53 protein-coding genes and 1 pseudogene (1 of these 54 cut by a window edge) are annotated in these 57037 nt (G+C 60.2%); 23 read left to right on the top strand and 31 right to left on the bottom strand.

The features are described 5' to 3' along the window. Positions 1 to 13 precede the first annotated feature (13 nt). Together AQZ50_RS21165 and AQZ50_RS21170 are read left to right on the top strand one after the other, a co-directional pair. Positions 14 to 445, top strand: coding sequence for an IS5 family transposase (locus AQZ50_RS21165; RefSeq protein ID WP_067748554.1), 432 nt, complete (start codon positions 14 to 16; stop codon positions 443 to 445). Continuing rightward, positions 412 to 795 (top strand): annotated as a pseudogene (locus AQZ50_RS21170) (IS5 family transposase); the annotation flags it as partial. The gene AQZ50_RS21165 and the pseudogene AQZ50_RS21170, both read left to right, overlap by 34 nt. Positions 796 to 932: 137 nt before the next feature. On the opposite strand, the gene AQZ50_RS17975 reads toward AQZ50_RS21170, so the two are convergent. The 4 genes from AQZ50_RS17975 to AQZ50_RS17990 form a co-directional block, all read right to left on the bottom strand. Next, the gene (locus AQZ50_RS17975) at positions 933 to 1739 is read right to left on the bottom strand and encodes a hypothetical protein (RefSeq protein WP_231730395.1); all 807 of its coding nucleotides are present in this window, start codon (positions 1737 to 1739) and stop codon (positions 933 to 935) included. Between the two features lie 319 nt (positions 1740 to 2058). Continuing rightward, complete coding sequence (locus tag AQZ50_RS17980) at positions 2059 to 2520, bottom strand: Ros/MucR family transcriptional regulator (RefSeq protein ID WP_067748556.1); 462 nt, start codon at positions 2518 to 2520, stop codon at positions 2059 to 2061. A gap of 71 nt (positions 2521 to 2591) precedes the next feature. Then, positions 2592 to 2843, bottom strand: coding sequence for a hypothetical protein (locus AQZ50_RS17985; RefSeq protein WP_067748430.1), 252 nt, complete (start codon positions 2841 to 2843; stop codon positions 2592 to 2594). Continuing rightward, a complete protein-coding gene (locus tag AQZ50_RS17990; RefSeq protein WP_231730397.1) occupies positions 2840 to 4183 on the bottom strand; it encodes a Y-family DNA polymerase in 1344 nt (447 codons plus the stop codon). The genes AQZ50_RS17985 and AQZ50_RS17990 overlap by 4 nt, the downstream gene beginning before the upstream one ends. 142 nt (positions 4184 to 4325) lie before the next feature. Here AQZ50_RS17990 and AQZ50_RS17995 point away from each other — a divergent pair, with 142 nt between their 5' ends. The 5 genes from AQZ50_RS17995 to AQZ50_RS18015 all read left to right on the top strand — a co-directional run bounded on the left by AQZ50_RS17995 (position 4326) and on the right by AQZ50_RS18015 (position 6976). After that, a complete protein-coding gene (locus AQZ50_RS17995; RefSeq protein WP_067748434.1) occupies positions 4326 to 4952 on the top strand; it encodes an SOS response-associated peptidase in 627 nt (208 codons plus the stop codon). A 66-nt stretch (positions 4953 to 5018) separates the two neighbouring features. After that, positions 5019 to 5408 carry a hypothetical protein gene (locus tag AQZ50_RS18000; RefSeq protein WP_231730398.1) on the top strand — a complete coding sequence of 130 codons (390 nt, stop codon included), beginning with the start codon at positions 5019 to 5021 and terminating at the stop codon, positions 5406 to 5408. 22 nt (positions 5409 to 5430) lie between these two features. After that, positions 5431 to 5808, top strand: coding sequence for a DUF3768 domain-containing protein (locus AQZ50_RS18005; RefSeq protein ID WP_067748438.1), 378 nt, complete (start codon positions 5431 to 5433; stop codon positions 5806 to 5808). Further along, positions 5808 to 6095, top strand: a complete 288-nt coding sequence (locus AQZ50_RS18010) for a hypothetical protein (RefSeq protein ID WP_067748439.1) — start codon at positions 5808 to 5810, stop codon at positions 6093 to 6095. The genes AQZ50_RS18005 and AQZ50_RS18010 overlap by 1 nt, the downstream gene beginning before the upstream one ends. A 26-nt stretch (positions 6096 to 6121) precedes the next feature. Beyond that, positions 6122 to 6976 carry a DUF7146 domain-containing protein gene (locus tag AQZ50_RS18015; protein ID WP_067748441.1) on the top strand — a complete coding sequence of 285 codons (855 nt, stop codon included), beginning with the start codon at positions 6122 to 6124 and terminating at the stop codon, positions 6974 to 6976. A gap of 11 nt (positions 6977 to 6987) precedes the next feature. Here AQZ50_RS18015 and AQZ50_RS18020 read toward each other — a convergent pair whose 3' ends face one another. Next, positions 6988 to 7617 (bottom strand): plasmid pRiA4b ORF-3 family protein, encoded by a 630-nt coding sequence (locus AQZ50_RS18020; RefSeq protein ID WP_231730399.1) that lies wholly within the window; start codon positions 7615 to 7617, stop codon positions 6988 to 6990. Between the two features lie 31 nt (positions 7618 to 7648). Between AQZ50_RS18020 and AQZ50_RS20595 the strand changes: the two genes are divergently transcribed. The 4 genes from AQZ50_RS20595 to AQZ50_RS18035 all read left to right on the top strand — a co-directional run bounded on the left by AQZ50_RS20595 (position 7649) and on the right by AQZ50_RS18035 (position 10756). After that, positions 7649 to 8521, top strand: coding sequence for a GIY-YIG nuclease family protein (locus AQZ50_RS20595; RefSeq protein WP_156427426.1), 873 nt, complete (start codon positions 7649 to 7651; stop codon positions 8519 to 8521). 76 nt (positions 8522 to 8597) lie between these two features. After that, positions 8598 to 9566 carry a hypothetical protein gene (locus AQZ50_RS18025; RefSeq protein ID WP_067748443.1) on the top strand — a complete coding sequence of 323 codons (969 nt, stop codon included), beginning with the start codon at positions 8598 to 8600 and terminating at the stop codon, positions 9564 to 9566. A gap of 116 nt (positions 9567 to 9682) precedes the next feature. Beyond that, positions 9683 to 10063, top strand: a complete 381-nt coding sequence (locus AQZ50_RS18030; protein WP_067748445.1) for a DUF736 domain-containing protein — start codon at positions 9683 to 9685, stop codon at positions 10061 to 10063. Between the two features lie 243 nt (positions 10064 to 10306). Further along, positions 10307 to 10756 carry a DUF736 domain-containing protein gene (locus AQZ50_RS18035; protein WP_067748447.1) on the top strand — a complete coding sequence of 150 codons (450 nt, stop codon included), beginning with the start codon at positions 10307 to 10309 and terminating at the stop codon, positions 10754 to 10756. A gap of 65 nt (positions 10757 to 10821) precedes the next feature. On the opposite strand, the gene AQZ50_RS20205 is transcribed toward AQZ50_RS18035, so the two are convergent. Next, positions 10822 to 11052, bottom strand: coding sequence for a helix-turn-helix domain-containing protein (locus AQZ50_RS20205; RefSeq protein WP_082703776.1), 231 nt, complete (start codon positions 11050 to 11052; stop codon positions 10822 to 10824). 238 nt (positions 11053 to 11290) lie between these two features. Then, positions 11291 to 11641: a hypothetical protein gene (locus tag AQZ50_RS20800; protein WP_197412547.1), complete on the bottom strand. Its 351-nt coding sequence runs from the start codon at positions 11639 to 11641 to the stop codon at positions 11291 to 11293. Positions 11642 to 11958: 317 nt separating this feature from the next. Between AQZ50_RS20800 and AQZ50_RS18050 the strand changes: the two genes are divergently transcribed. Beyond that, positions 11959 to 12288 (top strand): single-stranded DNA-binding protein, encoded by a 330-nt coding sequence (locus AQZ50_RS18050; RefSeq protein ID WP_067748453.1) that lies wholly within the window; start codon positions 11959 to 11961, stop codon positions 12286 to 12288. 64 nt (positions 12289 to 12352) lie between these two features. Continuing rightward, entirely contained in the window at positions 12353 to 12682 is a 330-nt protein-coding gene (locus AQZ50_RS18055; RefSeq protein WP_067748455.1) for a hypothetical protein, read from the top strand. Positions 12683 to 12728: 46 nt separating this feature from the next. Here the strand turns inward: AQZ50_RS18055 and AQZ50_RS20600 are convergent, their stop codons facing one another. Beyond that, positions 12729 to 13187 (bottom strand): hypothetical protein, encoded by a 459-nt coding sequence (locus AQZ50_RS20600; RefSeq protein WP_156427427.1) that lies wholly within the window; start codon positions 13185 to 13187, stop codon positions 12729 to 12731. 524 nt (positions 13188 to 13711) lie between these two features. Between AQZ50_RS20600 and AQZ50_RS18060 the strand changes: the two genes are divergently transcribed. Continuing rightward, the gene (locus AQZ50_RS18060; RefSeq protein WP_067748457.1) at positions 13712 to 14671 is read left to right on the top strand and encodes a DUF2493 domain-containing protein; all 960 of its coding nucleotides are present in this window, start codon (positions 13712 to 13714) and stop codon (positions 14669 to 14671) included. Between the two features lie 162 nt (positions 14672 to 14833). Here AQZ50_RS18060 and AQZ50_RS18065 read toward each other — a convergent pair whose 3' ends face one another. Genes AQZ50_RS18065 through AQZ50_RS18075 form a run of 3 tightly spaced genes read right to left on the bottom strand, consistent with a single transcriptional unit; the run spans position 14834 to position 18390 of the window. Further along, on the bottom strand, positions 14834 to 15787 hold the full coding sequence (locus tag AQZ50_RS18065) for a coiled-coil domain-containing protein (protein ID WP_067748459.1): 954 nt from the start codon (positions 15785 to 15787) through the stop codon (positions 14834 to 14836). A gap of 3 nt (positions 15788 to 15790) precedes the next feature. Further along, on the bottom strand, positions 15791 to 17506 hold the full coding sequence (locus tag AQZ50_RS20605) for a phage tail family protein (RefSeq protein ID WP_156427428.1): 1716 nt from the start codon (positions 17504 to 17506) through the stop codon (positions 15791 to 15793). A gap of 50 nt (positions 17507 to 17556) precedes the next feature. After that, the gene (locus AQZ50_RS18075) at positions 17557 to 18390 is read right to left on the bottom strand and encodes a hypothetical protein (protein ID WP_067748463.1); all 834 of its coding nucleotides are present in this window, start codon (positions 18388 to 18390) and stop codon (positions 17557 to 17559) included. Between the two features lie 128 nt (positions 18391 to 18518). Here AQZ50_RS18075 and AQZ50_RS18080 point away from each other — a divergent pair, with 128 nt between their 5' ends. From AQZ50_RS18080 to AQZ50_RS18100, 5 genes are all read left to right on the top strand, one after another. After that, positions 18519 to 19514, top strand: a complete 996-nt coding sequence (locus AQZ50_RS18080; RefSeq protein WP_067748465.1) for a helix-turn-helix transcriptional regulator — start codon at positions 18519 to 18521, stop codon at positions 19512 to 19514. 452 nt (positions 19515 to 19966) lie between these two features. Further along, positions 19967 to 20257 carry a ribbon-helix-helix protein, CopG family gene (locus AQZ50_RS18085; protein WP_067748467.1) on the top strand — a complete coding sequence of 97 codons (291 nt, stop codon included), beginning with the start codon at positions 19967 to 19969 and terminating at the stop codon, positions 20255 to 20257. After that, positions 20247 to 22793 carry a type IV secretion system DNA-binding domain-containing protein gene (locus AQZ50_RS18090; RefSeq protein ID WP_067748469.1) on the top strand — a complete coding sequence of 849 codons (2547 nt, stop codon included), beginning with the start codon at positions 20247 to 20249 and terminating at the stop codon, positions 22791 to 22793. Before AQZ50_RS18085 ends, AQZ50_RS18090 begins: the two co-directional genes overlap by 11 nt. Before the next feature lie 3 nt (positions 22794 to 22796). After that, on the top strand, positions 22797 to 25799 hold the full coding sequence (mobF, locus tag AQZ50_RS18095; protein WP_067748471.1) for a MobF family relaxase: 3003 nt from the start codon (positions 22797 to 22799) through the stop codon (positions 25797 to 25799). Positions 25800 to 25807: 8 nt separating this feature from the next. Beyond that, positions 25808 to 26689 carry a sigma-70 family RNA polymerase sigma factor gene (locus tag AQZ50_RS18100; protein WP_197412548.1) on the top strand — a complete coding sequence of 294 codons (882 nt, stop codon included), beginning with the start codon at positions 25808 to 25810 and terminating at the stop codon, positions 26687 to 26689. Between the two features lie 122 nt (positions 26690 to 26811). Here AQZ50_RS18100 and AQZ50_RS18105 read toward each other — a convergent pair whose 3' ends face one another. The 5 genes from AQZ50_RS18105 to AQZ50_RS18125 form a co-directional block, all read right to left on the bottom strand. Then, on the bottom strand, positions 26812 to 28008 hold the full coding sequence (locus tag AQZ50_RS18105; protein ID WP_067748475.1) for a GIY-YIG nuclease family protein: 1197 nt from the start codon (positions 28006 to 28008) through the stop codon (positions 26812 to 26814). Continuing rightward, a complete protein-coding gene (locus AQZ50_RS18110; protein WP_067748477.1) occupies positions 28001 to 30067 on the bottom strand; it encodes a DEAD/DEAH box helicase in 2067 nt (688 codons plus the stop codon). The genes AQZ50_RS18105 and AQZ50_RS18110 overlap by 8 nt, the downstream gene beginning before the upstream one ends. Beyond that, positions 30064 to 30384: a type II toxin-antitoxin system YafQ family toxin gene (locus tag AQZ50_RS18115; RefSeq protein ID WP_082703778.1), complete on the bottom strand. Its 321-nt coding sequence runs from the start codon at positions 30382 to 30384 to the stop codon at positions 30064 to 30066. The genes AQZ50_RS18110 and AQZ50_RS18115 overlap by 4 nt, the downstream gene beginning before the upstream one ends. Continuing rightward, the gene (locus tag AQZ50_RS18120; protein ID WP_231730400.1) at positions 30368 to 30661 is read right to left on the bottom strand and encodes a type II toxin-antitoxin system RelB/DinJ family antitoxin; all 294 of its coding nucleotides are present in this window, start codon (positions 30659 to 30661) and stop codon (positions 30368 to 30370) included. The genes AQZ50_RS18115 and AQZ50_RS18120 overlap by 17 nt, the downstream gene beginning before the upstream one ends. Before the next feature lie 84 nt (positions 30662 to 30745). Further along, a complete protein-coding gene (locus AQZ50_RS18125) occupies positions 30746 to 33520 on the bottom strand; it encodes a class I SAM-dependent DNA methyltransferase (protein WP_067748483.1) in 2775 nt (924 codons plus the stop codon). Positions 33521 to 33732: 212 nt separating this feature from the next. Between AQZ50_RS18125 and AQZ50_RS18130 the strand changes: the two genes are divergently transcribed. The 4 genes from AQZ50_RS18130 (at position 33733) to AQZ50_RS18145 (ending at position 40024) form a co-directional block, all read left to right on the top strand. Beyond that, positions 33733 to 36090 (top strand): tellurite resistance TerB family protein, encoded by a 2358-nt coding sequence (locus AQZ50_RS18130; RefSeq protein WP_197412549.1) that lies wholly within the window; start codon positions 33733 to 33735, stop codon positions 36088 to 36090. Further along, positions 36090 to 37394, top strand: coding sequence for an ATP-binding protein (locus AQZ50_RS18135; RefSeq protein WP_067748485.1), 1305 nt, complete (start codon positions 36090 to 36092; stop codon positions 37392 to 37394). The genes AQZ50_RS18130 and AQZ50_RS18135 overlap by 1 nt, the downstream gene beginning before the upstream one ends. Before the next feature lie 65 nt (positions 37395 to 37459). Next, a complete protein-coding gene (locus tag AQZ50_RS18140; RefSeq protein WP_231730401.1) occupies positions 37460 to 39586 on the top strand; it encodes a DEAD/DEAH box helicase in 2127 nt (708 codons plus the stop codon). 90 nt (positions 39587 to 39676) lie between these two features. Continuing rightward, a complete protein-coding gene (locus tag AQZ50_RS18145; RefSeq protein WP_067748489.1) occupies positions 39677 to 40024 on the top strand; it encodes a hypothetical protein in 348 nt (115 codons plus the stop codon). Between the two features lie 12 nt (positions 40025 to 40036). Here the strand turns inward: AQZ50_RS18145 and AQZ50_RS18150 are convergent, their stop codons facing one another. The 15 genes from AQZ50_RS18150 to AQZ50_RS18220 all read right to left on the bottom strand — a co-directional run. Continuing rightward, positions 40037 to 42817: a conjugal transfer protein TraG N-terminal domain-containing protein gene (locus tag AQZ50_RS18150; RefSeq protein ID WP_067748491.1), complete on the bottom strand. Its 2781-nt coding sequence runs from the start codon at positions 42815 to 42817 to the stop codon at positions 40037 to 40039. 10 nt (positions 42818 to 42827) lie between these two features. After that, positions 42828 to 44258: a conjugal transfer protein TraH gene (locus AQZ50_RS18155; RefSeq protein ID WP_067748493.1), complete on the bottom strand. Its 1431-nt coding sequence runs from the start codon at positions 44256 to 44258 to the stop codon at positions 42828 to 42830. After that, positions 44258 to 45187, bottom strand: a complete 930-nt coding sequence (locus AQZ50_RS18160) for a conjugal transfer protein TraF (RefSeq protein ID WP_369801439.1) — start codon at positions 45185 to 45187, stop codon at positions 44258 to 44260. The genes AQZ50_RS18155 and AQZ50_RS18160 overlap by 1 nt, the downstream gene beginning before the upstream one ends. A 4-nt stretch (positions 45188 to 45191) precedes the next feature. Then, positions 45192 to 47120 (bottom strand): conjugal transfer protein TraN, encoded by a 1929-nt coding sequence (locus tag AQZ50_RS18165; protein ID WP_067748497.1) that lies wholly within the window; start codon positions 47118 to 47120, stop codon positions 45192 to 45194. Continuing rightward, positions 47117 to 47875, bottom strand: coding sequence for a type-F conjugative transfer system pilin assembly protein TrbC (gene trbC / locus AQZ50_RS18170; RefSeq protein WP_067748499.1), 759 nt, complete (start codon positions 47873 to 47875; stop codon positions 47117 to 47119). The genes AQZ50_RS18165 and trbC overlap by 4 nt, the downstream gene beginning before the upstream one ends. A gap of 14 nt (positions 47876 to 47889) precedes the next feature. Beyond that, complete coding sequence (gene traU, locus AQZ50_RS18175; RefSeq protein ID WP_067748501.1) at positions 47890 to 48873, bottom strand: conjugal transfer pilus assembly protein TraU; 984 nt, start codon at positions 48871 to 48873, stop codon at positions 47890 to 47892. A gap of 95 nt (positions 48874 to 48968) precedes the next feature. Further along, a complete protein-coding gene (gene traW / locus AQZ50_RS18180) occupies positions 48969 to 49616 on the bottom strand; it encodes a type-F conjugative transfer system protein TraW (protein WP_067748503.1) in 648 nt (215 codons plus the stop codon). Then, positions 49616 to 50158, bottom strand: coding sequence for a S26 family signal peptidase (locus AQZ50_RS18185; protein ID WP_067748506.1), 543 nt, complete (start codon positions 50156 to 50158; stop codon positions 49616 to 49618). Before AQZ50_RS18185 ends, traW begins: the two co-directional genes overlap by 1 nt. Further along, a complete protein-coding gene (locus tag AQZ50_RS18190) occupies positions 50142 to 50696 on the bottom strand; it encodes a TrbI F-type domain-containing protein (protein ID WP_067748510.1) in 555 nt (184 codons plus the stop codon). The genes AQZ50_RS18185 and AQZ50_RS18190 overlap by 17 nt, the downstream gene beginning before the upstream one ends. Next, complete coding sequence (locus AQZ50_RS18195; protein ID WP_067748512.1) at positions 50689 to 51039, bottom strand: hypothetical protein; 351 nt, start codon at positions 51037 to 51039, stop codon at positions 50689 to 50691. The genes AQZ50_RS18190 and AQZ50_RS18195 overlap by 8 nt, the downstream gene beginning before the upstream one ends. After that, the gene (traC, locus tag AQZ50_RS18200) at positions 51036 to 53582 is read right to left on the bottom strand and encodes a type IV secretion system protein TraC (protein ID WP_067748514.1); all 2547 of its coding nucleotides are present in this window, start codon (positions 53580 to 53582) and stop codon (positions 51036 to 51038) included. The genes AQZ50_RS18195 and traC overlap by 4 nt, the downstream gene beginning before the upstream one ends. A 6-nt stretch (positions 53583 to 53588) precedes the next feature. After that, complete coding sequence (locus AQZ50_RS18205) at positions 53589 to 54269, bottom strand: hypothetical protein (RefSeq protein ID WP_067748516.1); 681 nt, start codon at positions 54267 to 54269, stop codon at positions 53589 to 53591. Between the two features lie 3 nt (positions 54270 to 54272). Next, positions 54273 to 55103 carry a DsbC family protein gene (locus tag AQZ50_RS18210; RefSeq protein ID WP_067748564.1) on the bottom strand — a complete coding sequence of 277 codons (831 nt, stop codon included), beginning with the start codon at positions 55101 to 55103 and terminating at the stop codon, positions 54273 to 54275. Between the two features lie 50 nt (positions 55104 to 55153). Then, positions 55154 to 56506, bottom strand: a complete 1353-nt coding sequence (locus AQZ50_RS18215) for a TraB/TrbI/VirB10 family type IV secretion system protein (protein WP_067748518.1) — start codon at positions 56504 to 56506, stop codon at positions 55154 to 55156. Next, a protein-coding gene (locus tag AQZ50_RS18220) for a type-F conjugative transfer system secretin TraK (RefSeq protein ID WP_082703780.1) crosses the window boundary here: on the bottom strand, positions 56503 to 57037 show its 3' portion. 308 nt of this gene lie beyond the right edge of the window; the window shows 535 of its 843 coding nt (coding positions 309–843); its start codon lies beyond the right edge, outside the window; its stop codon occupies positions 56503 to 56505. Before AQZ50_RS18220 ends, AQZ50_RS18215 begins: the two co-directional genes overlap by 4 nt.

Here is a 57037-nt window from a genome sequence, read left to right on the forward strand (position 1 = left end):
GCGGGGAGCGGCAATGGCGCGTGGTGATCTGACCGACGAAGAATGGGGCGTTATCGAGGTTTTGTTGCCCTCCGAGCGAGGGCGCAAGTCCCGTCCGGCCCACGATAATCGGCGTTTTCTCAACGGCATGCTTCATGTGCTGCGCGTCGGCTGCCCGTGGCGCGACATGCACGAGCGCTACGGCAAGTGGAACTCGGTCTATGTCCGGTTCCGGCGCTGGGCCGAGCAAGGCGTCTGGGATGCGATCCTGGCAACCCTGGTCGAGTTCGGGCTGACCGACGACTGGCAGCACATGATCGACAGCACTACAGTTCGCGGCCATGTTTCGGCAACGGGCGCTAAAGGGGGACTCATAAGGAGGCTTTTGGTCGATCACGCGGCGGCTTTTCGTGCAAAGTCCACGCCCGATGCGACAATCAAGGACGCCCTCTCGGCTTCATCCTGACCGGTGGCGAAGCCTCGGATTATGGGGCTGTCGATGGCCTGATGGCGTTGCCAGTCAACAAACCCAAGGCCCTGCTGGCGGACAAGGGATACGACGGCGACACGGTGCGCTCGAACCTGCTGATGCGCGGTATTCTGCCAATCATTCCACCCAAGTCCAACCGCCGTGAGCCCATCGCCTGCGACTTCCGCCGCTATCGGGATCGCAACCGCATCGAGCGCATGTTCGGCCACATCAAGCACCAGCGCCGCATCGCTACACGCTACGATAAAACCGCACTGTCCTTTGCCAGCTTTCTCAATCTCGCGGCCATCCGCAGATGGCTACCCAACTTTGTCAACAGAACCTAGAAAGTCACACTTCCACCTCTTCAAGCCATTCCCGACGAGCGCGGAGATGACTGTTACTGCCGTAAGCAGCCATTTCCGCGCAGTCTAGCTGCTCAATTAAAAGAGCGTCGCCGCCACAGATCGATTAATTCTCCTCGTCACCTGTTCCGGCGTTCGTCGCGTTCGCGCTGGCGAAGGCGTTTAACATACGCCGCGTCGACCGGATCGTCAGGTCCGAGACCGAGCGCACAGGTCGTGAGTGAGGCAAGGCTGTTGTCGCTCAACTTAAAGTCGCGGGCAATGAACCCGTGATGCGCAATTCGGTTCTCCTCGATCGACGCAAACAGCGCCTTAAAGAAATCGGCACGGGAGCCCCGCGATCCTGTTGTCGCAGCCTTGGTCAACGGATTGGTTGCATCCGTCCCGGCAAAGTATGCGTCCTGCCCGAGCACCCGCACAATCTCAGCAAGGCTCGGCCAATATTTGAGGTCGTAGCGGCTGCTGAGCGGCTTCAATTCCTCTTGGAGGTAAGACTGATAAAAGCCGTTGTCACGCGATGCCGCATCGATCACGTCGACTATGTGGTAGTGGGTGCCGCTCGCAAAGCCCGAGCTGTTGTGAATCTCAGACCTCTCGTCGAGCAGCACTGCCAGCTTTTCGGCGAGGTCGGCGATCTCGCCGTTAACCTCTTTCAGGCGGTTACGGGCAACTCGCGCATCGGAGACCCGCTCCGGGTTCCAAAAGGCTGCAACGCTCAAGAGGACGCCGAGAAACGTTTTTATGCCATGTTGGTGCTGATAGAGTTTCTCGTAAATCTCGGTGTAGGCTTCTACCAACTCGATCCGCCGGTCTAGCAGCCGGTCGATGATAGCATTTTCGCTCCGCAGAATTTGGTGCTCGACGTTATAGATTTTGTTGTTGCGAAGGATGTCCTCGCAGACTTGGGTGGGGTCGGTGTCGGTCATTGTCGCCATTGTCGGATCCTGTTGGGGTTAAGATGGCGCAACCTAACAAGACTGGCCATTATCCGTCGGCACCTGAAAGCAGATTCTTTTGCCACCATTCAGGTACCTGATCTGGCTGACCAGTTCAGCCGTTCACCGCGGCTCTTGGCCTTCTGCCAAATTGCAGACCGCGCGCACATTCGATCGCGGCAGCGCCTGTGGCAAACCCACGAAGTTGGTCATGCGGTTAACTGTCTTGCGCCTTCGCGGCGAAGAACGACCACAAAGCTTCACGCTGAGGCATTTCTGTGAATCTAAATCCCTCCCCCCTTTAACGGCCCTAAGCATTGGTTGCCTGCTTCTTACGCCGCGTTGCTTTAGCCTTCGGAGTGGGGGCAGCTTCAACCACGACTTTCGGCTTGCGTCCGAGACCAATCTTCACCGCCAGTTCCTTGCGCTTCGCGGCGTAGTCAGGCGCGACCATGGGATAGTCGGCGGCCAAGTTCCAGCGCGTGCGGTACTCGGCAGGGCTCAGGCCATGGTCGGTTGAGAGGTGCCGCTTGAGCATCTTCATCTTCGCGCCGCATTCGAGGCAGGTGATGGCATCGGCCTTGACCGAGGATCGCACTGAGACGGCAGGCTCGCGCTTTTCTTCCACCGGAGCGGGCGCCTGACCAAGGCCAGCCAGCGAGGTATAGACCGACTGGATCAGCACGGGCAGTTGGTCAGCCGCGACGGCATTGTGGCTGACATGAGCGGAAACAATATCGGCGGCCAGCGTCAGCAGCGTTTCATCGGCCATGGAAATAATGTCCTCATCCATTCGGTGACGACACCTGCATAGCGCAATATTTCGCAGTCACGAGGGGGTAATCAGGCAATACCCCCAACAAAACCTTTCGTTCCCCCGCGCTGCGGCATGGCAAGGCGCATGGCGCCATTGCAGCCACGCTGCTTGCAGCGGGCGCGGGCCTGGACTTCCGAAAGCCATAGGTGCCCGAAATCCCCGAGCGTGAGCAAATGCGCCGGCGTCACGAAGCGCACCTTGCCGCAGGTGCGGCAGGTGAGTTCGAGCCGCGTTTCGGCATCGAGATCGCGCAACTGGATGGCATCGAGCCAGCTCACCAGTTGTCCTCCGCCTCTGGAATGCGCGTGTAGCTGATCTTCGATCCAACATTGCCACCGGCGGGCGGCGCCCAGGGACCGATGCTCACCACCGTCTGGCCGAAGCGGGAATTGAGGCCGTCCATGGTCCGGCTCAACGCCTCGCAGCGCTGCCTCTCCTTGTCGTCATCGGCGAACAGATCGGGCTGCCGCGCCGTGTCGAGCGTCAGTTCCCCCAATGTCACGCTCACGCGCATGATCTTGGTTGCCGGCGGGATCACCGCCGTCACCCGTTCCCACAGTTCGCCGAGCGCGGCGAGAATGGCCATGTCGTCCTGAACTTCGCCCAGAGGCGCGACATTGCCCCAGCCACGATCGAAGCCCTTGAGCCAGAGATAGAGCGCCGAGGCATAGAAATTGGACCGCCGCATCCGCCTTGCGGCCTTCACCAGCAGCAGGCGGGCGATGGTGCGCGCGTCATCCAGACCGCGATGATCGGGCGGCAGCACACGGGCATGGCCGAACATGTTCCGCTCTGTTTCCGGCGCCTCCACCGCATAGCCATGGAGCGCATACCAAAGCCGCTCGCCCGTCACATTGCGCCACAGCGCCCGCATCTGCTTGGGTTGCAGCGCGAGCAGGCCCGGCACGTCGCCGACGCGGGCCGCGGCAAGCCGCTTCACCATCGAGCGCCCGATACCGGGAATATCGTCCAGCTTCAGCCTTGCGAGTTGAGCGGGCACGTCTTCGGGATACCAGATCGTCAGACCATCGGGCTTCTTGGTGTCGCTGGCGATCTTTGCCAGGTGCCGGTTGGCGGCAAAGCCGATCGAGCAGGTCAATGTCGCGCCGATGTTGTAGCGGATGGTGTTCTTGATCCGCTGGGCAAGGTCGGTGGGCTCGCCCCGCTGGGTCTCGTCCAACCAGCACGAAACTTCGTCGATTGACTTCACTTGGTCGACCGGGATCACCGACCCGATCTCCGCGATCAGGGCATTGTGCGCCCTGCGATAGAGATCCGGTTTTTGCGGCACGAGAACGATGTCGCGGCAGATCCGGCGCGCTTCATCGACCATCATGATGTTCTTCACGCCGCGCGCCTTCGCCTCGCGCGAACACGCGATGATGCAGGTGCGCCCGCCGCCGGCATAGGGGATCACGCCAACTGGCCGCCCCCGCAGGCGCGGGTCGCGCAATTGCTCGACGGAAGCGAAGAATCCATCAAAATCAAGGTAAAGGTGTTCAATCGTCGTTGGTTTTCGCATGGGCTCCAGCCCGAATCGGGTGAGCCATAAATGAGAACATAATAGGAACTTGTAGGCAATAGGGCCATGCCTCGGTCGGCACAGACCATCGGGCATAAAATGACCCGCCCGAAGGCCGCCCATTGGGAAGCTTCGGGGCCAGCTGCCTGCCTATCGTCGGCGCATCTGCTGAAGCGAAAAACCGTATTCAGTCCTGCGGCGGTTGACAGACAACCTGCTGGGGGAGAGGCAAGGTTGCATGTGTAATCTTTATCGCCTGAACAAACCTGCTGCCGACATTGCCCACCTGTTTGGTGTCGAGGCCACCCAAGGCGCCAATTACAGCGAAGAAGTCTATCCCGGTTATCCTGGGCTGGTGATGGCCGGTCGCCGCCTGAAGGTTATGAACTGGGGCTTCCCGCTGGTCATGACTGGCCGCAATGGCCAGAAGCTGAAGCCCAAGCCGGTCACCAATGCTCGCGACGACAAGCTGAGCACCGCCTTCTGGCGGGCCAGCTTTGAAAGCCGCCGCTGCCTTATCCCGGTCTCGGCCTGGGCCGAGCCGGAAGGTGAGACCGGCCAGATGACCCGGACTTGGTATTCGCTCCCCGGAGGTGAGCCTTTCGCGGTGGCGGGCCTGTGGCGCGCCACCGAGGAATGGGGCGATACCTACACGATGGTCATGGTCGAAAGCTCGGCCCAGATGCGCGAGGTCCACGACCGGATGCCGGTGATCTTACGGCAGGATGATTGGAAAACCTGGATCGAAGGTTCTCCGCGTGAAGCCTTCGGGCTTTGCCGGACATGGGAAGACCAACTGGCGGTTGAGCAGACCACGACCCGGTGGGCGGGGCGCGGTTTGATGGGAATGTTGCCATTCGAATGACGCTATCGGCCGTCCGGCGCAGAATGATGTCTGGGCGCCAGCCAAAGAGTTGAGGTGGAAGGTGGCGTGGCGAGCAATTCCGCTCGCCCGAAAGTTTCCCCCTCGATGCTCACGGATAGCGAACGCTTCGCCTTCACACCCCGGCGCATTCATGGCTTTTCCAATACCGGCAACGCCTATGACGCTACCCAGACCGACGATCGGATCGCCAGCGGAGACACGCTGCTGATCCTGCCGGAAGGCGTCGTCGGCGTGGCCCATTGCTGGCCCTTTGCCGTCACCCAGGTGACGGGCAAACTCCATGGCGTCCAGCCCAAGGCCCACGAGGCGTTGGCGGATTTCGCCGCCGCCTTCACCATCAGTACCGACGACATCGCGGCCGCTATCGCGCTGGCCCAAGCGCTCGCCTTCGCCATCGATCCCGTACTGGCCGCGCTCACCACGCCTGCGGCCTGAACCCTACCACCGGAGAACCATCATGCTGACCACTGCCATACCGGCGGGCGCTGACGCGCGCCTGGAACGGATCGCCCGGCTCAATGACCGCACCCGCCTTGGCCTCGATCGGACGGCCCGCGTTGTCATCACCCGCAATTGCCTCGAACGACTGGCCGAGGCCGAGGGCGCGCCCGATGAGCCTATCGTCCTGCAAGCCCGCCTGATGGCGGCCTTTCGCCATTGCACTTTCTCCGAGGATAGCCCCGAGCGCGATTTCGCCGCCATCGAGTTCCTCGGCCGCAAGGTGTGGATGAAGATCGACTATTATGACGCGGCTATGGAATTCGGCTCGGAGGATCCCGCCGATGCCTCGGTCACCACGCGGGTGATGACCATTCTGCTGCCCGAGGATTACTGATGTGCGGGCAGCTTGTCGTCGACCGCGCCCACGAAAGGTTCGGCGCCGAGGTCACCATCGCCGACCTCGCGCGTCATTCCTTTCCCGACTTCAACTGCAACCTCGTCCACATCTACGAGGTATGGGAAAGGCTTGAGGAGGACTGGCGATTCGAGCTCGACCGCGACGCCAGCACGCTAGAATACGCCACTGGCGTGTCAGCGCGTTTCAAGGACGGTTCGACCCTGCACATCAGCGCCTGGGCAGATTGCTGCGACGGCTCCGGCTGCCGCCATTGCCGTGGCTGATCTCACCATCATCAGGACTGCTTGCCATGCGCTATCAACCCACGGCTGAGACGCTCGCCATTGTGGAGCGCCTCGGCGGGCGCTGGAATGGCCGCTACGCGCTGGTGCCATGCCCAGCCCATGAGGATCGCACGCCCAGCCTGTCGATACGGCAAGGGCGGCAATCGATCCTCGTCCACTGCTTTGCCGGTTGCGATGGGAGCGAGGTGATGCGGGCGATCCGCGAGATGCTCGGCCATCCGGTGCTCGGCCAGCGGGCTTTGCCCGTCCCGGCCAACGATAGGCCCGCGCCTTTCCAGCGCCTTTGGAATGAGGCTTCGCCCATCGTCGGCACTCTGGCGCAGCGCTACCTCCTCGACCTTCGCGGTATCACCTTTCTGCCGCCCGATGTGCGCTTCCATCCCGCTTGTCCCATGGGGCGCGGTCCTATGCCGCGTCGCCTTCCAGCTTTGCTGGTCGGCGTCTTCAAGGCCCGGCGCCTGATCGCGATCCAGCGCCTGTTCCTCGATCCTGCCACGGGCAGCCGAACCCATCGTATGATGCTCGGCAATTCGCGCGGCGGCACCTGGCCTGCCGCCTTCGCAGGCGGGGCCATGCGGATTGCGGAAGGGTTTGAAACGGCCTGCGCCTACCGGCAGGTCACGGGCCGGGAAGCGGGCACCTGCTTTGGTGTCCGAAACTTCGGCGGCTTCGCTCTTGGAGACGGTATTGAGCAGGCCATCCTGCTGCCCGACAATGACCGCGAAGGCATGCAGGCGGCGCAATCGAGCGTCTTGGCCCGGCAATCTGCCGCTTTGCCCTTTGCCATTGAGCGCTGTCCGGCAGGCTTCAACGACTGGGCGGAGATGACCCGGCCAGAGCGGTCACGGCCAGCGGCCTGACAACGAATGGCTCAGACCTGCCTTTGCCGATAATCACCACGGCAGGCACGGATCGCTTTGGAGATGGCCTTGTTGATGGCCTCAAGGTCGCAGCGTTCCGGATCAAACTTTTTGCCTGCCCAACGCCGCATCGCCTTGTGCTCTTCCTGTGCCGGGTCGAGCCAGGCCTCCAGGAAATCCGCGTAGCCGGGGTAGCCGCCGACGTCTTCTGGCGGCCCCGCGCGTTCGCCTGCGATGCAGCGCGGGTATTTGACCCCATCCTCGATTTCGGCGCGGCGCAGAACCAGCTTGTGCTGCCAGTCATCGCCAAAATCATATTGGTACGTGATGGTGAGCGACGGGTCAGCTTCATGTGGTAAGGTCAGATCCTTCAATTGGATCTCGGTAGCCTCAAGAACCCTCGGTCCATAGTCCGGATCCTCGATCGCCTCCGGCGCACCGATAGTCAGCCCGCCTACGTGGAACTGATGTAGGTGACTGTCGGTCCAACCGAACGACGCCTGCAGAACCTCGTGCAGTTGCGCGAAATTCAGATCACTCGGCAACTCCACGGTGCGCATGATCGTCGGCTCGATGCCAACGATGCTGGCTTCAAGGCGAATGATATAGGCATAGGGATCGTATGACTTGGGCATGTCCATACAATGCCCGCGACGAGGCGTTGTCGCAAGTATGACGCGTCCGGCCGAAGGCGTTGGAAACGCCCAGCGATCTGGCTTAGCTTGCGAGGCTATGAGTCGTGACCGCCCCTTATCTCTGCTGGACTGGCATCGAGGACCAAGGGCGCAATTCAACCTTGGTTGCGACCATGGCCTATATGCTCTGTTTCTTCGTCGTGGGGCAGAGCTGCACGGAATTACGCCGGGCGAGGACGGTCTGCTTTATATCGGCCTCGCAGCGAACAGTAAGGGGCTGAAAGGTCGCTGCCATTTCAACGCATCGACACGAAACCATTCGCCGCGAAAAAGCCTTGCTGTCTTGCTGAGGGAGGCCTTGGCGCTCGAACCTGTTCTGGTGGTAAAGCCCGCATCGCGAAACACCTGGAGTTTGGCGCCAGCCTCTGAGCGGCGGCTGACAGCCTGGATGCATGAAAACCTCGAATTCGCGATCTTCCCATGTGCAGACCCAGAACCTTTTGAGACGGAATTGATCGGGCGTTTCGCACCTCCGCTCAATCTCGCCAAATGTGCGCAATCCGTGGAACATCGGCGGATATCGGCGGCTCGTGCTGCTGTTCTTTCGCAGTTAGAGGGCGTGGACACGCCGGTGGTGATCGGGCGGTCAATTTCAAGTTCGCCGCTCAGCAAGCCGGGACTGTCTGAGCGGATCCAGCCGTCTGTTCGATCAATCCGCAACAACGCCCATCTCGACAATGCGGAGGCCATCGCCGCCCATTTCGGGCTGAACCCAAAGTCATACCGGCAGCGCCTTCGCCAAGACATTGCATGGTATCAAAAGCCCCAAGTCTGGACGTTTTCTCCGGGTAGCCCGCAATGGAAGGATATGATCGCTGTAGCCGAGAGGATGGCTGGGCGCGCGCTTTGAAGCAAACGTCGGCGATGGGTGGCGCAAAAGTCGAGAGGGAAATGGGCGGGTGAACCCGAAAGGAGGCCCAAGACCCATGTTTACCGTTCCCGCTCTGCCCGCGCCCAATGCTCTTGCCGATCCCGCCTTTCTGGCCAGCGCCGCTGGCGAAAGCTGGATCGGGGCGCTGGCGGAGAATTTCCCGCATACCCGTTACTGGCGCGACCGTTCCGACTGCTGGTCGCTCAAGAGCCTCAATGCGCTGGCCGCGAAGATCATCGATGCCCGCTATGAGGGGCACGAGATCGATGAGGTGATGGAGGCCGAGTTCCCGCCCGCCGAGTTCGGCCAGACCTGGTATCACGAAGTCGCGCCCCAGTTGTGCTCCAACCTTGCAGAGGCTGGGCTGGATGACGACGATGATGCCATCGACGCCATCCGCTACGCGTGGGAAGACCACGCAGCCGAGCGTGATGACAGCAGCGTGGCCGATCTCTTCGCCAGCTATGACCGCTGCGAATTGTTGTTCCGCTTTAGCGCCGAGCGCTGGCTAGACGATGCGCTGATCTTCTCGCACCGCCCATGGTCCGAGACGAGCGAGCTGGCCATCACCGCCAATCTGCAATTCGCGCTGAACAACCTCGGCTACACTATCGGCGAGTTCCGCAAGGCCAGCGGCAACCGCCATCCGGCTCACAGCGCCTTGCCGCGCAACGCAAGGCGGCGGCGTGCGCCAATCATCAGCCACGAGCAGCTTGCCGAAATCATCGACAATGCCTGCTCGACCTCGTTCCTCTTCTGCCTCTACGCGATCGTGCCGATCCCGGAGCTGATCGCGCTCGACCTCAGTCGACCCGTGACCTTCGAGAAATGCTGGGTGGCCACAATGGACCCGATCAACGGCACCTTCTTCGACGTGCCGGCTAATGGGCCGGTGACCGTGAAGCCGGAGGACGGGCGCTTCCTGTCCGGCGGACATCTGTGCTGGTCGCCGGAGAACATCTGCTGCCTGCACACGCCCTACTACCATGCCGAAGTGACGCAGGCCGCGCGTGAAAACTGCTGATCCGTGCGAGAAGGGAGCGGGTGGAAAGTGAGTGTCATGGGCGCAGGCGCCCAAAGACGTATCCCACCCTGCGGCCTCTGGAATGCAAGACGGGGCCTTTGCCAAAGGAAAACCCCATGAACATCGGCACCATTCGCGCCAACGACCGCGGTGCGCTGACCGGCAGCATCGCTACGCTGACCGTCGCCATGAGCTTCGCGCTGCGCGGCGCGGCCTCGAACCACCCCAATGCCCCCCGCTATGAGATCTGCACGCGCAGCCCCGCCGGGGCCGCCGTCCAGATCGGGGCGCTGTGGGAGCAGACCTCGAAGACCACCGGCGAATGCTTCCTGCAAGGCCGGATCGATGATCCATCGATGGCGCGGCCGCTGGCGATCAGCGCCTTCCGGCAGGATGATGGCAGCTACAACGTTGCGTGGCTGCGGCCCCAGCGCCGCTCCGGCTTTCGCGTGGCGTCCTCGGCCAACGACAATCCCACTTATCTGGACGCCGCCTGACGGCTTGCTGGCGATGCCTCGGGTGATGATCGCGCGGGGCATCATTTTCCTGCCTGCGGCGCCGTGGCGTTGTGCGGGGCGCGGGCGTTGCTCGGCTCCGGCAGCGGGGCTGCGGGGCGGCCACCGGGCGGGGAAGAGCTGAGGGGAATGAGAATGGGTGTCTGGGGCCAAGGGGCCAAAGACGCAAACCAACCTTCGGCACCCAGGACGCAAGAGGGTGTCGGGCCAGAGGAGAATACGGCCATGAATATCGGTGAACTGAAGCTCAACGGCGCTGGCGTTTACATGGGCAAGATCCAGACTGCCACGCTCGACCTCGTGGTGGGTCTGCGCCCGGTTAATTCGCGCAACGCCGCCGCCCCCAAGTATGATGTGATGGTCCGCGCCAAGAACGGCCAGTTCATCCCCGTCGGCGGCCTGTGGGAGAAGACCGCGAACAACGGCGGCGGCACTTTCCTTCAGGGCCAGATCGACGATCCCAGCTTCGAGGCCCCGCTCTCGATCGCGCTTTTTGCGCAGGCCGATGGCGCGCTCAATATCGCCTGGTCGCGCCCGCGCCGCCGGGCCGAGGCCGGTTTCGCCGATACGGCCGTGATGGGCGCGGCCAACGATGGCTTTGGTAACAGCGACGATGATCGCCGCGATGCCTCGCCATTCGGCGATCTCGAACCGGGCCTTGCCAAGGCGGCCTGACCCCAACCTCCAGAATGCTTGTCGCTATGGGCGGCCCGTCTTGCGACGGGTCGCCTTTTTTTCATTCAATGCTGGGCGGGATCTTCGAGGTCGGGGCGAACCAGATCTACGTGGCTGACGCCCAGCGCCAGCGAGAGCTCATAAAGCGTGATGACGGTCGGATTGCGCCGACCGCGTTCCAAGCTGCTGAGATACTGCTGGCTAAAGCCAGAACGCTCCTCGACCTGCTCCTGGGTCAGGCCTTGATCCCGCCGCAGGCGCGCGAAATTCCGGCCAACCAGTTTACGCATGTCCATGCGCAGCAGGATCGCGATTTACATACTTTGAGTTTATCAACTATAGTATGTAAATGATCTGGCATGACGTTTCCGATGACCCGCCTGAGGGCCAAACCGTCACAAACACGGCTTTTCTGCTGTTTGTCACGCTTGTCTGCTAATCTGCTCTCGTCAGAACTGTCCTGGCAAAGGCCTCTTTCCCATGTCCGAACCATCCAATCCGCTATCCCCCTCAGACTATCAGTCGATTGCCGCGTCACTGGGCGAGATCAAAGAACGGCTCATACAAGCCGGGGATCTCCTGGCAGCCACGCATATCGATCATGCGCTGCAATGCCTTGATCCCGAAAACCCGCTCCACCAGCAGGCCGCCGCACAGGCCTGAACGATCAGCACGCAGCCGACATGGCTGTTGTAGCGCGCCCGTTCCGCTTCGAATGGGCGCAGCATCACCGTTGACGATCAGCTTGTCGCCCCGTGGTGGTTCGAGGCGATCGCCTTCCGGGTTTAACACCGTGGGTGGAAAGCTGCGGGACGAAGCCAAGCCATGCTCCGGACCCTTTGTCTGGCGCCCATTGAGCATCACCGCGAGTGCAAGTGCGGGCAAGCGAACCCTTGGCAAGCGCCAAGCAAGGCACCTAATCTCAGAGCAGCCCGACAACCAAACTCAACCTTGGCCACACATCTCCGGACAATCTGACCGGCAAGCCATCCCGCCAGAGAAGGGATGAACACTACGCCCGCGCGGGGCCGTCGCAACCCCCATTTGTCGACCGAGTTACCGGCCTGAAGGCCGGCGCCCGCACCACTCGAAAAATGGAGGTTCCCCTGCGCTTCGCTCCGGTGCGGCGGCCCCTCAATCGCGGGCTGCGCTTCAGTTCATCCCGGCGGGAAAGGCTCGCCGGTAAGATCTGGAGACACACCATGAACAAGGTTTTCCTGTCCGGCCGCATTACCTCCGACATCAACCGCTTCGGCACCGACAGCAAGGGTGGCGTCAGCTTCACCCTCGTCACCAGCAGGCCGGTCATCAAGGACGGCCAGGTCGTCAAGGGCGACGATGGCTACGCCGAAACCTACGACCAGTTCCACACCATCAAGGCCTTCAACGGCCTCGGCAAGTCGATCGCCAACCACAAGAAGAAGGGCGACAAGCTGATCGTCACCGGCGAGATCCGCTACACCAAGAACGAGAAGGACGGGCGGACATACTACAACACCGAGATCGTCGCCGACGAGATCGAGTTCATCTGACCCAGACGGGCGGCCCCACGGGCCGCCCCCAAAAATCGGACAAGCACCTTTCGGGAGCAAGCCCATGTTTCACACCTCGGCCTTCGATGAATTCGCCTGCGTCCCCTGCGGCATCACCGTCACCAACCCGGCCATGGTCGCCCGCATCCGCGCCCAAGCCGCTACGATTAGCGATTACGAGATCGCCGCCCATCTGGGCAACGCCATCGCCTCTTCGACCGACGCCGCCCACGCCCTTTCCTGGGAACAGAGCCAGCTTGGCGAAGCCAGCGCCGAAACGCTGGTCGATGCCGAATATTTCGAGGAACTGGTCGCCACCTGGAGCCTGATCGCCAGCGAGCGCGGCATCGATAGCCTCGATGGCCTGCTCATCGACGTGGTGGCGGTGCATTGATGTGGCCGCCGTAGGGCCAGCACCTATCGGTGCTGGCCCTACGTTTTCATCTATCTTGGGACGAGCCAAGCCAATTTCGTAGCCGATTGGCTAAATTGGGCTTGGGGAGTTTCTTGCGAAATGAAGCTAGCCACTCTTTCGCATAAGCTTCCTGCATATCAACCTTGGCAGGTATAATGTCGGGGCCTGAATCGAATATCCCCACCAGTTCCACTGCGGGACTTCCGATTTCGATCTTATAGGCTTTAAGGCCTTGCCCCATATCCCGAGCCATACCTGACGGCCAAATTTTTAGGCTGGCTCCATAACAAAACGGGATCAGGCCTAAAGGCTCAAGCCCACGCCTCCGAATCGTCCGTAGAGCTTCGAAGTAGTCTGGCTCCTCGGCGAAATACGTTTCATCACGAACTTTGCAGGCGAGGCGGCAATTGCGACCGGACTCTGATTGCTCAAATGAGACCATCTCATCATCTTCGCCACCAATGACGTACACTTTGTGTTCCATGCCCCCTCCATCTCTATAGAGCCTAAACTTAATCACCGTCGAATGCCAACTGAACCATGTCAGATATGGGCGCCTGCCCGCCAAGGCGGTCACCGCGCTCTATTCCGCCCGCTGGCGGGCTCCACCGAGCCCCATGCGGGTCTCGGCCCTTCGGGTTACGATCGACTGGCGCAGGGCGCTTGGGGCACCGTAGCGTACCCCTGAAACCAACAATCTCTCTCTCGTAGTCCTATTATGGCAAGCTGGCCGGGCGCTTGTGCAAGGATGCGCGGCGCCCCCAATTTTGCGGCGGGCCAGCCCCCCACAAAATCGGCTCCCCCACGCCCCGCTGGCGCGGCGTCAACCGGGGTCCGTCCGCGCTTGGTCGTCGCATCGCTGTTGCCAAAAACCGGTTCCCACTTTTTGGCGCGATGCTCCTGCGCAGCCAGCTTCCCGGTCAACGTCCCTGACAAGCTGGTCCAGCTCGCCCTCTTTGCCTCCCGTCATCACGAGGATGACGAACAAGAAGCCTTCTGGAGGTCACCATGACGCAAGCATTCGCCAGTTTTGAAGCCCTCTCTGCCTTCTACCGCGAGCAGATCGAAGTCCCCGGCTTTGATACCGCCTTCACCGAGCAAGGCAGTATGGCGCAGCTCTCAGTCCACGACGAACCCGAAGCCACCGACATGCCTGATCCGCAGGCCGCGCGCGGCGCGATGGAAATGGTCATCGGCACCGTCTTCGATCTCTTCCGGGGCACCCGCATGGAGGAATTTGGGCGGGACATCGTCTGGGGCATTGTCAACAGCTTCCACGTCACCTCGCAGCGCATCGAGAAGCGGGAAGACGAAGCCACCAAGAAGCTCGGCGATATGGCCCGCGCCTTTGACCCTTCGGAAATCTACGCCGTCGAACTGGAAGAGACCCAGCGCATCGCCCAGACGCTGATGGACTGCCGCGAAGCGATGGAAGCGATGCGCGACTACGCTGGCGAGATCTACCGCGTCGAAACTGGCCGCCCGTTTTCGACCGTGAAAGGCACCCGCGTTTCCTCCGGCCTGACCGCCAGCCAGATCGACGCCCGCGACTTCCTCGCCGCTCGCGCTGCCAAGCGTCGCGAAGACCACGCGCCCACCGGCCCGGTGGTCATCTTCTCCGGCGGAACCGACTGGCACGACCATGAACTGCTCTGGCAGGCCCTCGACGAAACCCACGCCCGCGTGCCCCACATGATCCTTGCCACCACAGCCCAGCACAAGGGCTGCGACCAGATCGCCCACGCCTGGGCCGCCGCGCGCGGCGTCAAGACCGTCCGCTTCACCCTCAACCGGGCACTTGGCAAGCGCGCAGGCTTCGTTCGCAACGAGCAACTGATGAACCTCAAGCCGGTCCACGCCATCATCTGCGAAGGCTCGGGACTCCAGTCCAACCTCTTGAGCCGCGTGCGTGAGGCGAACCTGCCCCACCACGCCTTCGCCCAGCGCCATCAGCGCATCGCTGCCTGACGTTTCGGAGGGCGCCGCTCACGCGGCGTCCTCCTTCTCTTTTTCCGATGGCAGGAGGCACGCGGACGTAGGGGTGGGCAAGCCCACCCCATGCCGCGCGCCTGATCGGGTGTGGTCGGATGCCTTGGGCTGGCCACAAATCGTTACAAGATCGCAGGAGAGCTATCCAAACAGTCGATGCGTCGCGATTAGAGTTCCCAGCGCCACGATAAGGCCAGAAGCGCCGATGCCTACACTCCACCAAACACGCTGCATCGTAAGGCGGAAACGCGCGTCGGTTTTCTGCTCGGCAGCCAACTCCAGAGCACGATTTTCATCGACCTTCTCTTGCAATTTGACTTGCTCGTGGTTGACTCGAATAAGCTGGTCGTCGAGCGCGGTGATTGCGCTGCCCTGTTCGTTCAGCCGCGTTTCAACAGCGTGGTTTTGTGCCTCGGTCGCTTCGATGTGCTTGGAAAAACGCAATTCATGCCCATCATAGCGCCTGTTGAAATTGGTTTCGGCGGCGTTCAGTGCCACTTGCTGTTCGATCAGCGCTGCAGAGACCGTGTCACCAACGGATAACTTCAACGCAATGTCCTCTTGCCTCAATTCCTGTACACACGCCTCAAAGTGCTCGTACATATCGCTCTTTGTCGCTTTAACTTCGTTGGCGATAGCGATAAGTTTCCTCGCCTCTCCTTCAGTTAGCCCTTTCAACTCAAAAAATTCTCGCACAAGCTTTTCCAGGTCGTCGCCTTGTTTTTTCAAATCAACCTGTTGGCTATTGAGCATTTCAGTCTGTTGTTGCAACTTTGCGTTTTGCTCTGCCAACCGTTCCTGCTGAAGGCCAATTACATGCTGTTGCTGCTCTAGCTGCTGCGATTGCACCAAATTGATCGCCATAAGCTTCGCGAGGCTTTCGGCAAATTCGGCCTGCAATAATTGCGCGTCTAACTGCGCTTCATCCATCTCGCCCTTATACCACCAGCGCCCCAGCCAGTTCCGCTGCTCATGCTCGTCACGGGCACGCCTCAAATCGCCTAGCCGGGAAAGCCTCTCCCTGAATTCTTCATATATCTGTTCGCGATCGATCTGATTGAGAACATTCGCGGGAAGTCTAGTGATATTGTTCACGGTTCACTCTTCAAGTTTGTAGTCAGAAATAAGCCGGGAGAGGTCGCTGCCGTTTTGCTCCCAGCTTTCCAAACCTTTGCGCATTACCGAAATCGTAGTTGAACGGACTGCGATGGCAGCATTGGTGGCGGCGATAGTCGTTTGCAAATGCTCTTCCGAGATGGACAAATCCCGAGCCATCGCCTCGTAACGGATGATGACGCCCTGGTAGCGGCTTGAGTTTGCATACTGCTGCTCCATGAAGGCGCTCATCTGGCGCACGACCTTCGTTTGGGCATCTAGCATCCCAATCTGCGTGTTGAGCATTTCTGTGCCGGGATCAGCCAGCCAGTCAAATAGTCGGTCAACCGCATATACTGTGAGCGCCGTCATAATCCCGGTTACAATGGCGGTAATGGCTGGAGTCACCATTCCCGCGATTGGCGCAAGCAGAGGAATCGCTGTAACAAGGCCCTTTATCGCTTCCTCGAACAAAAGTCCGAGGCTGGCAGTAATAATGCCTGTGACGAGCTTTGTGACCTCACGCGCGACATCCACTCCCGATAAGTGGGTTGGCGGTGCCCACAGTAGTTTCAGCGCCCGCCAGAGCGAAGCCATGCTTTCACGAATGATAGTAACGATTTTTGCGGAGGTTGTGACTACGTTGTTGATGAGGAAGGTCAACAGATTGCTGACTACCCCCTGCAGGCCGCCGGAAATTAACGCGTCGAACGCGTCATGCATTTTGTCGGTGACTCGCTGTACCGTGCGCTCAAGCGCCTCAATAATCTGATCGACAAAATTCTCACAAGGCGCAGGGGTAAGCACAATTTCCCTGACTTCGAGGTAACTGCTGTTAACAAACTCGTGCAGCAATAGGCCCATCGCTTGGCGCAGGGCGTTGCGCCCCGCTTCCTTGCTTCCTTCTAGGGCAAGCTCGCCGCCATGGTATTTCAATCGATCCCAATCTGTTGGTAAAAGTCTTTCAGTTGCAGTTTCAGCCTTATTAATTTTTGGATTAATTCGCCTTTGATCATAACCATTTTCCCTCGAAAGCGCATCTTTTGGGTCATTGTCAGACTTAATGCTATTAGCGCTATTTGTCGTATATTGAAGATTGTCTTTTTCCGAGCTAATAGCACTTCTGCCTGATTTATCTCTCATCCAACCTCCTTTTTTATGGAGATCGTGCAGCGGAATGACATGGTCTAGGGAATAATTCTTCTGAGGTTTCCCATTTTTGTCGAATATGGGGTTTCCATCTCTATCGCGCTGCTGGAGAGGTTCTGCTTTTCCGGTATAGGCATCCACAAAGGTTCCAGAACTGATGTCCGCCCCTTTCCCCAATGGGATACCCGCTTCTTTCTTTTTTTCGGTTTTGGCCTTGGAATATGAATAGTCTTTCCGATTGTATTTCTCGGATTTTTTGGCGAATATACTCTTATTCGCGTTGTGTTGAGTTGTGACGTTACCGCCATCCTTGTCCTTAAACATGGCGGGTGTGAGACCGAAAGGCCCGATGATTTGCGCGAGCGTTTGAGTGCGACAGCTTTCCATCAGTTCGTTGATGCGTTGGTCTCGTAGCTCTTGACGGCTCAACGAAGCTGGCTTGGACGCGTGCGTAGCCAAAGGCGTTTCCGGTGCAGCAAGAACATGCAAACGAGGTGCCAATTGCGCTTCTGCACCCTCTGCTAGTTCGCCCCCCGTAACGATACCGTCATCCTGTTGAGAATCTGCCATAGATTGTATCGTCCTAGCCCGTTCAAATCAGATGTATGCCGCGATGATCGTCATTGACCAAGCACAGTTTCTACCTCTTGTTGTCGCTCAAACAATTGTGAGGTTAGGTACGCTCGCAGGGCTGCATCATCCTCAAACGCGCGACCGGCAGCAGCGAGGTCACTTTGCGCTCGCCGGGCAAATCCCTGTAAAAGCTTCGCCATTTCCTCGACGATCGCCGCCTTCTCGGAGCGCTTAGCTCCACGCAAACGACGCTCCGTGCTTTCAACCAGCGCTGCTAGGTGGTTACGGATCAGAGTTGCCGTTTCGATCATCGCGCTATCGGGAAGGCCATCGCTTAGTTCCACGGCAGCAAGCAACGCTCCGCAAGTCGCCCGCGCATCCAGCAGGTCATCGCGCCGCTCTGGCGCCAGCTTGATCGCCTTGCTCCACGCATTCGCGATGCCTTCACACCCAGGGGGATAGTCCGCCGGTTCAGATGTCTCCTTCGCATGGCCCATTGGTTGCGTCTCTTGAAGGAGCATATTCTGCTGATTACGGCGGGCCTGCCATTGCCAGCCTCTCACCGCAACGATCATGAAAAAGGCGAGAAACGCGACAAGAACGGGCATGGTCGAATCGGCGGAAGTGGTCCCGCCGCCCAGGTTGAGGTTCATGCCGATCTGAAGGGCCAGACCGATCACGAATCCGCCAAGCACCGCCGGGCCGAACACAAAAATCAAGGCACGGATGATCGTTTTTATCAGGCCCAGAACACCTTGCACCACGTTGCCGACCACCCGCACCGCCCATGTCAGCAGCAGAAACCGCAGGGCGAATGACAGGACCATGGCGGCTAGGCCAAGGAAGCCGACCCCGAACACCAGTTCGACAAGATATTTCATATGGCGTCCATCAATGTGCTGTATCTCCGGACGATGAAGCATGTTGATGCGTCAGATTCGGTCATAGGTGGCGTTGTGTCGCCAATCCGACTTTCCGCTGGGCTCATTACCACCTAGCCAATGCGCCAATGACCAACCGTATGGAAAACCTTGATCGCACCCTTCGCCTGGTGCGCGCTTTGACCGAGAGCATTGAAGGCCTCACGCTCGACGAAATGGCCGCCGAAATCGGCGTGACACGGCGCACCGTAGAGCGCACACGCGACATCATCATGAGGCACTTCGACCTTGAAGATGCGACGGATGGGCGAACCAAACGTTTCCGCATCAAGGACAGCCCAGGTCGCGCTTACAACCGGCACAACGCGCGGGAAGTGGCGGCATTGCAGACGGTGGTGGATGCTGGTCAGCGCGAAGGTACGCCGCAAGCAGAAGGCCTGCGAAGCCTTCTTTCCAAGATCAAGGCTGCGCTAGATAGCGGCGAGCGGCAAAGGCTGGACAATGATCTTGACCTGTTGACCCGCCTGCAACGGTCTCGCGTCGCTGCCGGGCCTGCTGTCATTGCTTCGCCAGAGGATCTTACCACCGTACAGGGCGCGATCCTTAGCGGTCGATGCGTTGAATTTGAATATCGACCGGATGGCACAGCTAGCGCATCGTGGCGGCGGATCGTGCCCTATGGGCTGATCCATGGGCCGATAACCTACGTGCTTGGCAAACGCCCGGATCGGGACGATCTGCCCTTTTTGTTTCGCCTCGACCGGATGGAGGAAGTGCGTCAGAGCGAAGTCTTGGGCTGTCCTCCAGACGGCTGGGATCTGGACGCATGGCTGGCCGACAGTTTCGGTATTTGGCGTGAGGACGGCCACGACATCGTGCTTCGCGTGATGGCCAGTGCGGTCGAGCGAGCCAGGGCGTGGCGCTTTCACCCCAATCAGCAATTCGCGCAAGATGGCGATGAGCTTTTGGTGCGGTTCCACTCTGGCGGCCTTCTGGAGTTGGCCAATCACCTGTTCTCATGGGCTGGGGATTTGGTAATCGAGCAACCTCGCGCCCTGCGTGAAATCATGGCCCACCGCCTCGTTCAAGCGCAATCCTTGATTAACGGGGTCAGCAGCGAATGATGGCTATTTGCTCCCCAAAACGGAACGGGAGCCGAACTTTGGGCACATTGCCGTGTTTCGGTAACGCCCCCTATCGGGGTCAGTTCTCCCTCCAAGTTCCCATTTCCAACGGTCTTTTTTCCGGGTCATCCAACCTCATAATGAAGCCGCCGAAGTTCCTATTCGACAGCACACCCTACGCGGCAGAGCCGAAGTGGTCAGGCATCTTGAATTCCCATTATAGGATTATCTTTCAGCAACTTATCGAGGGTGCACGATAGTGCCGCCGAAAATTGCCTGGTGCACCATCGTGTATGGCACATGCACGATGGTGCCTTTTGCTCTAATCCATTGAAATAATTACTCTAAAGGTTTCGGGCTGGGTATCGGGCTGGTGTCTTGCGACCGCCGCTGGAGTGGGGTAAAAAGAACCTGCGATAGCCGAGCCAGGCTGCTGTCCGTGAGGAAGCAGCATGACGAACTTTATACACCTTGGGGTCACGCTCAGCCGTCCCCAAGTCGAACGGATCCAAACCCTTGCGACCAAGCAGGGCGTGAGCCGTGCGGTTATCATCCGCAACTTGGTCGACACCTCCTTGCCCTTTGCCGAGCACGGTCATGGCATCGACTATATCCGGCTGCTCTCGATTTTCGAATATTCTATTCTGGCGCTCGACACGCTGGTGAAGAAGCTATCGCCTGAGCAAGCCGACCATATCATCGATCTCGCGACCAGCAGGGTGAGGCAGCACCATGGCGCGTAAAGACGACATCCGCTTCGACCACCGCCCGATCATTGTCGAGCACGAGTCAGCGCGCGGGGAGGTGGTCCGCAATGTCGGCGCCTTCACCCGAGGCTCCCAACTCATTCGTCTGCGTTACATGATGTTCATGGAGGGCGCGCGCTGGCCCATTGTTTCAGCCTTACTGGGATTTGTGGCCATTCTCGTCACTCTGCTCGCGCTGATGATGCGGGAACACGAGGTGCAACTGGTCGAGATGCACCTGTTTTCCAGACTCTGGGCACTGGTCGACCTTGATCCCTCGCGCATGGTCAATCTGACGCTACCCGACGAAACGCTCATCCCTCTTCAAATTGGCGATGTGCCTGATTATCCCGACGTCGCCGTGGCTTGGACCAAGTTCGTCCGGTGCATAATCGTGTCCTTTGTGAGCGCCGTGATCTTTTCCGGGCCGTTGACATTGTGGTTTGTATCCCTGTCGAGAAAAATCGGAGTCGATATTCTCAAGCAGCGCCATGAGCGCGGTGCCACACGCGTTTCGCGGGCCCTCCTTTTTCAGGAGATTACCGCGCATAATCACGATCGTTTGAATGCAGAGGTTACCAGGCGGTTTGCGCCCGCGGAGCGATCCCTGGTTTTGCAAAAATGGAATGCCCGCTTCGCGGAAATGGCGCGTTTGGCCGCCCAATTGAGGAACGGCGAACCCGGCATCATCCAGGCCATGCCCAAGCCTGATACCGTGCCTGCAGATCAGGAAGCCCTTCCTGCCCTTCGCGATAGTGCCTCGCTTCACGTCCCTTACACGATCGCCGACATCCCCTATCCCTGGCGTCTTGAGCAATCGCATACGATGCTGATTGGGAGCACGGGCGCGGGCAAAACCACCCAGCTCAGAAACATCGTTTCCGAGGCGCGGGCACGGGGACAGCGCTGCGTCATTTTCGATCTGACCGGTGCCTTCGTCGAGGCTTTTTACAATCCCGAGACGGATTACATTCTCAACCCCATGGACGAGCGCTGCCCGCCCTGGACGATCTTCAATGACTGCCTGAATTACGCTGATTATTTGACAGCGGCCTGCGCGTTAATCCCAAGCGAGGGCAGCAATGGCGAGCCATTCTGGGCGATGGCGGCGCGCACCCTCTTTGTCGAAATGTGCATGAAGCTCCTTGATTCAGGCGAGACTAGCAATGGCGCGATCGCCCATCACCTGATGCATGCCGACCTCAAGGAGATCCATGAGAAACTGCGTGATACGATCGCCAATCCGCTGACGGCGGCTGAAGCCGCGCGGATGGCAGAATCCATTCGCGCCGTGTTCAACACGAATGCTCAGGCTCTGCGTTTCCTGCCCGATCCCCGGCGCGGCGGTCAGCCACCGTTTTCGATCTACAACTGGATGCGCAACGGGAAATCGGGTTCGATCCTGTTCGTCACTTCAACCCGCAACGATCTGGCTCTGACCCGGCCATTGCTCACGCTCTGGATGGACATGGCGGTGAACGCGATCATGAGCATGCCGCGCACCATGGATCTTCGGACCTGGTATCTGTTCGACGAAGTCCACGCTCTGCACCGTCTTCCTGCCATTGAGCACGGCTTGCAGGCTGCCCGCAATTTCGGGGGAGCTTTCATGCTGGGCATGCATAGCATCGACAAGCTCGCCGAAACCTATGGCAAGGAAGGTGCGGTCAATCTGACGTCCTTGGCTCGGACCAAGCTCATTCTAGCCACACCGGACATGAATACCGCGCAGACCTGTTCGGACTTTATCGGCCTGTCGGAGATCCGCGAAACCGACGAGGCCTACTCCATTGGCGCGAGCCGGTCCCGCGATGCGGCCACCATCACGCCGCGCACCGAGGTCAAGCCTTGCGTTTTCCCGACCGACTTGATGGATCTGCCAGTGCTGCAAGGTTATGTGAAGTTTCCCGAGGGCTTTCCGGCAGCTCGGGTTGAGCTGACCTATGTCGATTATCCGATTATTGCGCCCGGCTTCTTGCGCAAAACAAAGATGTCGGCTGCGCCCTATGTGCCGCAGGACAACGCGGATGGCGCTGCAACAGGCGAGGCCGGTCGAGAAGCGACGCCCCCACGTACCGGGCAGATTGAGTTGCCATTGGAGGATCTGCGCGGTGCCAGCGATGGCGAAAAGGGGCATGGACCTGCGCCTGTGGTTGGCCAAACCGAGGTTTCGCCCGATTCACCGCAAGGCGAGACCCGTGATAGTGCCGTGCCTGCTGTTCGGCAGGATGATGACACGCCTCAGGCGCCTGACGGTGATAATATTCTGAGATCTGCCCTCCGCTCAGGGGATGATATCGCTAGCACACACCGAGCCAGCCTTGCCAAGCCAGACTCCGAGATGCGCCCGGAAGGTCGCCTGGCATCCGGCCAAACACCGGGGCAGCGCCCCGAGCAGCAGATCATCATCGAGGAGCGAACCGGGCAAGCTGCTGGCGACCCAGTTGAAAAAGAGCACCGGCATCGCGACGCTTCTCATGATGTATCCCACCCGCCCACTGGCCTTGATAAAGATATGGACATGGGGATGTAGGCGATGCTGTCCGTCGCATCGGTGCGGTCAGCCGGCGGGGCTGCCTCCTACTTCGCCAAGGACGACTATTACACTGGCGAGCATTCCAGCGAGGTAAGCGTCTGGGGCGGCCAAGGCGCGACCGAACTAGGGCTTGCCGGTGAGGTCGACAAGCAGGCTTTTGAAAACGTGCTCAACGGCAGGCTACCTAGCGGTGAGCAGGTTGGGGATCCCGAGCGGCGTCGCGCGGGCATGGATCTCACCTTTTCCATGCCCAAATCTGCCAGTGTGCTGGCCTATGTGGCGGGAGATGAGCGCTTGCTCGCCGCTCACATGCAGGCGGTCCGCCAGACCATGGGCTGGGTCGAGAAGAACTTTGCCGAAGGGCGGGTCTACACCGACAACCCGAAGGGCGATCCCATTCGCACCGGCAACCTCACCTACGCGATCTTCCAGCACGACACGAGCCGCAAGCTTGATCCGCAAGCCCATCTCCATGTCGTCATTGCCAACCTGACCAAAGTGGGGGAGCGCTGGCAGGCGCTCCATAACGACCAACTCTGGAAGAACAATTCGATTATCGGCAGTGTCTATCATGCGGCGCTGCGCGCACAGGTCGAGGAACTCGGCTACCGCACAGAACTCACCGGCAAGCATGGTCAGTTCGAAATCGAGGGCGTGCCCGCGCCGGTCCTGCGGGAATTCAGTCAGCGCCGCGAGGAGGTGCTCGCAAAATCTGCCGAAATCGGCATCGCCACCCCGCAGGGTCGCGATGCGGTCGTGGTCCGCACCAGAGACGCCAAGGTCAACCTTGAAGACCGTGGTGTCCTTCGCGCGGAGTGGGGGGAGCGTGCTGCAGGGCTGGGTTTTGATGGTCGCTCGCTCGTGGCTGAGGCAGAGGCGCGGGCAGGAGAGGCGTCCAAGGGCATGGATGGGCATCTTGGCGTGCGGCAGATCGGCGCCATGGTGGCAGGCTGGGCCGAGCGTCTGTCTGAGTGGTTGGGCCCCGGCGATCCCCTGATGACCAGCGGTGTTGGCCGTCTTGGCATGTCGGCTGCCCAGGTCGGTACAGAAATGGCGGTCGCATCGGCCATCAGGATCCTTGGCCAGCGCGAGGCTGCCTTTCCGATCCATGAAGTATCCCGCACGGCGCTGGACCTCGGCATCAAAGGGGTGACCATCGAGGCGGTGGAGTCGCGCGTCCAGCAGTTGGCGGACAAAGGCCAGCTTGTGTTGGGCAAGTCCGGTCGAAGCGACAATACAATTACCCATGTCACCACGCCCGAGCACATCGCCGAAGAACGGTGGCTGCTGGCCGGGATTGATGCAGGGCGCGGGAGCATTCTGCCGATCATGGCGCCAGATCGCGCGGCACTTCGCTTGCAGGCCAAGGCAGGGGAACGCCCGCTGGGACAAGAGCAGTTGGATGCAGCCATTCTCGCTGTATCGAGCCGCGATCGAGTGGTCGTGATCCAGGGGGTCGCGGGGGCCGGCAAGACCACGCTGATTTCTGCGATGGCACAGGCCCTTGCGGAAGATGGCAAGCAGGTGTTGGGCCTCGCACAGGCCAACAAGATGGTCGAAATGCTGAAGGACGAGGCCGGCATTCCGGCCCAGACCTTGTCGTCCTTCGTGCATGAGCATTTGCACGGCGCCTTGGCGGGCAAGGGGGAGGCCTTCGATGCCTCGAAAGTAGCCTTGCAGGACAAGGTTCTCGTTCTCGACGAAGCCTCGCTTGTCGCCAACAAACAGATGAACGACCTCGTGACCATCGCCAACAGACTGGGCGTAAGCCGTCTCGTGATGATCGGGGATCGCGCGCAGTTGCAGCCCATCGACGCTGGCAAGGCCTTCAGTCTGGTGCAGGCCCATGACCCGGCCATGGCGCGGATGGATGTCAGCCTGCGCCAACGCACAGAGCATATGAAGGCGGTCGCGGCGCTGACCAGGACAGGGCACTACAGCGCTGCCTTTCGCGTGCTGGGCGGACGGGTGGTGAGTTCTGGCGCTGATTTTCGCGAGGCGGCAGCGCGCAAATGGCTGGAATTGTCGGCCGATGATCGCAGTCGAACCGCGCTCTATGCCTCGGGCCGCGAGACCCGCGCTTTCCTCAACGACGTTGTTCAGGCCGGGCTCAAGGCTGAGGGAACGTTGCGGGGCGATGGACTGGCCCTGGCACGTGTCGAGAACGTCAATGTTACCCGCGAAGAGTTGCGATATGCGCAGACCTACCGGACCGGGCAGCTTTTGGAGGTTCACGGCGATGCGAAGCCCGGCGGCCTTGAGCGCGGGCATTACCGGATCGTCGACGTTACCAAGACAGGGCGTGTGGTTCTGCGTGACGAGGATGGACGGCGACACAGTTTTCGCCCGGATCGCCTCGATCCCAATGACAAGCGAGATACGCTGACCCTGTCGGTGCGCGAGACGATCCGCGTGCATGAAGGCGAGCGCATCCGCTGGACCGCCAATGACAAGGCACGCGGCCTGTTCAATTCGGCTGAAGCCGAGATCGTCAGCATCACACGTGAGGGTGTGGAGGTGCGGACAAGTGAAGGTGTGAACATGTTGCTGGCGCACGGCGACAAGATGCTCTCACGCCTAGGTCTCGCCTACGCGATCAATATGCATCAGGCACAAGGCATGACCACCGACTACGGCATCGGGGTCATGCATTCCGCCGAAAGGCAATTGTCCAACCAGCGCCTGACCCACGTGATGGCCACCCGCGTGCGCGATGACATTACCATCTACACCAATGATCGTGACCAGTTGCTCCGGGCGATCGAGGCCAACGCCGGGGATAAGGCCAGCGCGCTCGAACACATCGGTGAAAAGGCTGTTGATGTTCAAGTCTCCCCATCTGGTGGAGCTAAGGAAGCGCGTGTCTCCGCCAGACCGGTCGATCGCGCCAATCCTTTTGCCATCGATGGGGTCTCCTTGCGCGTCGAACCCGAAAAGCACGGGTCCGCTCCCAAGCCTCAACTCACTCATCTCCCTGAAAAAACTATCGAACTCGGATTGTGAGCTCCATGATGAAACACACGGCCAAAAAGGGGCATCATCAGCCTGGAAATGCGCCAGAAGGTACCGGCACCACACCTTCAAATGTCAAGCGACCACCGCGCCCCACGCCGCCTAGATCTGCCCGTCCGTCGAAAACGGAGAGCACCAGCGTCTTCGTTACAACAGCATTTGAGTCCGTGCTTTCGTTGTACGAAGTGGAGGATTTTCCCGAAATCGAGAATATGGAGGAGCAGATTTCTGACAAGGATTGTATCCGGAAATTCCTAGCCCGGCTGACCATAAAGGAAGAGCTGGTCATTCGCCTGCGATATGGGCTTGGGGATCATCCGCCCGAAACCTGCAAGGAAATCGGGGAGCAATTCGGGCTGAGCGCCAACAGAATATCGCAGATTGAAAAGAAGGCTTTACGCAGGTTGCGATATTTCGCGATGACGCAGCCGCTGCGGTTGCCGCGTTCGGACCTTGACCGTTTGTGCGGCAGGAAGAAGCCTCGGGAGTATGTCGTCCCTGATAAGCCGGCAAAATTTGAGTCCTCCGATGGTTTCGAAGCGGAGATGGAACATGCGGTTCCCTCGCCATCGCCGCGATCGCGCAAACGGCCGCCGCGCTCGTTGAAGGCAGAGTGGCAATTCGAGCCTTGCAGAAAGCCGCAACATCAAGGGGCGCTCGGCCATCTGCGGCCTTGGCCGCTTCGCATTGCCTTGTTGGTCGGCTGTTACGCGCCCTTCGCGATCTTGGACCTCATCCTTGTATCGGAGACCGCGCGGACGTTGCTGGCAGCTGTGGTTGGGAAATGGGTGACCGCCACACTGGTGATAGTGGCCTGTTATCTCGTCATCGTCCCCGCGGCATTGTTTGAGGACTTTGTCTATCGGGGCAGAAGTGCTTGAACATGCTGGCTCATAATGTGCATTCAGGTTGCTCTGATTTACTAATTATCATGACCCATTTTTGGAGCTGAGCGGCTTTTTTTAGATCAAGAAAACCGCTCAGCGCAAATGTGAGCAAGTGTTCATTCGGTCGTAGGTACGAACCGGGCCTGTGTTGGTTCGTACCTGTATCGCGTGACAGATCCATCGCTGATCTTTGCTATCAGGTCGTCGATGGCCTGAAACGGGATCAAGAACCATTCTCGTGGCTGAACGGTTCTGCCGAAGCGATCGCCAGCGGCCAGATCGAGCCGGGCAGCCGCCAGGGCCTTATGGATCAGGCCCTCCATCTTGCTGCGGTTGATGTTGAAGAGCTGGTATTCGGCGACAACCTCGACATCAGCCAGCAGGAAGGTCGGGTCATTCCGGGCATTGGCAACACGATGGGCAACACTCTGGCCGGTCACGCCGATCTTGTGGATCAGTTCCCGGTGCTCGGCGACATAGGGATGGGCCGACTTGCTGCGCAGGACGTAAATCGTCCCGCTGGCCAGATCGTCAGGTTCAGCAACATCGCCAAACAGCGGGCCTGCGCTCAGGTCTGTGATACGCCGAGCAGTCTCATCGCGATAGAGCGCCTTTTGGAACGACCGGGCCAGCATCGTGACCTCGGTGCCATTGTCATAGATGACGCGCACGCGCCGATCTTTGCGTTCGTAATCCGTAACAAATTCATCGGATGTATCGGCGATCATGGCCATCTGCCCGGCCACAATGAAAAGCTTGCCAGGATGGACCTCGGCAAGGGTGACCTCGGTCTGGTCGATCACCTTGGCCTGTCGCGCGCCCCTTGTCATTTCGGCTTGCACACGCTCGAATTGGGGCTTGAAGCTCTCGAAATCTTCGCACTTTTCGCGATTGGCTATTTCCTCGGCAGCCCGCTTTTCCGCGCGGGGAGCCACATGGCGCAATTTGGTGATGTCGTCGGGCGCTCCCGGCGCAATACCGAGCTCGGCAAGCAGGGCATCATCCCCTAGTTCCTCCGGAGCTACAGACGCCTGACGAGTGGCATCCAGCAGGCCATCATGGTCAATGCTGGCCAGCAATTCACGGGCTTCAAGCAGGCTGCGTAACCGTTCAAGGCGAACAGCATAGAGGCGCTCGAAGATATCCCGATCATCACCATGGCGCGGCAGATGTCCATGCTCGGCCACAAAGCGCTGGATGTCCTCAAAGCCAGCAATGATCCGCTCCTGAAGCGGCGTCAGTGCGCGCTTGGGTTCAGGTGCCGTCTCGACGCCGAGTTCGGCCAACAGTTCAAGATCGCTCAGTTCAGCCATCGGCCGCTGCCTTTGCCGCATGGCGTTGCAGGAACGCGATGCCTTCGGCCATCTTGCGCTCCCAGGCGTCCTGAGAGGTCAGCGAGGGCAGGCGCCCTCGCTCACGCTTGAATTCCAGCGCGCGTTCGGCCAGCATTCTTGCGTCTTCATAGGTCAGCTTTTCTTTCTTGGCGTTAATGATCGCCTGCACCTGAATCAGGGTCTTTTCATCCATCGCCTTGGCCAGCACGGCATAGGTCGCGTCGAAGGGATTCACCCGATCGATCAGGTCGATGTCGAGATCGGTGACGCTCAGGGCAAATTTGCGCACGCCATCAATGAAGGCTGTGCTGCCCGTAAATTCCCCATCGACCACATCGCCGACCATGGCAGCTTTGGCCTGCTGGGTCAGGGTTAGGGCGGCAATGGCGTGCTGACGAACCGCCTCCTGATCTTCATCACTCAATTCAGGAAACTTTTCGCGGATGATCTTGCCCATTTTCAGCTGGGTCAGTTCTTCGGGCACCACCTCGGTGTCGAACATTCCGCGCTCAAGAATGGATTTGTCCTGCACAAAGCTGGCGATCACTTCGTTCAGATCCTCGCGGCAGATTCGCGTCGCTTCGATGCTGGTTGGCAGCTTGAGGCCCTTGATCTCGAAATGCATCTGGCCTTGGGCGTTGACGCCGATGTTCGTGGCGCCCTCCTGGTAGCCATCGGGGCCATATTCAAAGCCGGGCTTGGGGCCAGCATCCTTGGGCGTGAACTCGAAACGGGGCGCCAGAACCTGTTCCATCAGCAGGCTGGCAGCAATGGCCTTGAGATAATCGTTGATCGCGTCCACCACCAGCGGATCGTCCGCAGCCGGTTCCGCGATCAGATTGGTGAAGCGCGCCCGCGTCTTGCCTGGTGCATCGCGGGTGGCCCGGCCGATGATCTGGATGATTTCGGTAAGGCTGGAGCGATAGCCGACGGTCAACGCATGCTCGCACCAGATCCAGTCGAAGCCTTCTTTTGCCATGCCCAGCGCGATGATCACGTCGACAAAGTCCCGGTCGCTGCGCGCAGCGGCGGATTTCAGCGAGGCGACCACGCGGTCGCGCTTGGAGGCATCGTCATCGACCAGATCGGCCACGCGGATCGTCGCACCACCCGCAGTTTTGAGCAAGTGGAAGCCTGTCTCCGGATCGACACCCTGCCATTCGCCGAGGTGCCCCATGATGTCCTCAGATTCGCGATGCTTGTCCTTCAGGCTTTCGCGCGAATTGACAGAGGGGATATGGACGATTGTCTTTACGGTCGGATCCAGCAGCGCCGAGATCTTGTCAGTGTATGGGCCGGTGTAGAAGCTGTAGCCGATGTCCAGCACCTTGAGATACTGGTAGCCGTTGAGCTGCTCGTAATAGGTGTAGGTGACAGGCTCGAACTTGGCCTCGTCATCGGGCGCTAGCACAGGGATCGCATCGCCGCGGAAATAGCTGCCGGTCATGGCCACGATATGGGCCTTGTCGCGAGCAATCAGTTGGGCAAGCTGCGCCCCCAGGCGGTTGCCCGCGTCGGCCGAGACATGGTGGAATTCGTCGATGGCGACGAGCGCATTGTCGAAAGCCTCGACACCCAACTCGTCAAAGGCAAAGCGGAAGGTGGCATGCGTGCAGACCAGCACTCGGGCGTCGCTGGCCAAAAACTCGCCGACCGCCTTCACCTTCGATTTGGCCACCTTGGGGTCATCGGCACCCGGCGCGTTGCACAGGTTCCACTGCGGCGCGACTTCCCAATCGGCCCAGAAGCCATGTTTGCTCAGCGGCTCGCTGTTGAAGCTGGCCCCGATCGAGCGTTCCGGCACACAGACGATGGCCTTCTTCACCCCCTGGTTGGTCAGCTTGTCCAGCGCGATGAACATCAATGCCCGCGACTTGCCCGAGGCAGGCGGCGATTTGATCAGCAGATATTGCTCGCCGCGCTTGTCAAAGGCGCGGGACTGCATCTCGCGCATGCCCAGTTCATTCGGCTTGGCGCTGGCGCCGGTGCCGGCGGGGCGGAATGTCACGGTGGGGATGATGTCGGCATTCTGGGTCATTTGAACAACTCGCTATGGGTTCCGGCGCGCACGAAGACGAGCGTGCCGCCCGGTCCCGCTGTGTCGTCCACTTCGTAGATCAGCAGGAAATCCCCACCGATGTGGCATTCTCTCGTGCCTGCCCATTCGCCTTTCAGCGCGTGGTCTCGCCACTCAGGAGGCAGCGGGGCGTCATTCGCGATCAGCAGCAGCATGGCCTCTTTGAGCTGGCGCATGTCGTAACGGCCAGATCGCGAGAGACGCTCCCAGTCTTTCCTGAATGCCTTGGCCAAATCGAACGTGCGCGGCAGCGTCGCAGCTTTATCCTTCTTTGCCATCGAGTTCGGCAAACATGGTATCAGGATCGGTAAAGCGGGCACGTCGCTGGGCGATGATGTCGCGTGCCTCGTCCAGCGCGGCGCGTGTTTTGGCGTTGGGCACCTTCAGCTCGAGCGGGAACGCCTGGTCGACCGCGATCCGGTGGAACAGCAGGCGCACGGCGTCAGACGCCGTCAGCCCCATGGCTGCCAGCGCTTCGGTGGCCTTGGCCTTCAGCTCATTGTCCATGCGGATATGCAGCATGGAGCTTTGAGACGGCACATGGGGTGCGTTCATCGGGAACTCCTGTATCTCAAATGAGAGATACGCCAAAGGCGCCAAAAGTCAACCGAGCAGCCCTCATGCCGCTGCCCACTGTGGTCATTTTGGGCCGCCCGTCATCTTGGTGTAGAGATCGAACAGCTTTTCCAGGCGTTCCGTGTCGTTTTTGAACCGTCGGCCAATGTAGATGCGCTCCAGCACCTCGTCGTTGCGATCATGCGCGTGGCGCAGGTTTTCCGGCATAGTGTCGGGATCATAGAGATCCGCGATGGTGGCCGGGAAATGCGCCTCGCGCGCCAGCAGGATGTCCTCGGCGCAGCGGGTGAGGTCGGCCTTGTTCTGCTCCGTCAGTTTCGGGACGGGAAAGGTGTTCCAGCCAAGGGTGTTGGAGTAAGAAAAATCGGTGCGCATGCGGACGCAAACCGTGCCGATCCAGACCCAGTGCAGACGCGAGGCGATCAGGGCCATGTTCCACAAGGGGGCGTCATAGAGGGCATAAGCTTTGTGACCAATAATCTGAGACCCGTCTACAACCGAGACTGGCAGGTAAGGCCGATTTTCGGATGATATGGCTGGCATTACAATGATGTGATCGTCGCCTAGGAAACAATCACGAAAGCGATGAGGCGTTTCTGCCAGCTTTCGCGCAGATGCATCGCTTGTCATTTTCGCACGCGCCGCAGCAACCTTGCGGAGGCGCTCGGCGATTGGCGGAATGCGCATAGCCTGATCGACCTGATCGTCTTCAATCCAAAGGCATTTGCGAGCTAGGCCAGATATAATCTCCTTCGAGCCAAGAAAATCACGCAATAGTTTCTTCGCCTCTGGCCATTCATTTTGAATGCTTGCGGCTTCACCCTGTGTCAAAAGAAGATCGACGCCATAGTAAGTGTGATTACCGAACTGCATGTTTGCTCTGTCATCAGCCGGTTTTGAAATGGCCATAACAAAGGTGTCGTCCGCTGGGATCAGGTAGGAGTTTATGACGGAGGTGCGCCTGACAACTGTTTCCCCGTTGTCGGAAATGGAAAAAATGGACTTTTCAGGGCAATCTTGGTTTGAGACGCCCACGATTACCACAGTGACGCCTGCGTTGTGGCTCGCGAGATTCGCCCACTTGAAGCTCGTATGAGCAAAAACAATCTTGTTTCCTGATTGCAGTATGGGCTGCCAAAGGATTGGAACCTGCGCGCCCTGACATATAGAATTCGTTGAAACCAAAGCAGAAACTGTTGGTGTATGCAGCCCGTAATCGGCGGCTTTCATGAACCAACCTGCAACGTAATCGAGGGACTTCCAGCTTTTGACGCGCCCATCGAAAACGCGTGCTAAGTCTTCTTTCTGCTCAACGCTCTGCCACTTGCTGCCCAAATACGGCGGATTGCCGCAGATGTACGTCTCGCCACCCTCGTTCTCGAAGTCGATCTCGGTCTGGTTAAGCGGGGTGCCGAACAGGTCATCCGCCTGCACCTTCACACCGGTTCCCGTGGGCGGGCACAGGCTCAGCCAGTCGAGTCGCAGGGCATTGCCGCAGGTGATCCAGTTCTGGCTGTCGAGCGGCAGGAACTCGGCCAGCGCCTCCTTTTGCCCGCGATAGAGCACATCGCACTGAAATTCGGCGATGATCAGCGCAAGCCGGGCGATCTCGGCGGGGAAGGGACGCAGTTCGATGCCCCGGAAATTGGTCGCGGGGATCACGCTCTTGCGATCCGGTTCGCCGCGCCGGACATTGATGACCGCTTCGATTTCGCGCATCTGCTTGTAGGCGATCACAAGGAAATTGCCACTGCCGCAGGCCGGATCGAACACGCGAATGCGCGCCATCCGGTTGCGCAGGTTGAGTAGCTTGCGCGGATTGTCGCCAGCCTCCTCCAGCGCCGCCCGCAGATCGTCGAGGAACAGCGGGTTGAGCACTTTCAGGATGTTGGGCACGCTGGTGTAATGCATGCCCAGCGCGCTGCGCTCATCATCGTCGGCCACGGCTTGGATCATGCTGCCAAAGATGTCAGGATTGATCTTCTGCCAGTCCAGATTGCCAATCTGGATCAGGTAAGACCGGGCAATGCGGCTGAAGCGCGGCACATCGGTGCTGCCCGAGAAGAGCTGTCCGTTGACGTAAGGGAACACGTCCGCCCAGCGCGGGGTGCCTGCTGCCTTGCGATAGCGGTCGTCCAGCTTGCCCTCATGGCGCGTGGGCGTATCCATCGCCTTGAAGATGGTGCTGATCACCTCATGCGTGTTGCTGGAATCGCGCTCCGACATGCGGTCGACCGTGGCTGTGAACAGCCCTTGACCGTTGAAGATGTCGGTATCCTCGGCAAAGAAGCAGAAGATCAGCCGAGCCATGAAATGGTTCATGTCGGCACGCCGCTCGGCAGCCGCCCAGTCGGGATTGTCCTTCAGCAATTCGACATAGAGCTTGTTGAGTCGGCTCGTCGCCCGGATGTCAAAGGTGCTCTCACGGATCTGCTTGACCGTGGTGATGCCTGCCAAGGGCAGGAACAGGCCGAAGTGATTGGGGAAATCGGCATATTGGCAGGCGACCGTCTCGCCGGTGGCCAGCTCTTCAGCCTGAAAATCCGCGCCGTCTGTGGCGAGGATGAACTTAGCCTTGGCGGCAGTGGTCTTGGGGTTGGCGCGCAGGGCCTGAAGCGTGGCATCGACCTCGCCCGCAGGGCAGGTGGCAATGTGGATGTTGCTGCGCTGAAGAACGCCGCCAGGCACGTCCGAACCGTTCGACGCCCCCGTGCGCAGCTTCTTGAGCGTGGTGGCTTTGTTTCCAAAGGCTTCCAGAAAGGCATACGGAAATTCCGCCGCATCAAAAGGGGCAGCGGCAAGGTCGGTGATGGCTTGTTCGATTTCAACGGCGTTCATGGCTGATCACTAGGCCAATTGCGGTATATGTCGCAAGCTGAAGGCTGCTGGATCGGCTGCGTATATTGCCCGTTGAGTAAGCAAGTTGGTACCCTGTAACCAAATTGGTGTTGTGATTGGTGTTTGAAAATGCTTGCTTTCAGCACGCAGTCCCACTTGCGGCACCCCGGCTGCTGGTTATTGTGTAAGAGAATTCAACAAAGGAATTGGTCTTGAAATTTCTCAAGGGGGCCTTGACCTACGTTCTGGCATTCATTGCCTGCATGTTTGTCGTCGTCACAGCATTAGAAAGCTGGCCGGCAGGCTTGCAGATGTTGTTTGCGTTTGGCGTTCCTGGAATCGTTGTCTGGTGGCGTTCTGAGCAAGGCAAGCCTGCTGCATCGTCGGTCGAGGCAAATGTGAGCATCCCAATGCTCGACCGGACTACTCCCAAAAGAGAGTGGCAACCCGAAAGGGTATCTTCCCCGCGCGGAGGATCCTTGTTGCGTAATACCAGCGAGCCAACTGGCATCCAAGGCTGGGTTCCCAAGGGACAAAATGTAACTGTAGCTGGCCGGGTGTTGCCGGGCATGGTCTACGTTGGGGCAGCTCCAAGTGTTGTCGGCGGTGGCTATGGCGAGCGTTGCCGTGCCTATATCGATCAGAAACAGTCGGTATCATCCGTCGGTGCAGGCAAGAGCGAAGATTCCATGCCGTACTGGCCTGGGTATTCCAGTATTTCGTCAAATTGTCGGGCAACTTATCTCGACTGGTTGGCAGATGGTGCCAAGGATCCCACCGTTAATCCAGGCTATATGTTTCTCTATTTTTATGGATTGGAACGACGCTTTCTCGTCGACAATCCGTCTGAAGATGAAAGGCGTGAGATTCTCGCTGAAGTTCAGCGGCTGCGCGAGCTGTTCGCTGCGAACCATTCGGTCCAGCGCTACCTTGGCGATTTCATTGACGTCGCCAGCCTCGTCCTTAATGCCGACGATCTCAAAACGCCTGTGTTCAAGAGTTGGACTTGGGAGCTTCCGCTCTCTTTGAAGGTCACGCTTGGGGGCATGATCGCCAATGACATTCCCTTGAGCGCCGAATGGCTGCTGAGTTGGTTCCTCTGCCACGGCGAAAAGCGGCTTCGCACACCGGCACACCGCTGCGAGGATGAGTTTAAAGCGCTCTTTTGTAACAAATTTGACCAGCGGTATCCCAAGGGTTTGAAGGTCGCAAAATCCAAGAAACAACTGAAATGCAGCTATCGCGCTGCGTCCGGAGAGTTCAGCAAGGATCTGCCGGTGACGGCAAACGGGCGACCCGTGTTGGATATTTCGGGTCTAACCAAGCCAGTTACGCTGGCACAGGCCATAGCCGATGAGGCGATGGAGGAGTTGGATAAGCTCAGTCGCTTTCTGGGGCGCAACCCGGAACGCAAAGGGAGTTTTGAGGCCCATGCTTTGTTGCCAACCTGCCTTTGGGACCAGTTCCCATCCGAGCAGCGTCAGGATCTGATCAATTGGGTCAAGATTTGCATCGAAGCGGGAGGTTTGGTGCCCGTGGGCGAGGTGTTCGGCCGGATTGGGAATGAAGCAGCAGGGAAAATAACCAAGCGGCAACTAACCGACGTTGCCGATGCGTTGGGCAGTCTTGGGTTCGGATTGGCACCCGATCCCCGTTATGGCCTTCGCATGCCAAAGGAAGGCGAGCCCGTCGTCCTTTTTGAATGGATTGGATCCTGGGATGCCGAATCCGCATCCACTGCATATCGCAATGCTTTAATCGAGCTGGCGCTTGGCGCCTTTATTGCCCAAGCCGATGGCCAAGTGAGCGAGAGTGAGCGGCGGGCCCTGTTCAACCGTATAGCAAGGGTGAGGGACGTTTCTGAACTCGAGTGCAGGCTGCTAAAGGCCAATTTGGATTGGCTTCTGGCTGTTCCTGCCGATATTGCGACCTTGCGAAGTCGGCTCAAGGATGTTGCTAGCGATCAGAAGGTGGCCTTGCGATCTGCAATGATCGCGATTGCCCATGCCGACGGCTTGATCAAGACCGAGGAGGTGGCTGGCATCGAAAAGATCTATCGTATTCTTGGGCTTGACCCTTCCACCGTCTACTCTGATTTGCATGCTGGCGAAGTATCCGACGCCCCCGTGCGCGTGAAGGCGGAAGAACCGGGCGCGCCAGGAGAGGCCATTCCAGACGAACCTCCGACTTCACAGTCGCGGCTTGATCCGAGCCGGATCGCGGCCATACGCTCCGACACGGCCCGGGTTTCATCCGTGCTTGGGCAGATCTTTCAGAGCGAACCTGATGCAGAGCCTGAGCTGAGCGCCTCTATGTCCCCTATAGCCGGCCTTGATACAAAATGTGCCGCTTTGGTTCGTGATGTCATATTGCAAGACTTTTGGAGCGAGGACGAATTCGCAGATCTGGCCAAACGACACGGGCTCATGCCTCTGGGTGCGCTGGAGGCCATTAACGAATGGTCTTTTGCAACCTATGATGAAGCCTTGCTGGATGCGCATGACGGATACGATGTCTCGGATGACATCGCGCAAGCGCTGAAAACGCAATTTGAGAAAGAGGTAGTCTGATGTCCAAGCTGAAGCCCCGCGAACGTGACGCTGTAGTCCAAGCGCTGCGTGCAGGCGTTGTCCCCAAGCTGGGCCTGAGGCACCTGCAGGTCGGTCGGGTGCACGAGATCGAGGAACTCGTGAAGGATATTGATCGGATCGCGGATGGCGGTTCGGCCATTCGGTTTATCATCGGCGAATATGGCTCAGGCAAGACATTCTTCATGAACCTGATCCGGCTGGTGGCGCTGGAAAAGGGGCTAGTCGTCATGTTCGCCGATCTCGCTCCCGATCGCAGACTGCATGCCACAAGCGGCCAGGCTCGCAGCCTCTACGCGGAAATGGCCCGCAATTTGGCCACGCGTACCAAGCCTGATGGTGGGGCGTTGGCCAGCGTCGTTGAGCGTTTCGTAAGTCAGGTCCAGCAGGAGGCAGAGACCAAGGACCTGTTGACGGGCAATGTCATCAGGGAGCGGCTTGCCCACTTTGAAGAGATGACGGGTGGCTTCGATTTCGCGGAGGTGATCCGGCGTTATTGGGAGGGGCATGAGGCAGGCGATGAGGATCTCAAATCTGCGGCCCTACGCTGGCTACGCGGCGAGTTCTCTACCAAGACGGACGCCCGCAAAGCGCTAGGTGTCCGCACGATCGTCGATGACGCGAGCGTTTATGATCATCTGAAGTTGATGTCGGCTTTCGTTTGCGCGGCAGGATACAAAGGCTTGCTGGTTGGCCTCGATGAAATGGTCAACCTCTTCAAGCTGAGCTCGGCGCAGGCCCGGAACGCTAATTATGAGCAGATCCTGCGCATTCTCAATGACGTGCTCCAAGGCAGTGCCGAGAATCTGGGTTTTCTGTTGGGAGGTACGCCAGAGTTCCTGATGAATACCCGTCGCGGCCTGTACAGCTATGAGGCACTGCAATCCCGCTTGGCGGAAAACACATTTGCTCGTGACGGCCTGATCGATTTGTCGGGCCCAGTCATCCGCCTTGCCAGTCTAACGCCGGAAGACCTGTTCGTCCTTCTGTCCAACATTCGCGCGATCATGCAGGGGGAGGACGATGCATTGCCCGATGCCAGTTTGGAGGCATTCATGGCGCATTGCTCTTCGCGGATTGGGGAGGCGTATTTCCGCACGCCCAGAAACACCGTGACGGCATTCGTCAACATGGTGGCGGTCTTACAGCAAAACCCTGGCACTGAATGGACCGACCTGATCGAGAAGATTGAGGTCAGGGAAGACCGGGGCGATGACATGGCCGACATCGATGAACAAGTCGGTGCTGCACCGGTCGACGATGACCTAGCCGCTTTCCGTTTGTGACTTCCGCCTTCGATAAACTCGCTAGGCCAGTCCAGCGATGGATCCGGGCTCAAGGCTGGCGAGAATTGCGCGATATTCAAACGCGAGCGATTCACGTCATCAGGGGCAGCCAGGCTGATGTCATCGTTGCCGCATCGACAGCGGGCGGAAAGACCGAGGCTGCCTTCCTGCCTTTAATTTCCGAAGTCCTCGAAGGAGGTGCCGACGGAAGTGGAGGTTTTGATCTACTCTACATCGCGCCGCTAAAGGCGCTGATAACCGATCAGGCAAACAGACTGGAGGCAATCTGCCAAGAGGCGGAACTTCCAGTTGTGCCTTGGCACGGTGACGTTGCGGCTTCGATCAAGACCCGGGCGACCAAGCGCCCGCGCGGCATTTTGCTTATCACGCCTGAATCACTAGAAGCGCTGTTCATTCGCCGTGGACTTGATGTTCCGCGGCTTTTTCGTTCTGTACGTGCGGTCGTACTCGACGAAGTCCACACCATGCTCGACAGTGAACGCGGCGTTCAACTGCGCTCACTGCTCACGCGTCTGGAACTGGCCATCGGCCGGCCAGTCAGGCGAATAGGGCTTTCCGCGACCTTGGGCGATATGGCACAGGCTTGTGTTTATCTGCGCCCTGATGATGCCGCCAATGTTCAGGTTATTGAAGCGGCCGGCGGAGAGGCTGAGCTTCGTTTGCAACTGCGAGGATACCTGGCGGGCGGAACTGACAAAAGCATTCCGGCGCCAACAGAACTCATTGCGAAGCATATTTTCGATCACCTGCGTGGCACCGATAACTTGGTCTTTGCAGGTTCACGCCAATCGGTTGAAATCTACGCTGACCGTCTGCGGACTATGTGCGAGGACGCCCGCCTCCCGCAGGAATTTTATCCTCACCACGCCAGCCTTTCCCGTGACCACCGCGATCTTGTCGAACGGCGGCTCAAGGATGGCAGATTGCCCACTACGGCAATTTGTACCTCCACATTGGAACTGGGGATCGACATCGGAGATGTAAGCTGTGTGGCCCAGATTGGCGCCCCTTTCAGCGTTGCCTCTCTCCGGCAGCGCTTAGGTAGATCAGGGCGCCGCGCTGGCAAGCCGGCGATCCTGCGCCAATATGCTGTTGAAGCTGCGCTCGACTCGAAAAGCAGTTTTGCCGACAGGCTCCGGCTAGGCCTCATCCGGTCAACCGCCATGATCGAATTGTTACTCGAGAAATGGTGCGAGCCAGCGCAAACTGGGGCTTTGCACCTCTCGACACTGGTGCATCAGATATTGTCGATTATAGCCGAAAAGGGCGGCGCCTATGCCCCTCGGCTCTATCGTATTCTCTGTCAGGACGGACCGTTCCGCCAGGTCAGTTCAGCCATTTTTGCCGATGTCTTGCGCGCCATGGGTCAGGCAGATCCCGCTCTGATTGAGCAGGCCAAGGACGGCCTATTGCTGCTGGGGCCGATGGGAGAAACTTTAGTTTCCCATTACAGCTTCTACGCCGTTTTTCAGACACCGGAGGAATATCGCCTGATTTCTGATGGAAGGGAGTTGGGTACTCTGCCGGTCGACAATATGGTCGCACCGGGCATGATGCTCATATTTTCTGGGCGGCGCTGGTTGGTCCAAGAGGTCGATGATCGTGCCAAGGTCATTCTTGTCACGCCTGCGAAGGCCGGCACCCCACCGATATTTGGCGGTGATGCAGGTATCATTCATGACGTCGTAATTGAGCGTATGTTCTCAGTGCTGAAGCGGAATGACTGCCCCGCCTACATGGACGCTACGGCTCAGGTGCTACTGGCGGAAGCGCGCTCAAACTTTTCCCAAATGCAATTTTCTCGGGGGAGGATCGCACAAATCGGCGAAGGTGAGTGGATTGTCGCTACTGGCTGCGGGACGGTCAAGACAACTACGCTTGCCTTTGCATTGAGGGCGCGGGGCTTTACCGTTCAAATCTATGATGGCTTCCTTGAAGTCTTGATTGCAAAATGCACGCAGCCTCTTGAAGTAGTGCTCAAAGACCTTGCTGATGGCTGCGATGCCAAGCTGTTTGCCGATAATGCCAATTTGATGACGGAGAAGTTTCATCCTTATCTTTCACGAAGGTTGCTTGAAATTGATGTGTTGACGGTTCGTCTCGACGAAAGCTGCCTGCCTACGATTTCTGAAGCTATTCTTTCTGATAGCCAGTTGGTTCATCTGACGTGATTTGGGCGGTGGAGAGCCTTGCTCCATCTGCCCATTCATCGGTGAGTAGTTTTGTTTGCAATATGTTCCGATTTTGCCTATGTAGTAGCTATGTCAGAACTTGATGAAATCGGCCAACTCAAGGCTCAGGTCGACCAACTGACTGCTGAGAACGCAGCCTTGCGCGAGGCTGGCTTTCGTGGGTCGAAGGCCGAAGCGCTGATGGCGCTCGAGTACGATCGTATCCCCACCTTCCTGAAGAGCCATCAGGCCATTGCCTGGCAGCGAAAGATCGCCACAGCGGTGATGGTCGTCGTGCCGGTTATCGTGGTTGCTGTCGCAGTTTTCGGGGGTCTTTATGCCTTTCGGGACCATCAGCAACGTCAAGAAATCGCCGAGAGGCTCGATCGGGTCCATTCTTCCTTCCAGGCAGATCCTGCCTTTCAAACCCAGAAATAGACCACTGCCATATTAGGGTTTGAGGTCATCACGAATTTTAGTTCCATCGGCGTTTGCAGACGTCGCTCTCGCTCCAAACTCCCGTCTGGCCGCCGCATCATCTCCAGCCACTTGTGCCGTCCCCCTCTGAATTGCTGCCCTAGCCGCATTATCGCCCGGCGCATGATGGGCCGTTACCGAGCCACCCATGGGACTCTGAGGTGCGTGGCGAGGTGCTGATCCGGCGCGGCGGTTACTATGTGGCAGAGGGGCGGTCTGCGGCATGGAAAAATCAGCGGGCGCTGGCACGCCCCCCATCGTTGCAGCCGGATCCAACAGCCCCGCCCGAACCGGCGCCAAACCCTCGGCCGCATATTGCTCCAGAATGCGCCCGACGATCATGTTTCGGACTTCGCGCTGATGGGGGGATGGTGTGGTGTTGGTGAGTGAGGGCGCGCCCAGATCGCGGAATTCGGGGCTCGCGGCCATTTCGGCATAGCGCGAGGCAATGACCTGGCTCATGTCGTCGGAGATCTGGTAGCCGTTGCTGCGCGAAAGCGAGGCCATGCGTTCGAGGCGTGCGCCGACTTCATCGGAGCGGGTTGCCTGCCGCTCCAACGATTGGGCTTCAGAAAAATCGCGCTCGATAGCGTGCCGCTTTTCGGCGAAGTTCTCGACGCGGCGGAAGGTGCCATCACGCCAGTAGCCGCCATCCGTGAGCGTGATGTCCTTGCCGTTGGCGTGGTAACGCGCGACATTGCTGCCCTGGCTTTGGCTGAGGTTGTCGCTGGTGCCATGGGCTTCCTGATCGCCGGTGGTCTTGGTCCATTTGTGGTCCCACGAACCGCCTGCCGAACCGCCCACGTCGGCGCCGAGCACTTTGCCGCCGACCCCGGCCTTGATGCCGGCATTGACGCCAAAGGCGTTGGTCTCGGCGTGGCCCAAGGAGCGGCCAGAAGTCAGGCTCTCGCCAATCGTGCGGTTGGTGCCGGTCTGTTGCTTGGAATCAGCCCCCTGCCGGTCGGACAGGGTGGTGGTGTTCCCGCCCTGTCCGCCTGTCGCCCCTTCGCTACCGCTCGCGCGGCGCGAACCGGACGAGAGACTGTCGAGGGTGCGCATCCCATGGCTCCAGCGCTCGGCTGAGGTTTCCCGCATGGCATTGGCGCGTGTGTGATACTGCGCGCCGGTTTGCTGAAGGTTGCCCGTGACGCTCTGCATCTCGCTGGCCGAGAAACCGAAACGACTGATCGCGCCGCTTGTGTTGTAGACCGTGGAGCCATCGGCCATCGTCGAGGTGATCGTGCCATTGTCCCCGCGCATGTTGACCTGCGGGATAGAGCTGGCCGCCACATTCCAGGTCGGTGCGGTGTTGACCTGATGCCCGGTGACATTCTGGAATTGGCTGTTGCCATAGGCATAGTTGCCGGTGGTCCGCTCGACGGCCGCAGCCTCGGCCGCGTGCATCGCGGGCGCCAACATGGCGGTGGTGTTGGACGCGATGGACATGGCGCCCTTGGCCATGCCGGCGGCCATCACCGGCACGAACATCAACAGGTAGCCTGCCAGCGTTTCCATGTTCTGGTTGACGGAATCGATGCCTGCCATTGTCGCCATGGTCATGCCACTCGGAGCGAGTGCGGAAAGCTGGGCCGCCGAATATTGCGTGATGAACATATGGAGCACCGCATAAATCGGCCCCCAAGAGGCGAGGTAGAAGAAGCCCGTGAAATAGCCCTTGAGCAGTGCTGGGCCGGTCTGCGGGAACAGGAAGAGCGGGAAGACCACCGGAAACATCGCATAGAAGACGATGGTGAGGACAAGGTTCAGCACCGGCACCCAGGTCATGGCCTGCCGCGCCGCCGAGATATAGCTGTTCTGCGCCTGCACATCGGCGTGAAGCGCGGCGAAGGTATCGCCGCCGCCCGATCCGAAGTTGGCCCGCGCCTCCATGAAGGCGTTCACCAGAGAGCGCTGCTGGAAAATTGTCTGGGCGTTCATCGAAGTGCCGCCGTAATATGTCTGCACCATCGTCGGCAGGTCATTCTTGAGCTTGGTCACTGCGCTGGCGGCAGGCAGGTTGGGATAGAAGGCGGGCGCCGCTGAGTTGATCGCAGCGGTGGTCAGGGCTGGAAAGGCCTGCACGATAGCCTGATAGGCGCTCTGACAACCGATGATCGAGGCGGTGCCGCCGCCAGCAGGGATCCATGTGGTCGAGCGCGCCGGCGAGCCCGGCCCGATGGCGTAGAGCAGGTCGGGCGAACTGGCCAGCGTCGACCAGCCATTCCCTTGGCCGAGCAGGATGTCATAGAAAGTGCATTGCGCGAGATAGCCCTCGATATTGGCCTTCATGATCGGGTCGGCAATCGTGAACTGGCTGGTGAGATCGTTGAGCTGCGTCGGATAGATCATCCCGCCCGCGCTGTAGGTCAGCGCCGATGGCATGGTGAAAACGCTCTCGGCCGTCTTGGTCAGCCAATTGTTCACCTGGCTGGAAAAGCTGGCGACCATGGCAAGGCCGATCGGTACATTGGCGACCGCGCCATTGCCGACCGTCGGGTTGATCGTGTCGGAGACAACCACCGTGGTCGTGGGCACGATCATGCACATGTACATGGCCGTGGCCGAGAGGAACCAGTGGAACAGCACCCGCCAGTTCAGCGAAAAGGCCATGACCAGCAGGCTGTAGCCCAAGCCCATCACCATCACGACTTGCAGCATCGAACGGAAACCGCCGCCGCCAGTCCAGGCGGCGACGGCGTTGAGCACGTTGACGATATACTGACCGCCCCCGCTGGTGATGACATTGACGGTCATTGGGCTGATCTCACTGAAGGGGGTGCTGGCCGAGCGACCTCTCGAACTGGAGCGCGGCGGTCATCTGGGGGGACATGGTGTTGCGCAAAGTGGCCTCGATGCGGATCGTGCGTTCGAGGATCTGCTCGGTGCGGGTCAGGCGCTCGGAATTATGGATCACCTGCGCATCCAGCGTCTTGGTCACGTCGCGCAGCTGGTCCTGCCATTGCTTGAGGGTCAGCGGATCGGCGTTCTGGAAGGAGGACTGGCCGTCGGTGACCATCTTGTAGAACTGACCGACGATGGTCTCTAGCAGGTCGACCGATGTGATTTCGGCAAGGCTCGAGATGTCGGCCGAATTCATGCCGCCAAAGCTCGCGGCGGCATTCACCACCATAATCTTGTAGAGCGGGATCGTGGTGGCACCGAGCAGGCCGATCTCCTCCGAGGTCAGTTGCTGGTTGCCCTGGATGCGCCCGGCTATGTCGATCAGCAGATTATAGACGCGGGTCTTGAGCGCATTGGCGGTGCTGACCGACAAGCTAGTCTGCGAGGGGTTGAGGCACTTGTCGGTGGTGTCGCAGGCATAGACGGTGGCGCTGTTGCCGCCATCGAGCAGCGCGGTGATGAGCGCGGGATCGCCTTGGCCGAGAAACTTGAAGGTGGGGCCTTGGGTGTCGCTGGTGCCGGGCTGGTAGATAACCGTGCCGACCAGGCTCATCAGGTATTGTTTGAAGGCCGTGTCGAAGCTCGGGTACTTCTGGCTCAGCATCGACCAGGTGTAATTGTAGGGCCCGGCCGGAATCGTGCTGTCGGAATTGCCCTTGATCGTCGAGCTTTGGCTGCCGCCGGTGCCGCAGCCCTGCTCGGAGGAGGCCCAGTCAGAGAAGACGCCCTGGCTGTTCCCGATGATTTTGCAGAACTGGCTGTCGCGCGCGCCGACCATACCGGCAAGGCCTGCCGCCACCTGTTGCCCCGCCTGACAGGCATCGAGGCTGTGCTGGGTAAATTGCTGGACCTTCTGCATCATCTTCTCGATCGACGTGCCGATCTGCGAGGAGATGGCGTTGATCGCGAGATCAAAGACGAAGGCCAGCGCGCCATTGGCCGCGGCCTTCATGGCCGCCACAATCTGATCGGTGTTGATGAAGGAAAAACCGCCCGTGAAAATGTCGATGCCGCCGCAGCCCGCCTTGACGCTGGGCATTTGCAGCGAGCCCAACTGGTACGTCGTTTGCGCGGGGAAACGAACCCAGAGGTTTCCGCCAGAGTAATAGCCGCCCTGCTGGCCGTTATAGGCAACCGGGCCGGTGGCATTAGCCGCCCCGCCGAGGTTCGAGAAAAACGAATTGAGCTGGCCGTTCACATCAGCCTGCGCAGTCTGGACGCAGAGCAGATTGCTGAGCGCCAGCACGGCGAGGAAGCGGGCCAGCCATTGGCGGATCGCATGGGGCCAGCGCATCAGAAGTCGCTCCCCGGCTTGACGCTGGTCAGATAGAAAATGCGTTGCAGCACCTCGTCCTCGGCCATGATGCCGTAACCGATCGGGATCGGCTTCTTGAGGTAGGTGTCGAAGAGCACGAGCGCCGGTACCTGACCGCCTTCAAGGCCCATCTTCTCATATTGCCCCTGGTTTACGACAAAGCGCGGAAAGGCGGGGGTCGGGCCGCCATCCATCGAGACCGGCAGGACCGAGAGGTGGTATTTGTCCGAGAGCGTACGGACGATGGGCGAGAAGACCTCACAGGCTGCGCAACTCGTGGAGTAGAAGAAGAACAATCCATAGCGTTCCGACAGCGAGGCGATCACGGCCTCGCGGTCAGTCTTGCGTTGGGCGAGCCATGCGGTTTTGCCCAAAGTGCTGACGGGGCGCTGGAGCGTGTAATCGAGATCGGGATGCTGCCAGATTGCGCGTTCCCAAACATCGGCAAAGGTCGAGGCGCGGTCGAGTTGCTCGCGCTGGTAGCGGACATAGGCGATAATGTTGTCAGAGCTTGGCTCAAGGATAGCTTTGGCCTTCAGTTCCTCAAGCCGCGCGCCGATCTTGTCGAGTTGCTGGCGGTAGCTGGGCGATGTGGTGCTGGCCGAGGCGCTGGGATCGGACGGCTTGGGCTTGGGGTGTTCGCAATAGAACCAGGTGCCGAGTTTGCGCTCGCCGCAATAGAAGGGGTCGCCTCCACCTGTGGACGTGTCCACATGTTCACCTGTGGTGCTGTCCACCTGTCCACTCGTGGACGGGTCCACGTTCTCACGATTGGACATGTCCTCTTGTCCCAGCGTGCTGCTGGCCGGAGGGGTTCCCAAGACCATCAGCGGGGTGGCGGTGGCGAGGCTTGCGCTGGTCAGCAAGGTGAGTATCGTGGCGGTGATAAGGCGTGAGGCTTGGCGCATGGCGTCAGGATCCTTGACCATGGGTTTGGTAGTAGGCTTGGACCTTTTGCTGGATCTGGGCCGAGGTCTGGAGCGAGGCGGGCAGCGACACGGCACTGGTGAAGTCTGCGAAGACCTCGGCAAAATCCATCTTGGACAGGTCGAGCTTGGAAAACTGGTCGACGGTGAAGCCGGTGCAGGTCGGCGATTGCGGGCTGCCAAAATCGAGGCCCAATTGCGCGCGGCCCTGTTCCTGGATCACGCGGGCAAGCTTGGACTGGTAGCAGCAGTAGCTTTTGCGCATCGTGGTGCAGACGAAGAGCGCCTTCTCAGAGCAGTATTCTCCGACATAGTGGCACAGGCCCATGCGGTCCTTCACGTCGAGCTGCATCTCCTCGCCCGAGCACATGAAGAGCGGCAGGAACTGGGTCACAAGGCCAAGCAGCATCGCCGGATTGCCCGAGGCGAGCCCGATCGCGGCCGTGGCGGCTGCCGCGCCCGTCAGCAGGCCGGAAACCTTGCCCGCGCAGCAATTGACCAGACCGAAGAGCGGTTTGTGGCAGCCGGTGGCATCGCCATCGAAAATCGTCAGATTGTTGGCGTCGAATTGCTGCTTGGCATCCTTCATCGCGTTCATCGCGACCAAGGTCTTGGCCAGATCAGGCGCCGGCGAGGTCGGAAGCTGGGTGCAGCTTCCATCGATGCAATAGACGTCCCCGCTGCAGGAATAGGCCTGTGATGTCTGGGTCGAGGCCGGGGTCGTGCATTTATAGACCTCGCTCTTGACCTGACACGCGCCCATCTGCGGGCTGTCGAGGCATACCTCGTGGTCGAAGCTGCAATTGCTCTTGGCCGACAGCGTCGCGCAGTCATTGGCGTTTGAGAGCGTGCTGCACTGGTAGCTGGCCTGCCACTGCCAACAATCATGGGTGACCGCGACGCCGTTGATGGTGCGGGTGGCGGGCGAGGCATCGACGCAAACTTGGCTGGGTTGCAGGCAGGTCTCGCCGGTCGGCAGAGCTTTCAGCTTGGCCTGGCAATCAGCGTTGTCGACCGTGGAGCCCTGATAGATCTGGATCGGCCCGACATAGGCGGCCCCCGGCACGCCCGGCGCCTGATCCTGAGGTGGCGGCTCGAAACACAGGGTCGTGTGGTTGATGCAATAGTTCTTGGAGGCACTGGCCCCATAGTTGGTCTGCGTGCCGCAATTGTAGGTGGTGTCGGTCTCGGTAAAGACCATGCCAAGCCCGGCTCCGGGCGGCCAGTTTGTGACCGAGGGTTTCTTGGTCTGGTCGACCTTGGTGCAGGAGGACTGGCTGGCGAAGCTGCCACAGTCGGAGACCTCGCCCCAATAGAACGTGCCGCCGGTGTTTGGGTTGTAGATGTCCCATTCCGAGGTGTGGCAGGTGTATTGGTGTGCGTTGGTGAACTGGTTGGCCCAGCCGATGGTGCAGGTGAAGCTGCTGTCGGTTTCGGCGGTGCCGATCTGGCAGGAATCGTAATAGGTGCTGGTCGTCCCGCTGTTGGCCGGGATAGGCTGGCAATTGCCCTGTGAACTCCCCGCGATCCCGGTGTAGCTCGTCGGACTGCTTTCCACTTGCTTGGCGCTCGACAGGCCAAGGCTTGTGGCATCGACCGTTGGCCGGTTCGGGTTGGTGACAATGGCATAGGGCTGCGAGGTGACGGCCGCGACGGCACCGTCCCCTGCAAGGCTGTTGGGATTCGAGAGATATTGCCCCTGTGGCAGATCGGCCCCGCCATAGCCGGGCACGGCATTGGGCGCGGATTGGTTGGTGACATTGCCGGTGACCTGGCCCTGCAACTGGCCGGCGATCGCGCTGGCTGCGGCCTTGGGATCGACGGTCTGGGCGGCAAGTGGCGTGGCGGCGAGCAGCACTGCGGCCGCCAATACGCTTGGCGCCAATCCGCAGAGCAGGATCGAGCGCGCCCTCATGGCGCCCGCTCCAGATTGGCCAGCGCGGTCTTGGCCGCCGGCGCGCCGGGGCCACGGCCTTGTGCGATAGTCTCGAGCGCGAAATGCGTCGTCACGTTCCCGGCGATGCGATCATAGGGCGTGGGGCTGCTGGCGCAGTCCTCGCCCGAGCAAAGATCAAAGCTCGAGGATGCCACCACATAGGTGGGCACGGCAGCGATGCCATAGGCTCGAAATAGCCTTGGATCGATGCTGACATGCGCTGCAGTCGTCTCGCCAACGGCCTCGTGTAACGCCGCCATAAAAGGCTTGGGGCCACTAGGTGAGAACCCGCGAAAGACCACCATGCCGCTGGCTTTGGAAACGTCAGCGATCATCCGTTTCAGGGATTCAGGCGGCATCGACAGGCTGGCAAAGGCAATAAGCATGGGGGCCGAATGCGGCGATGGCGCCATGCTTTGGCCGGCGTCGGCCACCAGCGCATCGAGGTTGACCGGATCGCCTCTCGGGGTCGCCTTGGCTCTGGCGGCAGCCTCGGCTTTCACCTTGGCCTGAGATCTTTCGACCAGCGCCTCTAAATCCTCAGCCAGATCAGCACTGGCCTCGGCCTGATGGCCAAGCACTTGGTCGACGAATTGGCCAAGGTTGCGGGTATGGGCCTGCGCCGCCTTGTTGATCGCCTCGAGATCGAGCCCGTCGACAGTGGTCTGGGCCAGCACCGTTCCGACACCGCCGAGGGTAACCAGGGAGCCGAACAACAGGAGAGATTTGCGCATCTTTGACCCTCCCATCAGAACGCGCAGCAATTGCGCTTGCGCCACAGGAGATAGCCCACGTCCTCGCCCACCACCGGATAGGTGTGCGAGGTGAGCTGGACGGCGGTCGATCCTCCGGGAGGCTGACAGGCATAGCGGCCACTGGTGGCAGCCACGGGATTGACCATTTGCAGCCGGTATTGCTGCTTCCTCATGATCGGCATGATGTATTTGCCGCAGAGGCCCTGATCTCCCATTGTGCCCCAGGCGAGCGCGGTGCGGTGCATCTTGAAGACCATCCGCTCGGCCGCGAGACGCATCGACTGGTCCATCGTGGTGTTGTTCCCGATGTTGCCGGTCATGGGGTACATCGAGCCATTGCAGCCCGCGCACCAGAAGAGCTGATCGAGCGGCAGCGCGGCGGTGGCGGCGACGCAATCGGCAGCGCAGGCGACTTGTGCCAGCGGGAAGTCGAAGACCACGGTCTCGGGATAGACGAGCGCTGCCAGCGTATCGTCGTTCCAGGTGGGGTCGATCTCGGTCATATAGGCCAGATCGAAGGAGGCGGATTCAAAGCAGATAAAATCCCCCAGCAGTTCGAGCAGATAGAACAACGGATAGACGTAATAATGCGCCTGATATTGGGCGCTCATCTGCGTGTTGCCGCCCTTCTGCGCGGCGGCCGAGACATGGCCATTGCCAACATAAATCCCCGGATTGATCGTCAGCCCGCCCAGGTTGGGGAAGCAGAAGGGCTTGGTGGTCACATCGATCAGCCGCACCGGCTCCCAAAAGCCGAAGGACAGGCCCGGTCGGATGCCGCAGAGGCAAACCGGCAGGCTGGGGTTGGAAGGATCCGGCTTGTCGCTTGGCCAGAGGTCGAAACCGCCGATCGACAAGGGGAAGAAGCAATCCCAGCAGATGTCGGTGATGGGATTGGGGAAATGGCCGTGGCAGGTGGGCGAACCTTGCGCCTGCGCCACTTGCGCAGATCCCAGCGTCAGACTGGCGGCGATCATGGCCCAGAACCGGTGGGTACGACGAGGACGAGGCGCGCCTTTGCCTGAGCTAGCCCCACGCGCAAAGCGTTTCCAAAAGACGGGACGGATGCGCTTCATCGACGTTCTCCTGGTCGGGCCAGCGCGACTTCCCGAATGTCCAGATGGTCGCCCTGCTGGATGAGCAGCGCCGGCGTATGGGCAATCCCGAACTTGCCGGTCAGCGTGCCCATCTGGTCGAAATAGAACCGGCGCTGGGTCGCCTTCATGAGGTCTGTGGGCGAGCCTTTGACGAGGACGATCCAAAGCTTGTCAGGTGCTCCTTGCTTCAAAGCCCAATCCCGTTCCTCGGCGCTATCGCCGTCGATGAAGGCGAAACTGTGCGCGAGGTTGAGGTGGGTCAGTGGATTGAAGCGCTGGCCCTGCGCGGCGATAAGATTGCCGCGCGCATCGCGAATGTCCTGCGAGAGGGTCACACTGGGATCGAAGCTCCAGCGGCGATCGCTGGTCGCAGGCGTCACGCCGATCACTGCATGGGGACGGCGCACACTGGCTTGCGCCGCCTCGACAAAGCGCCGGTTCATGGCATCGAGCGTGCCGTTCTGGCGCGCCGCCTCTAGTCGGGCCTTTATGACGGCGAGCAGGTCGGGCTCGGCGATCGCCCAGGTCGGGCCGAAGGTGCCGAAATCGCGGGCGCTCGCCATCATTGGCACGGAGGCAAGCCCGAGCGCGGCAAGCAGGATCGAGGCGGGACCGGCGCGCATCACAGGATGGGTGTCCCGATGCCGATCAACCGGTCGCGGCAGACAAAGCCGATGGCGGCATAGCGGCTGTCGAACCCGTCCTTGTGCGGGCTACCGGCATAGATGCACCCCTGTGGGATTGTGCCGAGGGGGCCGGGCAACAGATCCTCGCCCTGATGGGTCTTGGGTTTTAAGTGGGCGATAGTTTTGCCATTCACCTGCACGGCGTCGCCTATGCGGGTAACGACATCGCCCGGCACGCCATAGGCGATCTTGGCGAAGGGCTTCGGGTTGCTCCCGAAATGCCGGACCACAAGGCTGTCATGGCCGGGTGCGAAAACGGCATAATCACCGCGCGCCGGAAAGCGCCCCGTCTCGACCAGCAGCGCCCAATTGGGCAGCGATTCACTGGCGTTGATGAGGAAGGCGTGATGGTCGTGCCAGTCCTTTAGCGCCGACCAACTCAGCGCCGCGCCGCCAATCAGCGCGATACCGCCGAGTTTCAGGCGCCAAGACGCGTGGCGCGGAGCGGTGACCGGCGCGATCTCACTTGCCGCTGCCATGATCGGCTCCCTTGGCATCGAAGAACTGCTGCATCTGCGTTGCAGGGCTGGCGACGGATGGCACTGCTGCGCCGCCCTGCGGCTTGGCCAGGCTGGCATAGGTCTCGTCGCGGATGGTGGCGGTGATGTCGGGGACATCGCCCGCAACGACAGCATTGCTCAGCAGCAGGACTTCGCCTTGCGCTGCATGACGCGCGACGGCGAGATTGAGGGCTTTGAGGTAAGCGCCGGTTTCCGCCGTGACCTGGTCGGGCGCCGCGCCGCTGCGAGCCTCGGCTTGGACATACTCGCGGACGAGGTCAGCCAGCGCCACTTTCCGGGTCGTGGTCACGCGCTGTTCGAGGCCGAGCAGCTTGTGCGTGGTCCAGCTTCCCCAGAGCAGGCAGGCACCTGTGAGGCCCATGACGAGGATCTGGCGGCGATTGCTGGCGAGGAAAGTCAGCAGCGAGCGGCGTTTTTCCGTGGCGGCGGGAACTGAGGGTGCAGCTTCCAGCCCCAACGGCAATTCGCTCTGCGGCAGCGGGTTATCATCATGCATTGGAGGGATCCCTTTTATTGGAGGCGTCCTCAAAGGCCCGGGCAAAGCTGCCACGGCGGAAGAAGGCGATCAGCAGCAGGATCGCGAAGAAGCCGATGATGACCTCTTGGTCGAACTGGTCGCGGCGGATGGCGTTGGCCGCGACATAGCGGTCAGCCAGATTGGCGAGTTGGACCATGGTGATGGGCAGCGAGAAGTCGCCGATCGCAAAGAGGATCAGCGCCATGACGCCAGCCGCCGCCAGCGCATTGACGGCAAACCAGCCCGTCAGGCGCAAAGCGCAGGCCGCCACCGCGCCCCAGTTTATGGAAGTTGCTTTGATGCCGGAGCGCCGGGGGGTCATGGCCGCGCTCCCTTCGCCTGACGATCCACACCATAGGCGACGCATTCGATAGCTTCGGCCATGGTGGCGCCGCGCGCGACCTCGGCCTCGATACGGGCATAGACCGCCGGGCTCGACGAATAGAGCGTGCCGGAAAAGGGATCGAGCACGAGGCGGCAGATGGTCTGGGTATCCGGGCCGCGGATCAGCAGGTCGGAATATTCCGTGCCATTGCGCTTCAGCGAACGCAGCAGCGCATCGGTAAAATTGTCCATCTCGAAGCGGTCGGACTTGCGGAAATCCGCGATGGTTTCGGGCTTTTGCTGGAGCACCAGCATCCAGTCGGAGTTTTCCAGCGCCGCCTTCGAGCCGCCCGACTTGTAGAAGTCATTGATCGACTGGGTCGCGGTGATGAGCGAGGCGCCATATTTTCGGCAGGTGCGCGAATAGGTCTCGACAAAATCGGCCATCGCGCCGCCCTTCAGCATCGCCCAGGCTTCATCGATAATGAGCGCCTTGGGGATCTGGCGGTCGAGCTTGCGCATCGTTTGCGAGGCGACGAACATGATCGAGGTCAGGACCACGCTGCGCAATTCCTCGCGCGAGGAAAGGTCCGACAGCTCGAAGACGGTCAGATCGGCCGAGAGATCCAGATTGGTGTCGCCAAGGAAGAACGGCCCGTAAGTCCCCGCTTCTGAGAAAGGCAGCAAGGCTGTCGCCAGATCGTCTGCCTGCGGGTGACCGGCAGCGCGCAGCGCGGCGATGATCCCATCGACCGTGCCTTCACGTGCCTTCTCGTTCCACACCGCATTGACGGCCGCATCGATCAGCCCGCGCTCGGTGTCGTTGAGGCGGTTCTCGAAACGGGCCATCTGGCTGATGATGGCCTTGAGCATCGCAAGGCAGTCGACGAGATAGTCCTCGTCGCCCGCTGCAAGCTCAAGGTCGATCATGCGGAACGGATTGATCGAGATGCCTGCCGACAGTTTGAACTCGGTGAACGTGCCGCCCAAGGCTTTCGCCATATGCTCGAAGGAGCGGCCATCATCGATGACGATGGTCTTGGCATTCACCCCGGCAAGGCTGGCGGTCAGATCCTGAAGCAGGACCGACTTGCCCGAGCCCGACTTGCCCGCGATCGCGACATTGTGGTTGCCGGCATTGTTCTGGAAGGGCGACCAAAACTGGGGCTGACCGCGCCGCCCGATGAAAAGCAGGTGCGGGATCGCCCCGCCATTATACTCGCCCTGGACTGGCGCGAGGGCTGCGACATTGGCCGAGAGTACGGTGCGGAAGCGGCGCATCCGCATAAGATCGCGCGACAGGCCGTCGGCCAGAGTGAGCGGGAAAGAGGCCAGCAGCCCGCCGGTCTGGAGATAAGTCTCGTCAATGAGATCCCAGCCAGCGGCCTTGTAGATGGCTTTCAGCGTCCGCTCATTCACATCACCCCGGCCGAGCGGCGAGACCATAGTGACGCTATAATAGATCTGGACCAGCCTCTGCCCCAGACGGACCTGCGCCTGCACATGCTCCCATTCAGCCGATTGTGTCTTGAGGCTGGGAACAAGGCGCGCGGCCTTGCCATCGGCCAATGCCGTGGTGCGGGTGAACTTCCAGCCTGCCTTGGCTTCGGAGGTCTCAGCCGACGGGATGATCCCGGCAATCGACTGGAGCACAGGGCATGGCAGGCAGAGCTTGGGATTGAAGATGTCGCCGATGACCTTTTGCGTATCCCAAGGCGCCCAGCGCTCGGGGAAATAGCGCACCGACATGGTCCGCACATCGAATTCATGTGGGCTCATATCGGCCATCTCGGGCGCGCCGTCGATGACAAGGCCCGATGGGCGCAGCGATGGGGCTTCAAGGATCAGCCGGTCCTTCTCGACGCGGGTGACGAGATCGCGGCGGATGCACTGCTCGTTGATCGGGTCGAAGGGACTGTAATCGGGCGCATCATCGCCCGCGCCCGTCGCAGGGCAGACCACATCGTCGATGAAACGGATGAGCTCAGTCGGGCTGAATATCCGGGTTTTGACGTTGATCGAGTCGAGCGCCGAGGTGATCCCGTCGCGCACGGCGAGCAAGGTCTCGGTATCGACGCCCGAACCCGCGCCAACTCCCACGGCAAAGAGCACGCGGAACTGGCGCAGATGAAAAGGGCCGTCGGTGGCAAGCGATGTCCAGGCACCGCTGCGCAACTGGTCGAGCCGGTAACGCGCCAGCTTGTTGAACACCGCGCCTGCCCGCACACGGGGCAAGGCCCACTCTTGAAGCTTCTCGGCAATGCGGGGCGACGCATAGTTGATGATCTGGAATTCGCAGCCGGCCACCAGTACATCGGAGATGATCGAGGTCAGGATGTCGCCGATGCGCTCGTCGGCTCCCATCAGCGGGGCCAGTTCGAGGATGAAGCCCTTGGAGCTGGTCAAATGGAAAATCTGCGTCTCGGCCGCATAGGCGCGATAGCCGAGGAAGCTGGCGAGCATTGGCACATCGCGCGTTTCTGCGCGATGTTCGGGCGCCTCACTGTCGCCGGTGACGAGTTCGATGAGCCGGGCGAGCATGGCGCGTCAATTCCCCTGCGGCGGGAAGGTCGCCGCGCCTCTATTCGTCTGCGATGGCTGCGGCGCAGAAGACTTGGGCGTGTTAGGCTGTGTTTGGGGCTGGTTCAGGATCGCCTTCACCTGCGCCTTGATCGCAGCCGTCGGATCCGTGGGCGCCACGCCGGCAGCCTTGGCGGCTTCCGGTGGTTGTTCTGGAGCCGATTTTGCAGGTGCCATCAGCGCCATGTCGGGTGCCATTTCCGCAAGAGTGAGCAGGCTCATGTCGGTGCCCGCGCCCATGGTTTTCACGTCGATGGGAGCGTTGGACACCTCGGCAAGATGCGGGGCGTCGACGGGGATAAAACTTGTGGTGCGGGGATGGAGGCGGCCCGATCCATCGCGCCAGGGCAAATAGACAATTTTGAGCACCGGCCCAGCTGGGCCGACAAAGGTCCATGCCTTCTTCTCCTTGGGATTGGTGGATGCCTGAGACCCGCTGGCAGCGGGCTCACCATCGGGCGTGGGCGCGTTTTTGCTCTCGGCCTCGGCGTCGATCGCGTGGATGGCGCTGTCATCGATGGTGGTCGATGGCGCGCAGGTGCCGCGTGGCGCGCTGCACACGAAACCGCCTTTGACGTTTGAGTGGAACATCGAGCAACCGGCTAGCGGCATCAGGCCGAGCGCGGCGATGATAGGGGACATGCGCATGGTTCACGCGCCTCCCTTGAGCCAGTTTTCGAGGAACTCGCGCGGGCGGAAGCCCAGCAGCACGGCACCATCCTCGCGGACCAGCACCGGGGTGCCGGTGAAACCATGGGCGCGGGCGAAAGCCTCATTGGCATCAAGCCCGCTGGTGTCGCAGGCGCGTTTCACGATGTCCTGATCGCCATAGGCCCGCTCCACGGCAGCCGCCTTGTCCTCGGCGCAGATCACGGTTTCGGAAATCGCTCGCGTGCCGAGGATCGAGATCGGCCGCTCGGTGACGCGCGCACCCATGGCCTTGAGGGTCTGGTGCAGTGTGCGGCAGTAACCGCAGTGGAAGTCGCTGAAGACCGTGACTTTGTGCGCACCGGTATTGCCGCTACCCCATTCGATGGCCCCATTGGCCGGAAGGCTGGCGAGGCTCACCTTCTGCGCGGGAGCCGAGGCTGGCGCCGAAGCGGATTGGGGATGCGATGGCGCAAGGCCCGCGCTGTCCGTCTCTTGCGCCTTTGCCGAGGCGGCCGCGCCGACCAGCATATCGGGATTGATGGCCAGCAGGCGCACGGCCGTCAGATCCTGATGCGTATCCATGTCATAGATCCGGCCGACGATGAGATAACGGGCCGAAGGATCGATGTAGAAGAGGTTGCTGCCGGCCTGCACCTCGCAGACCCCCGGCACTTGGGCACAATCGACCTTGGTGACGGCGGTGCGCGGCAGGCGCTGGGTCAAGGCGCGCATGGCTGCCGCATCCCTCGCGACAGCAGGACGAGCGCGCGTGGCCGTTGCGGCGCGGGCCTCGGCAATGGTCGGCAAAGTGCACAAGGCAAAGCCGAGGATCGGTAGTAGGCGCTGAAGTGATTGGGAGTGAGACACGCGAGGTTTTCCCTTCAATTGCGGATGAAGACGCCGTCGAGGAACACCACCTCGACATCGAGGCCGGTCGGCATTTCGACGACAGGCTGGTACTGCTCGGCGCGCTCGATCAGATATTTGGAGACCATGTCGCCGGACTGGGCGACGCCCTGACCAAGCCCGCCCTGGGCGATGTCCGAGGGCGAAAGCGTCGAGCGCTGGCCGTTCACGCTGACCGTGGGCGAGGTCAGATAGGCCGAGGAATTGGTCGAGAAGCCCCGCCCGAAACCGCCCAGCACACCGGCGATGAAGGCCTGACCCACCAGATTGCCCGAACGGTTGACAACCCGGCCACGCACGCCGGTCTTGCCGCCAAAGGCGATGAAGCCCTTGACCTCGCTCACCGCGACCTTGCCGCCCGGCTGCGGACAGGTCATGCGCTGGAGCTTCACATAGACCTTCTCGGACGAGAGATCGGCGAGCGCCGCGCCATTGACCATGCAGCCAACGATATTGGTCTTGAGCAGCTTGCCCTGGGCATAGACCGAGCGCGCGGGGCCGGTGATGCGCAGCACCACGGGCAGCGGATCGGTCTGGCTCTTGGTGTTAGTCGTGGCATCGACGCCGACCACCACCTTGGCCGTCGCGATCGAATTGGGCGGCAGGTAATTCTCGCTGTCGGTGAATTGGGTCGTTTTGCCCGGCACCATGCGCGTACCCGTTCCGGCCGCATCGCCGCCGAACGACAGCAACTTCACTTCGCTCGAACGTGGCGCGCTGGCCGGATCGATGGCGGCGCGGGCGGGATCACTGGAGGGCTGAGCCAGAGGCGAACCGCTGGGAATCGAGGAGGACCGCTGATAGGTCGGCGGTGCGCCCGTTCCATAAAGCGCGCTTGGCCCGGCGGTCGCCCGCTGCATCTGGGTCGAGAGCGCGGAAATCTGGGAGCGAAGCTGGTCGTTCTCGGTCTGGTAAGCCGAGAGCACCTTGGAGCCATCGGTCTTGAGCGCCTGGTTCTGACCCTGCAAATCCTCGATCTGTTTCTGGAGTTGGTCGAGGCGGACGGAATCGCCCTGCAGCGTCTTGATCTGGTTCCCCTGCGTGTTGAGCTGGTTCTCCGAGAGGGCCATCCATTCCTTGTCGGCCATCGAGCGGTTGACCATGTCATCGGTCGAGATCTTGATTGCCTTGGGATCGTCCTTCTTGTCCGCGCCGGAGGTCTGGGGCGTGGGCGAAGCCAGAATCCACCACATGCCGGCCATCACCAGCACACCGCCCAGACCCCACATGGCGATCTGCTGGCGGCGGCGGGTGACGGCATTGCGGGCGAGATCATCGGTGCCGGGGGCTGCTGCGGTGGGACCGCCTTGCGTGGTGGACGCGTTCATGGCTGACCTCCCACATCAACGCTGCGCTGGACAATGAAGGCCGTGGTTGCTTCACCGGGGGCCAGACGCGGGTTGGTGATGCTCACTGCGATAGCGTCGGCAGGCGCAACCTTGTCCTCGCTCAGAATAGCGGGCTTGGCGCCGCGATTGGTGATCTTGAGCAGCTTGCCGGTGTAGGATGCCCCCACATATTGCCCGACCATCTGGACGGAGAGCGTCTCGATGTTGACTGGCACCAGCGCGCGCCAGGTGATGTCGAAACCCTCGACCGGCTTCTGGGCATACATGGCCGCGATCAGGCGCGCCGAAGCATCCTGAGGCGATAGGCCGGCGGGCCATGCCTCACCGACGGGTCGCGGATGCTCGACATCGGCATTGACGATGAACACCTGCCGGGCGTCCGAGCCGCCGACGGCGCAGATGAATTTGTAGACGAAGCCTTTGCGCGTGGTCCCGAAGAAGGAGATCGTCGGCTTGGAAAAGCCATTCGCGACGGAAAGGTAGATGTCCCCGCGCAGCGGCTCGTTCACC

Origin of the sequence: Novosphingobium sp. Fuku2-ISO-50, assembly GCF_001519055.1 — a bacterium.
In the GTDB taxonomy this organism is placed as follows: Bacteria; Pseudomonadota; Alphaproteobacteria; order Sphingomonadales; family Sphingomonadaceae; genus Novosphingobium.

Coding starts and splice junctions, on each gene's coding strand:
- AQZ50_RS21165 (WP_067748554.1), top strand. CDS start 14: ATGGCGCGTGGTGATCTGACCGACGAAGAATGGGGCGTTATCGAGGTT.
- AQZ50_RS17975 (WP_231730395.1), bottom strand. CDS start 1,739: ATGACCGACACCGACCCCACCCAAGTCTGCGAGGACATCCTTCGCAAC.
- AQZ50_RS17980 (WP_067748556.1), bottom strand. CDS start 2,520: ATGGCCGATGAAACGCTGCTGACGCTGGCCGCCGATATTGTTTCCGCT.
- AQZ50_RS17990 (WP_231730397.1), bottom strand. CDS start 4,183: ATGCCCGATGGTCTGTGCCGACCGAGGCATGGCCCTATTGCCTACAAG.
- AQZ50_RS17995 (WP_067748434.1), top strand. CDS start 4,326: ATGTGTAATCTTTATCGCCTGAACAAACCTGCTGCCGACATTGCCCAC.
- AQZ50_RS18005 (WP_067748438.1), top strand. CDS start 5,431: ATGCTGACCACTGCCATACCGGCGGGCGCTGACGCGCGCCTGGAACGG.
- AQZ50_RS18010 (WP_067748439.1), top strand. CDS start 5,808: ATGTGCGGGCAGCTTGTCGTCGACCGCGCCCACGAAAGGTTCGGCGCC.
- AQZ50_RS18015 (WP_067748441.1), top strand. CDS start 6,122: ATGCGCTATCAACCCACGGCTGAGACGCTCGCCATTGTGGAGCGCCTC.
- AQZ50_RS18020 (WP_231730399.1), bottom strand. CDS start 7,617: ATGGACATGCCCAAGTCATACGATCCCTATGCCTATATCATTCGCCTT.
- AQZ50_RS20595 (WP_156427426.1), top strand. CDS start 7,649: ATGACGCGTCCGGCCGAAGGCGTTGGAAACGCCCAGCGATCTGGCTTA.
- AQZ50_RS18025 (WP_067748443.1), top strand. CDS start 8,598: ATGTTTACCGTTCCCGCTCTGCCCGCGCCCAATGCTCTTGCCGATCCC.
- AQZ50_RS18030 (WP_067748445.1), top strand. CDS start 9,683: ATGAACATCGGCACCATTCGCGCCAACGACCGCGGTGCGCTGACCGGC.
- AQZ50_RS18035 (WP_067748447.1), top strand. CDS start 10,307: ATGAATATCGGTGAACTGAAGCTCAACGGCGCTGGCGTTTACATGGGC.
- AQZ50_RS20205 (WP_082703776.1), bottom strand. CDS start 11,052: ATGGACATGCGTAAACTGGTTGGCCGGAATTTCGCGCGCCTGCGGCGG.
- AQZ50_RS18050 (WP_067748453.1), top strand. CDS start 11,959: ATGAACAAGGTTTTCCTGTCCGGCCGCATTACCTCCGACATCAACCGC.
- AQZ50_RS18055 (WP_067748455.1), top strand. CDS start 12,353: ATGTTTCACACCTCGGCCTTCGATGAATTCGCCTGCGTCCCCTGCGGC.
- AQZ50_RS20600 (WP_156427427.1), bottom strand. CDS start 13,187: ATGGAACACAAAGTGTACGTCATTGGTGGCGAAGATGATGAGATGGTC.
- AQZ50_RS18060 (WP_067748457.1), top strand. CDS start 13,712: ATGACGCAAGCATTCGCCAGTTTTGAAGCCCTCTCTGCCTTCTACCGC.
- AQZ50_RS20605 (WP_156427428.1), bottom strand. CDS start 17,506: ATGGCAGATTCTCAACAGGATGACGGTATCGTTACGGGGGGCGAACTA.
- AQZ50_RS18075 (WP_067748463.1), bottom strand. CDS start 18,390: ATGAAATATCTTGTCGAACTGGTGTTCGGGGTCGGCTTCCTTGGCCTA.
- AQZ50_RS18080 (WP_067748465.1), top strand. CDS start 18,519: ATGACCAACCGTATGGAAAACCTTGATCGCACCCTTCGCCTGGTGCGC.
- AQZ50_RS18085 (WP_067748467.1), top strand. CDS start 19,967: ATGACGAACTTTATACACCTTGGGGTCACGCTCAGCCGTCCCCAAGTC.
- AQZ50_RS18090 (WP_067748469.1), top strand. CDS start 20,247: ATGGCGCGTAAAGACGACATCCGCTTCGACCACCGCCCGATCATTGTC.
- mobF (WP_067748471.1), top strand. CDS start 22,797: ATGCTGTCCGTCGCATCGGTGCGGTCAGCCGGCGGGGCTGCCTCCTAC.
- AQZ50_RS18100 (WP_197412548.1), top strand. CDS start 25,808: ATGAAACACACGGCCAAAAAGGGGCATCATCAGCCTGGAAATGCGCCA.
- AQZ50_RS18105 (WP_067748475.1), bottom strand. CDS start 28,008: ATGGCTGAACTGAGCGATCTTGAACTGTTGGCCGAACTCGGCGTCGAG.
- AQZ50_RS18110 (WP_067748477.1), bottom strand. CDS start 30,067: ATGACCCAGAATGCCGACATCATCCCCACCGTGACATTCCGCCCCGCC.
- AQZ50_RS18115 (WP_082703778.1), bottom strand. CDS start 30,384: ATGGCAAAGAAGGATAAAGCTGCGACGCTGCCGCGCACGTTCGATTTG.
- AQZ50_RS18120 (WP_231730400.1), bottom strand. CDS start 30,661: ATGAACGCACCCCATGTGCCGTCTCAAAGCTCCATGCTGCATATCCGC.
- AQZ50_RS18125 (WP_067748483.1), bottom strand. CDS start 33,520: ATGAACGCCGTTGAAATCGAACAAGCCATCACCGACCTTGCCGCTGCC.
- AQZ50_RS18135 (WP_067748485.1), top strand. CDS start 36,090: ATGTCCAAGCTGAAGCCCCGCGAACGTGACGCTGTAGTCCAAGCGCTG.
- AQZ50_RS18145 (WP_067748489.1), top strand. CDS start 39,677: ATGTCAGAACTTGATGAAATCGGCCAACTCAAGGCTCAGGTCGACCAA.
- AQZ50_RS18150 (WP_067748491.1), bottom strand. CDS start 42,817: ATGACCGTCAATGTCATCACCAGCGGGGGCGGTCAGTATATCGTCAAC.
- AQZ50_RS18155 (WP_067748493.1), bottom strand. CDS start 44,258: ATGCGCTGGCCCCATGCGATCCGCCAATGGCTGGCCCGCTTCCTCGCC.
- AQZ50_RS18160 (WP_369801439.1), bottom strand. CDS start 45,187: ATGCGCCAAGCCTCACGCCTTATCACCGCCACGATACTCACCTTGCTG.
- AQZ50_RS18165 (WP_067748497.1), bottom strand. CDS start 47,120: ATGAGGGCGCGCTCGATCCTGCTCTGCGGATTGGCGCCAAGCGTATTG.
- trbC (WP_067748499.1), bottom strand. CDS start 47,875: ATGCGCAAATCTCTCCTGTTGTTCGGCTCCCTGGTTACCCTCGGCGGT.
- traU (WP_067748501.1), bottom strand. CDS start 48,873: ATGATCGCCGCCAGTCTGACGCTGGGATCTGCGCAAGTGGCGCAGGCG.
- traW (WP_067748503.1), bottom strand. CDS start 49,616: ATGCGCGCCGGTCCCGCCTCGATCCTGCTTGCCGCGCTCGGGCTTGCC.
- AQZ50_RS18185 (WP_067748506.1), bottom strand. CDS start 50,158: ATGGCAGCGGCAAGTGAGATCGCGCCGGTCACCGCTCCGCGCCACGCG.
- AQZ50_RS18190 (WP_067748510.1), bottom strand. CDS start 50,696: ATGCATGATGATAACCCGCTGCCGCAGAGCGAATTGCCGTTGGGGCTG.
- AQZ50_RS18195 (WP_067748512.1), bottom strand. CDS start 51,039: ATGACCCCCCGGCGCTCCGGCATCAAAGCAACTTCCATAAACTGGGGC.
- traC (WP_067748514.1), bottom strand. CDS start 53,582: ATGCTCGCCCGGCTCATCGAACTCGTCACCGGCGACAGTGAGGCGCCC.
- AQZ50_RS18205 (WP_067748516.1), bottom strand. CDS start 54,269: ATGCGCATGTCCCCTATCATCGCCGCGCTCGGCCTGATGCCGCTAGCC.
- AQZ50_RS18215 (WP_067748518.1), bottom strand. CDS start 56,506: ATGAACGCGTCCACCACGCAAGGCGGTCCCACCGCAGCAGCCCCCGGC.